At 42.4% G+C, this 57,671-nt stretch carries 49 protein-coding genes and 3 pseudogenes; 45 read left to right on the top strand and 7 right to left on the bottom strand.

Annotated features, from left to right (window positions below):
- Window positions 1-130 precede the first annotated feature (130 nt).
- A pseudogene (locus HT680_RS00005) lies at window positions 131-1,410 on the bottom strand (transposase).
- Between the two features lie 290 nt (window positions 1,411-1,700).
- On the opposite strand from HT680_RS00005, the pseudogene HT680_RS00010 reads away from it, so the two are divergent.
- The 9 genes and pseudogenes from HT680_RS00010 (at window position 1,701) to recA (ending at window position 15,347) form a co-directional block, all read left to right on the top strand.
- Window positions 1,701-2,243, top strand: a pseudogene (locus HT680_RS00010) (helix-turn-helix domain-containing protein).
- Window positions 2,244-2,588: 345 nt separating this feature from the next.
- On the top strand, window positions 2,589-6,191 hold the full coding sequence (rpoB, locus tag HT680_RS00015; protein WP_173257304.1) for a DNA-directed RNA polymerase subunit beta: 3,603 nt from the start codon (window positions 2,589-2,591) through the stop codon (window positions 6,189-6,191).
- Between the two features lie 32 nt (window positions 6,192-6,223).
- Entirely contained in the window at window positions 6,224-9,889 is a 3,666-nt protein-coding gene (rpoC, locus tag HT680_RS00020; protein ID WP_173257306.1) for a DNA-directed RNA polymerase subunit beta', read from the top strand.
- Between the two features lie 204 nt (window positions 9,890-10,093).
- Window positions 10,094-10,717 carry a hypothetical protein gene (locus HT680_RS00025; RefSeq protein ID WP_173257308.1) on the top strand — a complete coding sequence of 208 codons (624 nt, stop codon included), beginning with the start codon at window positions 10,094-10,096 and terminating at the stop codon, window positions 10,715-10,717.
- A 103-nt stretch (window positions 10,718-10,820) separates the two neighbouring features.
- Entirely contained in the window at window positions 10,821-11,264 is a 444-nt protein-coding gene (gene tsaE / locus HT680_RS00030) for a tRNA (adenosine(37)-N6)-threonylcarbamoyltransferase complex ATPase subunit type 1 TsaE (RefSeq protein WP_061417733.1), read from the top strand.
- On the top strand, window positions 11,254-11,775 hold the full coding sequence (locus tag HT680_RS00035) for a GNAT family N-acetyltransferase (RefSeq protein ID WP_173257310.1): 522 nt from the start codon (window positions 11,254-11,256) through the stop codon (window positions 11,773-11,775). Before tsaE ends, HT680_RS00035 begins: the two co-directional genes overlap by 11 nt.
- A 4-nt stretch (window positions 11,776-11,779) precedes the next feature.
- The gene (locus tag HT680_RS00040; RefSeq protein WP_009014109.1) at window positions 11,780-12,814 is read left to right on the top strand and encodes an LCP family protein; all 1,035 of its coding nucleotides are present in this window, start codon (window positions 11,780-11,782) and stop codon (window positions 12,812-12,814) included.
- Window positions 12,815-12,887: 73 nt separating this feature from the next.
- The gene (locus HT680_RS00045) at window positions 12,888-14,144 is read left to right on the top strand and encodes a competence/damage-inducible protein A (RefSeq protein ID WP_173257312.1); all 1,257 of its coding nucleotides are present in this window, start codon (window positions 12,888-12,890) and stop codon (window positions 14,142-14,144) included.
- 54 nt (window positions 14,145-14,198) lie between these two features.
- On the top strand, window positions 14,199-15,347 hold the full coding sequence (gene recA / locus HT680_RS00050) for a recombinase RecA (RefSeq protein WP_173257314.1): 1,149 nt from the start codon (window positions 14,199-14,201) through the stop codon (window positions 15,345-15,347).
- A 56-nt stretch (window positions 15,348-15,403) separates the two neighbouring features.
- On the opposite strand, the gene HT680_RS00055 is transcribed toward recA, so the two are convergent.
- A complete protein-coding gene (locus HT680_RS00055; protein WP_084974026.1) occupies window positions 15,404-15,958 on the bottom strand; it encodes a GNAT family N-acetyltransferase in 555 nt (184 codons plus the stop codon).
- A 109-nt stretch (window positions 15,959-16,067) separates the two neighbouring features.
- On the opposite strand from HT680_RS00055, the gene HT680_RS00060 reads away from it, so the two are divergent.
- Both HT680_RS00060 and HT680_RS00065 read left to right on the top strand, forming a co-directional pair.
- The gene (locus HT680_RS00060; protein WP_173257316.1) at window positions 16,068-17,438 is read left to right on the top strand and encodes an MATE family efflux transporter; all 1,371 of its coding nucleotides are present in this window, start codon (window positions 16,068-16,070) and stop codon (window positions 17,436-17,438) included.
- Window positions 17,439-17,534: 96 nt separating this feature from the next.
- Window positions 17,535-18,251 carry a YebC/PmpR family DNA-binding transcriptional regulator gene (locus tag HT680_RS00065; RefSeq protein ID WP_173257318.1) on the top strand — a complete coding sequence of 239 codons (717 nt, stop codon included), beginning with the start codon at window positions 17,535-17,537 and terminating at the stop codon, window positions 18,249-18,251.
- A 49-nt stretch (window positions 18,252-18,300) separates the two neighbouring features.
- Here HT680_RS00065 and HT680_RS00070 read toward each other — a convergent pair whose 3' ends face one another.
- Complete coding sequence (locus HT680_RS00070) at window positions 18,301-19,005, bottom strand: CD20-like domain-containing protein (protein WP_173257320.1); 705 nt, start codon at window positions 19,003-19,005, stop codon at window positions 18,301-18,303.
- A gap of 193 nt (window positions 19,006-19,198) precedes the next feature.
- Here HT680_RS00070 and HT680_RS00075 point away from each other — a divergent pair, with 193 nt between their 5' ends.
- From HT680_RS00075 to HT680_RS00195, 25 genes and pseudogenes are all read left to right on the top strand, one after another.
- Window positions 19,199-19,660 (top strand): MarR family winged helix-turn-helix transcriptional regulator, encoded by a 462-nt coding sequence (locus HT680_RS00075; RefSeq protein WP_173257322.1) that lies wholly within the window; start codon window positions 19,199-19,201, stop codon window positions 19,658-19,660.
- Window positions 19,644-21,413: an ABC transporter ATP-binding protein gene (locus HT680_RS00080; protein WP_173257324.1), complete on the top strand. Its 1,770-nt coding sequence runs from the start codon at window positions 19,644-19,646 to the stop codon at window positions 21,411-21,413. The genes HT680_RS00075 and HT680_RS00080 overlap by 17 nt, the downstream gene beginning before the upstream one ends.
- Window positions 21,403-23,163 (top strand): ABC transporter ATP-binding protein, encoded by a 1,761-nt coding sequence (locus HT680_RS00085; RefSeq protein ID WP_173257327.1) that lies wholly within the window; start codon window positions 21,403-21,405, stop codon window positions 23,161-23,163. Before HT680_RS00080 ends, HT680_RS00085 begins: the two co-directional genes overlap by 11 nt.
- 65 nt (window positions 23,164-23,228) lie before the next feature.
- Window positions 23,229-23,591, top strand: a pseudogene (locus HT680_RS00090) (DUF2200 family protein).
- Window positions 23,588-24,091, top strand: coding sequence for a phosphatase PAP2 family protein (locus HT680_RS00095; protein WP_173257329.1), 504 nt, complete (start codon window positions 23,588-23,590; stop codon window positions 24,089-24,091). The pseudogene HT680_RS00090 and the gene HT680_RS00095 overlap by 4 nt, the downstream one beginning before the upstream one ends.
- Before the next feature lie 113 nt (window positions 24,092-24,204).
- The gene (locus HT680_RS00100; protein ID WP_000776588.1) at window positions 24,205-24,651 is read left to right on the top strand and encodes a LytTR family DNA-binding domain-containing protein; all 447 of its coding nucleotides are present in this window, start codon (window positions 24,205-24,207) and stop codon (window positions 24,649-24,651) included.
- A 5-nt stretch (window positions 24,652-24,656) separates the two neighbouring features.
- Window positions 24,657-25,331, top strand: coding sequence for a hypothetical protein (locus HT680_RS00105; protein WP_173257331.1), 675 nt, complete (start codon window positions 24,657-24,659; stop codon window positions 25,329-25,331).
- Between the two features lie 105 nt (window positions 25,332-25,436).
- Window positions 25,437-25,625, top strand: a complete 189-nt coding sequence (rpmB, locus tag HT680_RS00110; RefSeq protein WP_001140948.1) for a 50S ribosomal protein L28 — start codon at window positions 25,437-25,439, stop codon at window positions 25,623-25,625.
- A gap of 152 nt (window positions 25,626-25,777) precedes the next feature.
- The gene (locus HT680_RS00115) at window positions 25,778-26,143 is read left to right on the top strand and encodes an Asp23/Gls24 family envelope stress response protein (protein WP_000216441.1); all 366 of its coding nucleotides are present in this window, start codon (window positions 25,778-25,780) and stop codon (window positions 26,141-26,143) included.
- A 2-nt stretch (window positions 26,144-26,145) separates the two neighbouring features.
- Complete coding sequence (locus tag HT680_RS00120; RefSeq protein WP_173257334.1) at window positions 26,146-27,813, top strand: DAK2 domain-containing protein; 1,668 nt, start codon at window positions 26,146-26,148, stop codon at window positions 27,811-27,813.
- A gap of 123 nt (window positions 27,814-27,936) precedes the next feature.
- Complete coding sequence (locus HT680_RS00125; protein WP_000390701.1) at window positions 27,937-28,143, top strand: hypothetical protein; 207 nt, start codon at window positions 27,937-27,939, stop codon at window positions 28,141-28,143.
- The gene (locus HT680_RS00130) at window positions 28,140-28,334 is read left to right on the top strand and encodes a hypothetical protein (protein WP_000709165.1); all 195 of its coding nucleotides are present in this window, start codon (window positions 28,140-28,142) and stop codon (window positions 28,332-28,334) included. Before HT680_RS00125 ends, HT680_RS00130 begins: the two co-directional genes overlap by 4 nt.
- Window positions 28,321-29,196 carry an ABC transporter ATP-binding protein gene (locus tag HT680_RS00135; RefSeq protein WP_173257336.1) on the top strand — a complete coding sequence of 292 codons (876 nt, stop codon included), beginning with the start codon at window positions 28,321-28,323 and terminating at the stop codon, window positions 29,194-29,196. The genes HT680_RS00130 and HT680_RS00135 overlap by 14 nt, the downstream gene beginning before the upstream one ends.
- A 12-nt stretch (window positions 29,197-29,208) precedes the next feature.
- Window positions 29,209-29,943: an ABC transporter permease gene (locus HT680_RS00140; RefSeq protein ID WP_143989187.1), complete on the top strand. Its 735-nt coding sequence runs from the start codon at window positions 29,209-29,211 to the stop codon at window positions 29,941-29,943.
- A 4-nt stretch (window positions 29,944-29,947) separates the two neighbouring features.
- A complete protein-coding gene (locus HT680_RS00145) occupies window positions 29,948-31,045 on the top strand; it encodes a sensor histidine kinase (protein ID WP_173257338.1) in 1,098 nt (365 codons plus the stop codon).
- Between the two features lies 1 nt (window position 31,046).
- Window positions 31,047-31,646 carry a response regulator transcription factor gene (locus HT680_RS00150; protein WP_173257340.1) on the top strand — a complete coding sequence of 200 codons (600 nt, stop codon included), beginning with the start codon at window positions 31,047-31,049 and terminating at the stop codon, window positions 31,644-31,646.
- Between the two features lie 316 nt (window positions 31,647-31,962).
- The gene (gene rpsL, locus HT680_RS00155; protein ID WP_001142332.1) at window positions 31,963-32,376 is read left to right on the top strand and encodes a 30S ribosomal protein S12; all 414 of its coding nucleotides are present in this window, start codon (window positions 31,963-31,965) and stop codon (window positions 32,374-32,376) included.
- 19 nt (window positions 32,377-32,395) lie between these two features.
- A complete protein-coding gene (gene rpsG / locus HT680_RS00160) occupies window positions 32,396-32,866 on the top strand; it encodes a 30S ribosomal protein S7 (protein WP_000087873.1) in 471 nt (156 codons plus the stop codon).
- Window positions 32,867-33,145: 279 nt separating this feature from the next.
- A complete protein-coding gene (gene fusA / locus HT680_RS00165; RefSeq protein WP_000090331.1) occupies window positions 33,146-35,227 on the top strand; it encodes an elongation factor G in 2,082 nt (693 codons plus the stop codon).
- Between the two features lie 263 nt (window positions 35,228-35,490).
- Window positions 35,491-37,191 carry an acetolactate synthase large subunit gene (locus tag HT680_RS00170; protein WP_084947291.1) on the top strand — a complete coding sequence of 567 codons (1,701 nt, stop codon included), beginning with the start codon at window positions 35,491-35,493 and terminating at the stop codon, window positions 37,189-37,191.
- Entirely contained in the window at window positions 37,184-37,660 is a 477-nt protein-coding gene (ilvN, locus tag HT680_RS00175) for an acetolactate synthase small subunit (RefSeq protein ID WP_084945606.1), read from the top strand. The genes HT680_RS00170 and ilvN overlap by 8 nt, the downstream gene beginning before the upstream one ends.
- 65 nt (window positions 37,661-37,725) lie before the next feature.
- Window positions 37,726-38,748 carry a ketol-acid reductoisomerase gene (gene ilvC, locus HT680_RS00180; protein ID WP_173257342.1) on the top strand — a complete coding sequence of 341 codons (1,023 nt, stop codon included), beginning with the start codon at window positions 37,726-37,728 and terminating at the stop codon, window positions 38,746-38,748.
- A 76-nt stretch (window positions 38,749-38,824) separates the two neighbouring features.
- Window positions 38,825-40,075, top strand: coding sequence for a threonine ammonia-lyase IlvA (ilvA, locus tag HT680_RS00185; RefSeq protein ID WP_084945604.1), 1,251 nt, complete (start codon window positions 38,825-38,827; stop codon window positions 40,073-40,075).
- A gap of 77 nt (window positions 40,076-40,152) precedes the next feature.
- The gene (locus tag HT680_RS00190) at window positions 40,153-41,049 is read left to right on the top strand and encodes an SPFH domain-containing protein (RefSeq protein ID WP_084974060.1); all 897 of its coding nucleotides are present in this window, start codon (window positions 40,153-40,155) and stop codon (window positions 41,047-41,049) included.
- 100 nt (window positions 41,050-41,149) lie between these two features.
- Window positions 41,150-41,365: a hypothetical protein gene (locus HT680_RS00195; RefSeq protein ID WP_173257344.1), complete on the top strand. Its 216-nt coding sequence runs from the start codon at window positions 41,150-41,152 to the stop codon at window positions 41,363-41,365.
- Window positions 41,366-41,458: 93 nt separating this feature from the next.
- Here HT680_RS00195 and HT680_RS00200 read toward each other — a convergent pair whose 3' ends face one another.
- Entirely contained in the window at window positions 41,459-42,199 is a 741-nt protein-coding gene (locus tag HT680_RS00200) for an amino acid ABC transporter ATP-binding protein (RefSeq protein WP_132972335.1), read from the bottom strand.
- Window positions 42,199-43,761 carry an ABC transporter substrate-binding protein/permease gene (locus HT680_RS00205; RefSeq protein ID WP_173257346.1) on the bottom strand — a complete coding sequence of 521 codons (1,563 nt, stop codon included), beginning with the start codon at window positions 43,759-43,761 and terminating at the stop codon, window positions 42,199-42,201. Before HT680_RS00205 ends, HT680_RS00200 begins: the two co-directional genes overlap by 1 nt.
- 132 nt (window positions 43,762-43,893) lie before the next feature.
- On the opposite strand from HT680_RS00205, the gene HT680_RS00210 reads away from it, so the two are divergent.
- Together HT680_RS00210 and HT680_RS00215 are read left to right on the top strand one after the other, a co-directional pair.
- Window positions 43,894-45,783 (top strand): DUF2207 domain-containing protein, encoded by a 1,890-nt coding sequence (locus tag HT680_RS00210; protein WP_173257348.1) that lies wholly within the window; start codon window positions 43,894-43,896, stop codon window positions 45,781-45,783.
- A 59-nt stretch (window positions 45,784-45,842) separates the two neighbouring features.
- On the top strand, window positions 45,843-46,688 hold the full coding sequence (locus HT680_RS00215; protein ID WP_000273567.1) for an undecaprenyl-diphosphate phosphatase: 846 nt from the start codon (window positions 45,843-45,845) through the stop codon (window positions 46,686-46,688).
- A 31-nt stretch (window positions 46,689-46,719) separates the two neighbouring features.
- Here the strand turns inward: HT680_RS00215 and dinB are convergent, their stop codons facing one another.
- Window positions 46,720-47,781 carry a DNA polymerase IV gene (dinB, locus tag HT680_RS00220; RefSeq protein WP_173257358.1) on the bottom strand — a complete coding sequence of 354 codons (1,062 nt, stop codon included), beginning with the start codon at window positions 47,779-47,781 and terminating at the stop codon, window positions 46,720-46,722.
- A 236-nt stretch (window positions 47,782-48,017) separates the two neighbouring features.
- On the opposite strand from dinB, the gene pflB reads away from it, so the two are divergent.
- Both pflB and HT680_RS00230 read left to right on the top strand, forming a co-directional pair.
- On the top strand, window positions 48,018-50,333 hold the full coding sequence (gene pflB / locus HT680_RS00225) for a formate C-acetyltransferase (RefSeq protein WP_000260613.1): 2,316 nt from the start codon (window positions 48,018-48,020) through the stop codon (window positions 50,331-50,333).
- A gap of 395 nt (window positions 50,334-50,728) precedes the next feature.
- Window positions 50,729-52,834 carry an ATP-dependent Clp protease ATP-binding subunit gene (locus HT680_RS00230; RefSeq protein WP_173257360.1) on the top strand — a complete coding sequence of 702 codons (2,106 nt, stop codon included), beginning with the start codon at window positions 50,729-50,731 and terminating at the stop codon, window positions 52,832-52,834.
- 60 nt (window positions 52,835-52,894) lie between these two features.
- Here HT680_RS00230 and HT680_RS00235 read toward each other — a convergent pair whose 3' ends face one another.
- Window positions 52,895-53,377: an S-ribosylhomocysteine lyase gene (locus HT680_RS00235; RefSeq protein WP_173257362.1), complete on the bottom strand. Its 483-nt coding sequence runs from the start codon at window positions 53,375-53,377 to the stop codon at window positions 52,895-52,897.
- 285 nt (window positions 53,378-53,662) lie between these two features.
- Between HT680_RS00235 and HT680_RS00240 the strand changes: the two genes are divergently transcribed.
- The 5 genes from HT680_RS00240 to HT680_RS00260 are packed head-to-tail and all read left to right on the top strand — an operon-like array spanning window position 53,663 to window position 57,591.
- Complete coding sequence (locus tag HT680_RS00240) at window positions 53,663-54,370, top strand: ATP-binding cassette domain-containing protein (protein ID WP_173257364.1); 708 nt, start codon at window positions 53,663-53,665, stop codon at window positions 54,368-54,370.
- A gap of 1 nt (window position 54,371) precedes the next feature.
- Window positions 54,372-55,160 carry an ABC transporter permease gene (locus HT680_RS00245; protein ID WP_173257366.1) on the top strand — a complete coding sequence of 263 codons (789 nt, stop codon included), beginning with the start codon at window positions 54,372-54,374 and terminating at the stop codon, window positions 55,158-55,160.
- Window positions 55,160-55,882: a lantibiotic ABC transporter permease gene (locus HT680_RS00250; RefSeq protein ID WP_173257369.1), complete on the top strand. Its 723-nt coding sequence runs from the start codon at window positions 55,160-55,162 to the stop codon at window positions 55,880-55,882. The genes HT680_RS00245 and HT680_RS00250 overlap by 1 nt, the downstream gene beginning before the upstream one ends.
- A 12-nt stretch (window positions 55,883-55,894) precedes the next feature.
- Window positions 55,895-56,593 (top strand): response regulator transcription factor, encoded by a 699-nt coding sequence (locus tag HT680_RS00255; protein ID WP_173257371.1) that lies wholly within the window; start codon window positions 55,895-55,897, stop codon window positions 56,591-56,593.
- On the top strand, window positions 56,560-57,591 hold the full coding sequence (locus HT680_RS00260) for a HAMP domain-containing sensor histidine kinase (RefSeq protein WP_173257373.1): 1,032 nt from the start codon (window positions 56,560-56,562) through the stop codon (window positions 57,589-57,591). Before HT680_RS00255 ends, HT680_RS00260 begins: the two co-directional genes overlap by 34 nt.
- Window positions 57,592-57,671 lie beyond the last annotated feature (80 nt).

Consider the following 57,671-nt stretch of genomic DNA (forward strand, 5'->3'; position numbering starts at 1 on the left):
TCCTGTCTTCCCGATTGATTTATTGACCAAGATACTTAAGTGAGTATCTTTCACGCCGTTAAGCGCCAGATCCTAAATCTGGTGCGTCTGCCAATTTGGCTCTTTGTCAACTGTAGTGGGTTGAAGTCAGCTAAGATCGAGAAAGGACGAATTTCGTCCTTTCTTTTTTGATGTTGAGAGCGATGAAAATCCGTTTTTTGAAGTTTTCAAAGTTTCGAAAACCAAAGGCATTTCGTTTGATGAGTTTAATGAGATTATTAGTCGCTTCTAATTTTGCATTAGAATAGGGTAACTGAAGGGCGTTGACGATTTTCTATTTGTCCTTGAGAAAGGTTTTAAAGACAGTCTGAAAAAGAGGATGAACCAGCTTTAGGTTGTCCTCAATGAGTCCGAAAAATTTCTTCGGTTCCTTATTCTGAAAGTGAAAAAGCAAGAGCTGATAGAGATTATAGTGGTGTTTTAAGTCTTCGGAATAGCTCAAAAGCTTGTCTAGAATTTCTCTATTCGTTAAGTGCATACGAAAAGTAGGGCGATAAAATCGCTTATCGCTGAGTTTACGACTATCTTGTTGAATGAGCTTCCAGTAGCGCTTGATAGCCTTGTATTCATGGGATTTCCGATCAAACTGATTCATAATTTGAACACGAACACGACTCATAGCACGGCTAAGATGTTGAACAATGTGAAAGCGATCTAGAACGATTTTAGCATTTGGGAGTGAAACAGTCTGGGAGACTGTTTCAGCCTGAGCCTAGAAATTCGAAAGCGAAGTCGTTTAGCCAAGTTATAGTAAGGGCTAAACATATCCATTGTAATGATTTTCACCTGACAGTGAACGGCTCTATCGTATCGAAGAAAGTGATTTCGGATAACAGCTTGTGTTCTTCCCTCAAGGACAGCGATGATATTGAGCTTCTTAAAGCCTTGTACGGTAAAACTCATTTTAAAGGCGTACTCGTCTCAGGACATAGTCTTATGAAGTCGACTAAAGTCATTAAGCTTGCGAATGACAGTTGAAGTTGAAATAGACAGCTGATGAGCAATATCGGTCATAGAAGTCTTTTCAATCAACTTTTGAGCAATTTTTTGGTTGATAATACGAGGGATTTGATGATTTTTCTTGACTAGGGAAGTCTCAGCGACCATCCTTTTCGAGCACTGATAGCATTTAAAACGACGCTTTTTCAGAAGAATTCTGGTAGGAATACCAGTTGTTTCGAGGTAAGGAATCTTAGACGATTTTTGAAAGTCATATTTCTTCATTTGTGTTCCGCAATCAGGACAAGATGGGGCGTCATAGTCCAGTTTAGCGGTGATTTCCTTGAGGGTATCCATATTGATGATATCTAGAATCTGGATATTAGGGTCTTTAATATCGAGTAGTTTTGTGATAAAATATAATGGTTCCATATGATTCTTTCTAATGATGGTTTGGTCACTTTTCATTATAGGTCATATGGGACTTTTTTTCTACAACAAAATAGGCTCCATCATATCTATAGGGGATTTACCCACTACAAATATTATAGAGCCCCACCTAGCCTTCCTAAAAATGTAATGATTTAACTAACTTATAGTTAGCTCCTGATTTCATTTGATAATAGGCTTGAAGATGTTGTCAAATGAAAGATCATATAGGCATAAGAAAACACCTCTGTGTTATACTTGTTGTTCACCACAAACACAAGAAAGGAACAGAGATGCAAATCAATTATACTACAAAAGCTAAACACTTGACAATCCATAGTCGTCGCTTAATCGAACGATGGAAAATATAAGGGAAATCAAATAGAGAAATCGCCTCTCTACTTGGAAAAGCTCCTCAGACCATCCACAATGAAATCAAGCGTGGGACAGTCCTGCAATGTCTAGAAAAGGGACGATTCAAAAAGATTTATTCTGCCGACTATGCTCAAATGCTTTATGAAACCAATCGGAAGCGCTTCGTGAAGAAATCAATCTTGACCAAAGAACTAAAACAAAAGATTCTCCACTATCATAACCAAAAGTTGTCTCCTGAAATGATGGTCAAGGTTAAGGGTCTTACATTGGGAATGTCAACCATCTACTACTGGATTCATCATGTAAAATTGGGATTGAACAAACAGAATCCCCTTTATCCTAGAAAAGGTACTAAGAAAACGACTCCTAAGGAAGTCGCCTTCATCGAAAATTGGATTAACAACTATCCTAAAAAATGCTTGGACTACAAGTCTCCCAGAGAATTTCTGCTTGCTGGCTAACTTGAACTCGAAATTTAGCAATAATATATAGGAAAAAATTGTTTGAAAAATGGTAAAAAACCTTGAAAAATCTTACCTAATAAGGTATAATAAAAATAATCATTTGTCGTAGGTTTTGTCTGAAATATTGTCCAGACATGACTCACAGCAGTTAAATCTTCTGAAAAAGTCGGATTTAGCTGCTCTTTTTGTGCTTTTTTTCAGGTTTTCGAGTGCTTGTAACAAAGATTTAAAGATTCTGAAAATTCATCGAAGGGACATGGTGATAAGGTTTTTTATAACCATATGACGATTAGAAAAGCCTGATTGATAAGGCTTGGAACTTATTTACAAAGGAGAATCATCTTGGCAGGACATGACGTTCAATACGGGAAACATCGTACCCGTCGTAGTTTTTCAAGAATCAAAGAAGTTCTTGACTTACCAAATTTGATTGAAATTCAAACAGATTCATTCAAAGCTTTCCTAGACCATGGTCTTAAGGAAGTGTTTGAAGATGTATTGCCAATTTCAAACTTCACAGACACAATGGAGTTGGAATTTGTTGGCTATGAAATCAAGGAACCCAAATACACGCTCGAAGAAGCGCGTATCCACGATGCCAGCTACTCAGCACCAATTTTTGTAACCTTCCGCTTGATCAATAAAGAAACAGGCGAAATCAAGACCCAAGAAGTCTTCTTTGGTGATTTCCCAATCATGACAGAAATGGGAACCTTCATCATCAATGGTGGTGAACGTATTATCGTATCTCAGTTGGTTCGCTCGCCAGGTGTTTACTTTAACGATAAAGTTGATAAAAACGGTAAAGTGGGTTACGGTTCAACTGTTATCCCTAACCGTGGAGCTTGGTTGGAACTGGAAAGCGACTCAAAAGACATCGCCTATACTCGTATCGACCGTACTCGTAAGATTCCATTTACGACCTTGGTTCGTGCGCTTGGTTTCTCAGGTGATGATGAAATCTTTGATATCTTCGGTGACAGCGAATTGGTTCGCAATACTGTTGAAAAAGATATCCACAAGAATCCAATGGACTCTCGTACAGACGAAGCCTTGAAAGAAATCTACGAACGCCTTCGTCCAGGTGAGCCTAAGACTGCTGAGAGCTCACGTAGCTTGCTTGTGGCACGTTTCTTCGACCCACGCCGCTACGATTTGGCCGCAGTTGGTCGTTACAAGATCAATAAAAAACTCAACGTTAAAACACGCTTGCTCAACCAAACCATTGCGGAGCCATTGGTAGACCCTGAAACTGGTGAAATCTTGGTAGAAGCTGGGACCGTTATGACTCGTAGCGTGATTGAAAGCATCGAGCACCACTTGGATGGCGACTTGAACAAGATTGTTTATATTCCAAACGATGCAGCTGTTCAGACAGAACCAGTTGTCCTTCAAAAATTCAAGGTTGTTGCTCCGACGGACCCAGACCGTGTTGTAACCATCATCGGAAATGCCAATCCTGACGACAAGGTTCGTGTTGTAACTCCTGCGGATATCCTTGCAGAAATGAGCTACTTCCTCAACTTGGCGGAAGGTATCGGACGTGTGGATGATATCGACCACCTTGGGAACCGTCGTATCCGTGCAGTTGGTGAATTGCTTGCCAATCAAGTACGTCTTGGACTTTCTCGTATGGAACGTAATGTCCGTGAACGTATGTCTGTTCAGGACAATGAAGTTTTAACACCACAACAAATCATCAATATCCGTCCTGTAACAGCTGCGGTTAAAGAATTCTTTGGTTCATCACAGTTGTCACAGTTCATGGACCAACACAACCCGCTTTCTGAGTTGTCTCACAAACGCCGTTTGTCAGCCTTGGGACCTGGTGGTTTGACACGTGACCGTGCTGGATATGAAGTACGTGACGTGCACTATACTCACTATGGTCGTATGTGTCCAATCGAGACACCTGAGGGACCTAACATCGGTTTGATCAATAACTTGTCATCATACGGACACTTGAACAAGTATGGATTTGTTCAAACTCCATACCGTAAGGTTGACCGTGAAACAGGTGTAGTCACAAACGAAATCGTTTGGTTGACAGCCGATGAAGAAGATGAATTTACTGTAGCGCAGGCTAACTCTCGCCTCAACGAAGATGGTACTTTTGCTGAGAAAGTTGTCATGGGACGTCACCAAGGGGTCAACCAAGAGTATCCAGCAGAAGTGGTTGACTACATGGACGTGTCACCAAAACAGGTAGTTGCCGTTGCGACTGCATGTATTCCTTTCTTGGAAAACGATGACTCCAACCGTGCCCTCATGGGTGCCAACATGCAACGTCAGGCTGTGCCATTGATTGATCCAAAAGCTCCTTACGTTGGTACTGGTATGGAGTATCAAGCAGCCCATGACTCTGGAGCGGCTGTGATTGCTCAGTATGATGGTAAAGTTACATACGCAGATGCTGACAAGGTAGAAGTACGCCGTGAAGATGGTTCATTGGACGTTTACCACATCCAAAAATTCCGTCGTTCTAACTCAGGTACTGCCTACAACCAACGCACTCTCGTTAAAGTTGGCGATGTCGTTGAAAAAGGCGATTTCATCGCTGACGGGCCTTCTATGGAAAATGGAGAAATGGCGCTGGGACAAAACCCAATCGTTGCCTACATGACATGGGAAGGTTACAACTTCGAGGATGCCGTTATCATGAGCGAACGCTTGGTCAAAGACGATGTCTACACATCTGTCCACCTCGAAGAATACGAATCAGAAACGCGCGATACAAAGCTTGGGCCTGAAGAAATTACTCGTGAAATTCCAAACGTTGGGGAAGATGCCCTTAAAGACCTTGACGAAATGGGGATTATCCGTATCGGTGCTGAGGTTAAAGAAGGCGATATCCTTGTAGGTAAAGTCACACCTAAGGGTGAGAAAGACCTTTCAGCTGAAGAACGTCTCTTGCACGCTATCTTCGGAGACAAGTCTCGTGAGGTGCGTGACACTTCTCTTCGTGTACCACACGGTGCCGATGGTGTCGTTCGTGATGTTAAGATCTTTACACGTGCAAATGGAGATGAGTTGCAATCTGGCGTTAACATGCTGGTTCGCGTCTACATCGCTCAAAAACGTAAGATCAAGGTCGGGGATAAGATGGCTGGACGTCACGGAAACAAAGGGGTTGTCTCTCGTATCGTTCCTGTAGAAGACATGCCTTACCTTCCAGATGGAACTCCAGTCGATATCATGTTGAACCCACTTGGGGTGCCATCACGTATGAATATCGGTCAGGTTATGGAACTCCACCTTGGTATGGCAGCTCGTACTCTTGGTATCCACATCGCAACACCAGTCTTTGACGGAGCAAGTTCTGAAGACCTTTGGGACACTGTCAAAGAAGCAGGTATGGATAGCGATGCCAAAACAATCCTTTACGATGGACGTACAGGTGAGCCATTTGACAACCGTGTATCAGTTGGTGTCATGTACATGATCAAACTCCACCACATGGTTGACGATAAATTGCACGCGCGTTCAGTCGGACCTTACTCAACCGTTACTCAACAGCCACTTGGAGGTAAAGCTCAGTTTGGTGGACAACGTTTCGGTGAGATGGAGGTTTGGGCTCTTGAAGCCTACGGTGCGTCAAATGTCCTTCAAGAAATCTTGACCTACAAGTCTGACGATATTAACGGACGTTTGAAAGCTTATGAAGCTATCACAAAAGGAAAACCAATTCCAAAACCAGGTGTCCCAGAATCCTTCCGAGTTCTTGTGAAAGAATTGCAGTCTCTTGGTCTTGACATGCGTGTCCTTGACGAAGATGATCAAGAAGTGGAACTTCGTGACTTGGATGAAGGAATGGACGAAGATGTCATCCACGTAGATGACCTTGAAAAAGCCCGCGAAAAAGCAGCCCAAGATGCAAAAGCAGCCTTTGAAGCTGAAGAAACTGCAAAAGCGGAAGCAACAGAAGAAGCTGCTGACCAAGAATAAGCAGTTCACTTAGAATAGAAAGGGAAGAAATAGTGGTTGATGTAAATCGTTTTAAAAGTATGCAAATCACCCTAGCTTCTCCAAGCAAAGTCCGTTCATGGTCTTATGGAGAAGTCAAAAAACCTGAAACAATCAATTACCGTACGTTGAAACCAGAACGTGAAGGACTCTTTGACGAAGTCATCTTCGGTCCTACAAAGGACTGGGAATGTGCTTGTGGTAAGTACAAACGCATTCGTTACAGAGGGATTGTTTGTGACCGCTGTGGGGTTGAAGTAACGCGTACGAAAGTTCGTCGTGAGCGTATGGGACACATCGAGTTGAAAGCTCCTGTATCTCACATCTGGTATTTCAAGGGGATTCCAAGCCGTATGGGCTTGACCCTTGATATGAGTCCTCGAGCCCTCGAGGAAGTTATCTACTTTGCGGCTTATGTGGTGATTGATCCTAAGGATACTCCACTTGAGCACAAATCAATCATGACAGAGCGCGAATACCGTGAGCGCTTGCGTGAGTATGGCTATGGATCATTCGTTGCCAAGATGGGTGCCGAAGCTATCCAAGACCTTTTGAAACAAGTAGATCTTGAAAAAGAAATTGCTGAACTCAAAGAAGAGTTGAAAACAGCTACTGGACAAAAACGTGTCAAAGCCATCCGACGTTTGGATGTTTTGGATGCCTTTTACAAGTCTGGAAATAAACCTGAATGGATGATTCTCAACATCCTTCCAGTTATTCCACCAGATCTCCGTCCAATGTTGCAGTTGGATGGTGGCCGTTTTGCCTCATCTGACTTGAACGACCTTTACCGTCGTGTTATCAACCGTAACAACCGCTTGGCTCGTTTGCTTGAGTTGAACGCACCAGGTATCATCGTTCAAAATGAGAAGCGTATGCTTCAAGAAGCAGTTGACGCTTTGATTGATAATGGTCGTCGTGGTCGTCCGATTACAGGACCAGGTAGCCGTCCACTTAAATCATTGAGCCACATGCTCAAAGGGAAACAAGGACGCTTCCGTCAAAACTTGCTCGGTAAACGTGTTGACTTCTCAGGACGTTCCGTTATCGCCGTTGGTCCAACTCTTAAGATGTACCAATGTGGTGTGCCACGTGAAATGGCGATCGAGCTCTTTAAACCATTCGTCATGCGTGAAATCGTTGCCCGTGACATCGTGCAAAACGTTAAGGCAGCTAAACGCTTGGTGGAACGTGGAGACGAACGCATCTGGGATATCCTTGAAGAAGTAATCAAAGAACACCCAGTTCTTTTGAACCGCGCACCGACCCTTCACCGTTTGGGTATCCAAGCCTTCGAGCCAGTCTTGATTGATGGTAAGGCCCTTCGCTTGCACCCGCTTGTCTGTGAAGCCTACAATGCCGACTTTGACGGGGACCAAATGGCCATCCACGTACCGCTTTCAGAAGAAGCTCAAGCAGAAGCTCGTATCTTGATGTTGGCTGCTGAGCATATCTTGAACCCGAAAGATGGTAAACCAGTTGTTACTCCATCTCAGGACATGGTTTTGGGTAACTACTACTTGACCATGGAAGAAGCTGGTCGTGAAGGGGAAGGAATGGTCTTCAAAGACCGTGACGAAGCGGTTATGGCTTACCGTAATGGTTATGTTCACCTCCACTCACGTGTTGGTATTGCAACAGACAGCCTTAACAAACCATGGACAGAAGAGCAAAAACACAAGGTCTTGTTGACAACTGTTGGTAAAATCCTTTTCAACGACATCATGCCAGAGGGTCTGCCTTACTTACAAGAACCTACAAATGCTAACTTAACAGAAGGTGTTCCAGCTAAATACTTCTTGCCACTAGGTGGAGATATCAAGGAAGCAATCAGCAATCTTGAACTCAACCCTCCATTCAAGAAGAAAAATCTTGGGAATATCATCGCTGAAATCTTCAAACGTTTCCGTACGACAGAAACTTCTGCCCTACTTGACCGCATGAAGAACCTCGGTTACCACCACTCAACTCTTGCAGGTTTGACAGTGGGTATTGCCGATATCCCAGTTGTTGAAGACAAGGCTGAAATCATTGAAGAATCACACAAACGTGTAGAACAAATCACCAAACAATTCCGTCGTGGTATGATCACGGACGATGAGCGCTACAACGCTGTTACAGCTGAATGGCGTGCTGCTCGTGAAAAATTGGAGAAACGTTTGGTTGCCAACCAAGATCCTAAGAACCCAATCGTTATGATGATGGACTCTGGAGCCCGTGGTAACATCTCAAACTTCTCACAGCTTGCCGGTATGCGTGGTCTGATGGCGGCTCCGAACGGACGTATCATGGAATTGCCAATCCTTTCAAACTTCCGTGAAGGTTTGTCAGTACTCGAAATGTTCTTCTCAACTCACGGTGCCCGTAAAGGTATGACCGATACAGCCCTTAAGACAGCCGACTCAGGCTACTTGACTCGTCGTTTGGTTGACGTTGCCCAAGACGTTATCATCCGTGAGGACGACTGTGGAACAGACCGTGGTCTCTTGATCCGTTCTATCGCAGAAGGAAAAGAGATGATCGAGTCTCTCGAAGAGCGTCTCAATGGTCGTTACACTAAGAAAACTGTTAAACATCCAGAAACTGGTGCGGTTATCATCGGGCCAAATGAGTTGATTACAGAAGACAAGGCGCGTGAAATTGTTAATGCTGGCGTGGAAGAAGTGACTATCCGTTCTGTATTTACATGTAACACTCGTCATGGTGTCTGTCGTCACTGTTATGGTATCAACTTGGCGACAGGTGATGCGGTTGAAGTTGGTGAAGCAGTTGGTACAATCGCTGCCCAATCTATCGGGGAACCTGGTACACAGCTTACAATGCGTACCTTCCACACGGGTGGGGTTGCCTCAAATACCGATATCACTCAGGGTCTTCCTCGTGTCCAAGAAATCTTTGAAGCCCGCAATCCTAAAGGGGAAGCGGTCATCACAGAGGTCAAAGGACAAGTTACTGCCATCGAAGAAGACGCGTCAACTCGTACCAAGAAAGTCTTTGTTAAGGGTGAAACTGGCGAAGGTGAGTACGTGGTTCCATTTACAGCACGTATGCGTGTTGAAGTTGGAGACCAAGTCTCTCGCGGTGCTGCTCTTACAGAAGGTTCTATCCAACCAAAACGTCTCCTTGCAGTTCGTGATGTCTTGTCTGTTGAAACTTACCTTCTCGGTGAAGTACAAAAAGTTTACCGCAGCCAAGGGGTAGAAATCGGTGACAAACACATCGAGGTAATGGTTCGTCAAATGATCCGTAAAGTTCGTGTCATGGATCCAGGGGACACAGATCTTCTCATGGGTACTCTCATGGATATCAACGACTTTACAGATGCTAACAAGGATGTTCTTATCGCAGGTGGAGTTCCAGCGACTGGTCGCCCAGTTCTTATGGGAATCACCAAAGCCTCACTTGAAACAAATAGTTTCTTGTCAGCGGCTTCCTTCCAGGAAACAACTCGTGTTCTTACAGATGCAGCCATCCGTGGTAAGAAAGACCATCTCCTTGGACTCAAGGAAAATGTTATCATCGGTAAGATCATCCCAGCAGGTACTGGTATGGCTCGCTATCGTAACCTTGAACCACAAGCTATCAATGAAGCAGAATATCTGGCTCCAGAACAAGAAGAGACAGAAAACGCTCCAGTAGATGAAACTGTGGAAATCCAAGTTGAAGAAACAGTAGAATAAAAGCAAATAGGAGGGCCTTCGGGTTCTCTTTTGTTTTACCCTTTTGTCTATTGGGGTTAGGTGAGCACGAAGCAATATCTCTCAGATCGCTTCAACTATTTTTCATTTTTGTCAGTTGAGCGTCAAAATTGGACATTTGAGAAGAGAGGTGAATTTTTATCTTTCTCGCAGAGTATAATCATGTATACGAAAGGGGAACTGAAAATGATAAAATCAATTCGCATCTTATTGTTACTGGCTTTGATCCAGATTAGTCTGAGTAGCTGTTTACTGTGGAAGGGAGCCATCTTAACCTTAAAGCAGTCAAGCGCTTATTTTCTAGTGTTTATCGTATTGGCATCAGGTCTGTGCACGGGGATGAATTTCTTTTATACCCAAGATCAGGATGTTCATAGCATTATAAGCAGTCAGAAAAAAGTGAAACTATTTTATAGTACCTTGTTGGTTTTAAACCTAGTAGGTGTCTGTCTGGTATTATCGGAGACTATTTTAACACAGACAGCTTTTCAGCAAGAGTTGGTAGACCTTTTCTTGCCTTCCTTCTTTTTCTTGTTTGGGATTGATTTACTTGTCTTTTTACCATTTGAAAAGTACAGTCGAGATTTGAAAACCACTCTCGATAAGAAAAAAACAGTTGTCCTGACAGTTTTGACAACCTTGCTGTTCTTGAGAAATCCAATGACAGTTTTATCCATTGTTTTTTATGTTGGTTTGGGATTCATTTTTGCCCAGTTTTTATTTCCAAAATCTATGAGAAGAGAATTTTCCTTTTACGGGCATGTAATCCGAGATATTTTACTTGTCGGCGCCATGTGTATATTTTTTTAAAACCACTTTTCTATCAATAAAAATCCCTTATTTTACCAAAGTTGTTATAGTAAGTTTGTAAAGAAAATTCACACAAAAGAAAACTTTTTGGTATAATAGTAGCATGTACACAAAAAATGAAGAAGAGCTGATTAATCTGGGAGAACGCCTAGGAACCTTGCTCCAAAAAAATGATGTTTTGATCTTGTCTGGGGAATTGGGTGCTGGTAAAACAACCTTTACAAAGGGTCTTGCCAAGGGCTTGGGGATTCGTCAGATGATCAAAAGTCCAACCTACACCATCGTGAGAGAGTATGAGGGTCGCCTTCCGCTCTACCACTTGGATGTCTATCGGATTGAGGGGGATGCTGATTCGATTGACTTGGATGAGTTTCTCTTTGGTGGTGGTGTGACCGTTATCGAGTGGGGACATCTTTTGGGTGAGGATTTGCCAGATTCCTACTTGGAGTTGGAACTCTTGAAAGAGGCTGAGGGTCGTCGCCTCTATTTTACCGCTCAGGGTTCTCGTGCTGAGGAATTGATCAAGGAGCTTCAAGATGGAGTATGAACTTTGTATTCGTGAGGCTGAAGCTCATGATGCAGCTGCTTTGGTTGCATTCTTGGATTTAGTTGGACAGGAGACAGATTTCACCAGTCTGGATGAAAATGGTATCCTGATGACAGCTTCTGAAATGGCGCTTTTTATTGAAAAGCAAGCGACTTCAGATAACCAAATCACTCTCCTAGCCCTCCTGAATGATGAAATTGCAGGTGTTTTGAACATCACGGCAGAGCAACGTATACGGATTCGCCACATCGGGGATATCTTTTTGGTCATCCAAAGGAAGTTTTGGAATCATGGCTTAGGAAGCATACTCCTTGAAGAGGGAATTGAGTGGGTTAAAACCAGTGGAGTTCTGCAGCGTTTGCAGCTCAGTGTACAAAAGCGCAACGAGGCAGCTATCCACCTCTATTCAAAATTTGGATTTGTTACAGAAGGCTTACAAGAAAGAGGAGCCTATTTAAAAGAAGGGATATTTTTAGACGTTTACCTGATGGGTAGACTGATAGATAAATGATAAGATGGTAAAAAAAATAATCGGAATGCTACTAGCTTTTCTAGCAGTAACGGCTTTAGGTGTGGGTGCATATGCCTATACTATTTATTATCAAGGAACTGAAACCTTAAGTAAAAAAACTTATAAGAAAATTGGTGAAGAAACCAACGTGATTGAGGCGACAGAGCCTTTGACCATTCTTTTGATGGGGGTAGATACGGGAAATGTAGAACGTACAGACCCTTGGGCGGGGAATAGTGATTCCATGATTCTTCTGACAGTCAATCCGAAAACCAAGAAAACCACTATGATGAGTTTAGAACGGGATATTTTGACCAAGATTGAAACTGGAAATGGCCAAGTTCAGGAAGCAAAACTCAATGCTGCCTATGCCAATGGCGGTGCAGAGTTGGCTATTTCAACCATTCAAAAAATGATGAACATTCATATCGATCGTTATGTGATGGTCAACATGCAAGGACTCCAACAGCTAGTTGATGCAGTTGGGGGCATCACAGTCAACAACACACTCGGTTTTCCAATTTCGATTGCTGATCAGGAAGAATTTAATAAAATCTCGATTGGAGTCGGTGAGCAAACTTTGAATGGTGAGGAAGCCCTGGTCTATTCACGGATGCGTTATCAGGATCCTGAGGGAGACTATGGTCGTCAAAAACGTCAACGTGAAGTCATTCAAAAGATTATGGAAAAGGTCTTGAGCCTCAATAGTATCAGTCATTATCAAGCTATCTTAAAAGCGCTTAGTGATAATATGCAGACAAATGTTGATTTGTCTGCCTCCAGTATTCCACAACTACTTGGTTACCAAGATTCCTTTAAAAACATCGAAACACATCAACTTCGTGGTGAAGATGCTGAGTTGCAAGGAATCTCTTACCAAATCGTAACGAGAGAGCATATGCTAGAAATGCAAAATCTCTTGCGTCGTTCCCTAGGGAGAGAGGACGTAGCAGAGTTGGAGACCAACGCTGTTCTGTATGAAAATCTTTATGGTCGAACAGCACCTTCCACAAATGCTTCAAACGAAGAGATAGAATAAAACAAAGAATCAAATCGTGGGACTTTCCTGCGATTTTTTCAAAAAGAATCCGAATAGATAGGTAGGAGGAAAGATGAAAGCAGAAATTATTGCTGTAGGAACAGAAATTTTAACAGGGCAGATCGTCAATACCAACGCCCAGTTTTTATCAGAAAAGCTAGCAGAAATTGGAGTAGATGTCTACTTCCAAACAGCTGTCGGAGATAATGAAGCGCGTCTCATGTCCTTGCTTGAGATTGCGAGCTCGCGTAGCAGTCTAGTTATTTTGACAGGGGGCTTGGGGCCTACTGAGGATGATTTAACCAAACAAACTCTGGCAAAATTTTTGGGAAAAAACTTAGTGTTTGACCCTCAAGCGCAAGAGAAACTGGATGTCTTTTTTGCTCGTAGACCTGACTATGCTCGGACACCGAATAATGAGCGCCAAGCCCAAATTGTAGAAGGGGCGACTCCACTGCCAAATGAGACAGGTTTAGCAGTAGGAGGGGTATCGGAAGTGGATGGCGTGACTTACGTAGTCCTTCCAGGACCTCCTAGTGAGCTGAAACCCATGGTCTTAAATCAGCTCTTACCTAAGTTAATGACTGGTACCAAGTTATACTCACGTGTGCTCCGTTTCTTTGGGATTGGTGAAAGTCAGTTGGTGACCATTTTGGCGGATTTAATTGACCATCAAACTGATCCGACCTTGGCACCTTATGCCAAAACGGGAGAGGTGACCTTGCGTTTGTCTACAAAAGCAGTCAGTCAAGAAAAGGCTGATCAAGCATTGGACACCTTGGAAAATCAAATCTTAGATCGCCAGACTTTCGAGGAACTTTCTCTGCGAGACATCTGTTATGGATATGGGGAGGAGAGCAGCCTAGCAAGTGTCGTTGTAGAAGAGCTTAAGAAGAGAAAGAAAAGCATTACTGCAGCAGAGAGCTTGACGGCAGGCCTTTTTCAAGCGACATTAGCAGACTTTTCAGGCGTTTCTGCCATCTTTAATGGCGGTTTTGTCACTTACAGCTTAGAAGAAAAGTCCAAGATGCTGGAAATTGCCGAGCAAGAGCTAAAAGAACACGGGGTCGTTTCAGAGTTTACGGCTCAAAAGATGGCAGAGCAAGCACGGCTAAAGACTCAGTCTGATTATGGAGTCAGTTTGACGGGTGTGGCTGGGCCAGATAGCCTAGAGGGGCATCCAGCTGGGACAGTCTTTATTGGCTTGGCACATGCAAAAGGGACAGAAGTTATCAAGGCTAATATCGCAGGGCGGAGCCGAGCAGATGTTCGTCAGATTGCGGTCATGCATGCCTTTAACCTAGTTCGCAAGGCTTTATTAAGTGACTAACTTTTGATATAATAGTAGATAGGTCTTAGGACTATTAGAATATAGGAGAATAGAATGGCGAAAAAACCAAAAAAATTAGATGAAATTTCAAAAAAGTTTGGAGCGGATCGTGAAAAAGCCTTGAACGATGCTCTTAAATTGATTGAGAAAGACTTCGGTAAAGGTTCAATCATGCGTTTGGGTGAACGTGCGGAGCAAAAAGTGCAGGTCATGAGTTCAGGGTCTTTGGCTCTTGACATTGCTCTTGGTTCAGGTGGTTATCCTAAGGGACGTATCATCGAAATCTACGGACCAGAGTCTTCTGGTAAGACAACGGTTGCCCTTCACGCTGTCGCGCAAGCACAAAAAGAAGGTGGTATCGCAGCCTTTATCGATGCGGAGCATGCTCTTGATCCAGCCTATGCAGCAGCACTTGGTGTGAACATTGATGAATTGCTCTTGTCACAACCAGACTCAGGAGAGCAAGGTCTTGAAATTGCAGGAAAATTGATTGACTCAGGTGCAGTTGACCTTGTCGTTATCGACTCAGTTGCGGCTCTTGTACCTCGTGCGGAAATCGATGGGGACATTGGAGACAGCCACGTTGGTTTGCAGGCTCGTATGATGAGCCAAGCCATGCGTAAACTCGGAGCTTCTATCAATAAGACTAAAACAATTGCCATCTTTATCAACCAGTTGCGCGAAAAAGTTGGGGTCATGTTTGGAAATCCAGAAACAACACCTGGTGGACGTGCTCTGAAATTCTACGCTTCAGTCCGTTTGGATGTTCGTGGAAGCACACAAATCAAGGGAACTGGTGACCAAAAAGATACCAATGTCGGTAAGGAAACCAAGATTAAGGTCGTGAAAAATAAGGTAGCTCCACCGTTTAAGGAAGCCTTCGTTGAAATCATGTACGGAGAAGGAATTTCTAAGACCGGTGAGCTCTTGAAGATTGCAAGTGATTTGGATATCATCAAAAAAGCAGGAGCTTGGTACTCTTACAAGGATGAAAAGATCGGTCAGGGTTCTGAAAATGCTAAGAAATACTTGGCAGATCACCCAGAAGTCTTTGATGAGATTGACCATCAAGTCCGTGTTCAATATGGCTTGATTGAAGATGAAGAAGAAACAACTCCTACTTCTGTCGTTGAGGATCTAGCGCCTAACCAAGAAGTGACACTTGACCTAGGCGATGGACTTGAAATCGAAATTGAAGAATAACATAAAAAGTAGCAGATAGGAACTGCTACTTTTTATGTTTATTTCAGATGAAAGAACTAATGATCACTAAAACGACGGTATTCGATGTGAAAGTCAAAATAATGCTCATCTTGCAACTTCTGGAAGATGTCGCGATAGGCTTCTTCGTCAAAATGGTCGCCACGGTAGAGGATTTCAAAACTCAGATCATCGTACTCTAGAAAAGCGTTGGCTGTTTTAAAGCCATTTTGTCGATAGAAGTCCATGCGAGCCTTTCTCTGCTCCAAGTTATCGCATTCTTCATCCAAGCGCTCGACTTCTAGTAACATGGTTCGCTGGTAAAAATCAGTCAGCTTTTCGATGATCTCTTTTCCATACCCATGACTTCTTAAGTGAGGCATGATGGCAAAAAAGCTAATATAGAAGGCCTTTTGGTTGGAGATGGCAAAAGCAAAGCCAACAAATTCTTCTTCGTTATAAAAAGCAAAAAAGTGGGCGTCATCACGGTCCTGATAGCGCAAAAACTCAGAAAGAGGGACCCGTTCTTCCTCGGGGAAAGCTTCGTTATTTAGCTTTTCAACTTTATCAAGATCTGGAAACACATCGGTTATTAATTGACTGGTCAAACTCATAAGTGACCTCCTTTTCTTGATTATAGCAAATTGTCTCTCTGTAAGCAATTGATTTCAGGATTCGTTAAAGAATCTTGTCGGTCCTCTGGAAAGCTGATATAATAGCTTTATGAATAAGAAACAATCCGTGGACTTGATACATGGTCCTATTCTTCCTGCGCTGTTAAGCTTTGCCTTTCCAATCTTGCTGTCAAATATTTTCCAACAGCTTTATAATACAGCTGATGTCTTGATTGTTGGGCGTTTTCTTGGTCAAGATTCCTTGGCTGCAGTAGGGGCGACAACTGCCATTTTTGACTTGATTATAGGCTTTACGCTTGGTGTTGGCAATGGGATGGGGATTGTCATTGCCCGCTATTATGGGGCTCGTAATTTCACTAAAATCAAAGAAGCAGTTGCTGCAACCTGGATTTTAGGAGGACTTCTCAGTATTTTGGTTATGCTGATGGGCTTTGTCGGTCTGTATCCACTCTTGCAATATTTAGATACCCCTGCTGAAATCCTTCCTCAATCCTATCAATATATTTCTATGATTGTGACTTGTGTAGGTGTTAGCTTTGCTTATAACCTCTTTGCGGGATTGTTGCGGTCTATTGGTGATAGTCTAGCGGCTCTTGGATTTCTGATTTTTTCTGCCTTGGTCAATGTGGTGCTGGATTTATATTTCATTACGCAACTGCATCTGGGAGTTCAATCTGCGGGGCTTGCTACCATTATCTCGCAAGGATTATCAGCTGTTCTCTGCTTTTATTATATCCGTAAGAGTGTTCCAGAACTGCTCCCTCAGCTCAAGCATTTTAAATGGAACAAGGCCTTGTACGCGGATCTTTTGGAGCAAGGTTTGGCCATGGGTCTGATGAGCTCAATTGTGTCTATCGGTAGTGTGATTTTACAGTCTTCTGTCAATACCTTTGGAGCTGTGATTATAAGTGCGCAAACAGCGGCGCGACGCATTATGGCTTTTGCTCTTCTTCCGATGACGGCTATTTCTTCTGCTATGACGACCTTTGCCTCTCAGAATCTCGGGGCCAAGCGCCCAGACCGCATTGTTCAAGGTCTTGGTATTGGGAGTCGCCTGAGCATGTTCTGGGCAGGTTTTGTTTGTATCGTCCTCTTTTTTGCTAGTCCAACCTTGGTTTCCTTCTTGGCCAGTTCAACGGATAATTACTTGGTAGAAAATGGTAGTCTCTACCTGCAAATCAGTTCAGTATTTTATCCGATTTTGAGCCTTTTGCTGATTTATCGCAATTGCTTGCAGGGATTGGGGCAAAAAATCTTACCACTTGTTTCCAGCTTTATAGAACTAATCGGGAAAATCGTTTTTGTGGTTTTGATTATCCCTTGGGCAGGGTATAGGGGAGTTATCCTTTGTGAACCCCTTATCTGGGTTGCCATGACCACCCAACTGTACTTTTCACTTTTCCGTCATCCCCTGATAAAAGAAGGCAAGGCAATCTTGGCAGCCAAAGGACAATCCTAGCTGGATTTGCTGAACAAAATCCATTTCCTCTAGTGAAAATCGAAAAAACTTGTGTTATAATAAGAAAGATTAAAATGTGAAAAAAGGAGATTCCTAATGGGACGTAAATGGGCCAATATCGTAGCCAAGAAAACGGCTAAAGATGGAGCTAACTCTAAAGTATATGCAAAATTTGGTGTAGAAATCTATGTAGCAGCTAAAAAAGGGGAACCAGATCCAGAATCAAACACTGCTTTGAAATTCGTTATCGATCGTGCTAAACAAGCGCAGGTGCCAAAACACGTTATTGATAAGGCTATCGATAAGGCAAAAGGGAACACAGACGAAACCTTTACAGAAGGACGTTACGAAGGATTTGGACCAAATGGTTCTATGCTGATTGTGGATACCTTGACTTCAAACGTTAACCGTACGGCAGCCAATGTCCGTGCAGCCTTTGGTAAAAACGGCGGAAACATGGGTGCTTCAGGTTCGGTTTCATACCTCTTTGACAACAAGGGTGTGATCGTATTTGCTGGTGAAGATGCGGATGCCATCTTTGAACTTTTGCTAGAAGCGGATGTGGATGTGGATGATGTAGAAGCAGAAGAAGGAACAATTACTGTTTACACAGCTCCAACAGACCTTCACAAGGCAATCGTTGCCCTTCGTGAGTCAGGTATCCAAGAATTCCAAGTGACAGAATTGGAAATGATTCCTCAGTCTGAAGTGGAATTGTCAGGCGAAGACCTTGAAATCTTTGAAAAACTTTACAGCGTTCTTGAGGACGACGAAGACGTACAAAAGATCTACACAAACGTAGATGGATTCTAATAGAAAAACGAACAGTTTTACTAGCTGTTCGTTTTTTTGATATTTGAACCTAGACTCTGGCTTCAGAATCTGAATCTTTTTGCTGCTGGTTTCCTCCTAGGCCAACAGCCATTTTATGGACGAGCAAGAGCTGTCCATTGTCCTGTTTTGCAAAAGTTAAGGTAACGGTCTTAATCTTGTCACCAATAGAGATATAGGTGATTTTTCTCGTATCATAACCTCCGATAGTGGAGTTATACTCGGAGTCTGGTAGTCCGTGCTTTTTGATAATATCCTTGTAGTTGGTACCACCTTTTCCTTTGTTGTCAAGGTCACCTTCGATTAAGGCGTCGAACTGTTCTCGGGTCCAGGTGAAGGTATCGTCTTCTTCCTCCTCAGGGATGGAATAGGCGCTATCATCTGTCAAGTCGCTTTCTTCTTCGCGTTCCATTGAGGCACTTGCCTCGCTGTAGGAACGGTTAAACTCCCTGACAAACTCTTTGTAGACATTAGCGTACAGTACCTGGGCCGTAAAGAAAAGTACAACAGAAGCAATTGCTAGGGATGTTCCGATAATGGCCATCGTTTTCCGTTTTTTAAGGTTGACGATAAGGCCGATAATGCCCAAGATCAAAGCGACAATAGCGATGAAAAAAGACAGATAGTTAATAAACGGAATCCAAGACCCTAAAAGTGCGATGGCTCCAAAAATAGTTGCTAAAATTCCTAAAACTTTTTGTTCTTCTGGTTTCATTTGAAAGTTTTCTCCCTTCATCGAGTGAATGGATTTCTATCCATGGTAGTTAGTGCTTATTATAGAAAAAATATTGCATAATGTCAATTTGTGCCAAAATAGTTCTCTAAGAAACTTTTTTCTTGACATCTCTTCTGAAAGTGATAAAATAGTTCCCATGAAAACTTAATTAGTTCTCCAGAGAACTATATTCAATCGTGAGAAAGGAGTAATCATGGACAAGCCGATGTTGATTTTTAAACGTTTTGGGCACCAGGTCCACCTGATGGTACAGAAAGAAGCCAAGCGATGTGGCATTGAATTTATGGGTGGACCGCAAGGGCAGGTCTTGAGATTTTTAGATCGTCGTGAGCATGATCAAGAATTAACGCTTATCAAGGATATTGAACAAGAACTCAATATTACTAAGTCTGTGGCAAGTAACTTGGTCAAGCGTATGGTACAAAATGGTTTGGTCGAGTTAGAGGCCAGTCCAAGTGATAAACGAGCAAAATTTGTTCGTTTGACCGACAAATCGCGTTCGCAGATGCAAGAAATTAAAGTATTTTTTGATCGAATTGATCAGAGTTTGTTAGAGGGTGTTTCGGATTCGGACTTGGCAATATTTGAAAAGGTACTCGGGCAATTGCAAGAAAATGTTGAGAAGATAGGAGGAGAGAATGAAGAAACTCGCTAAACGTATTACAGGAAAAGAGTGGGGAATGATTGTCCTTACGATTCTGTTCACTTGTTTCTCGGTCTATCTCGAGTTAGAGGTGCCGACTTATATTTCGCAAATTACAGAATTACTAGGAACGTCTGGAACGCAGTTGGGTGAACTCTGGTCACCAGCTGCGAAGATGATTGGTTTGTCTTTATTGGCTTTCTTTTCATCTGTTATGGTTGGTTTCTTTGCCGCTCGCGTTGCAGCATCCTATACAACCCATCTACGTAGAGACGTATTTCATCGTGTTTTAGATTTTTCGCAGACAGAGATCAAGCGCTTTTCAATCCCAAGTCTCTTGACTCGGACGACTAATGATATCACACAGGTACAGATGCTCTTTACCATGGGCTTGCAAGTGGTTACTCGTGGACCAATCATGGCTATCTGGGCCATTGGAAAAATCCTTGGGAAATCGGAATACTGGCTCTGGGCAGTAGTAATCGCTGTTATCGTCAATGTTTTGATGACAACTGTTCTCCTGACTCTGGCCTTTCCAAAACAATCTGTCATCCAAAAATTGACAGATAAACTCAATAGTATTACTCGTGAAAGTTTGACAGGGATTCGAGTGGTGCGTGCTTATAATGCTGAAGACTACCAAGATCAGAAATTTGAGGAAGCTAATGCTGAAGTCACCCGTCTCAATCTATTTGTCAATCGTTTGATGGCCATTATGAATCCTATTATGATGGCGATTTCGAGTGGCTTGAGTCTAGCTATCTACTGGATTGGAGCCTATATCATCAACGATGCTAGCCTGACAGACCGTCTACCACTCTTTAGTGATATGGTGGTCTTCATGTCTTATGCCATGCAGGTCGTGATGGGCTTCTTGCTCATGAGTGCTCTCTTTTTCGTCCTTCCTCGTACCTTGGTTTCTGCAGGACGTATCAATCAGGTGCTAGACTTGCATTCTTCTATTGAAAATCCTAGTCATGCACAGACAGCGGATCCTTCAGTTCAAGGACAAGTGGAATTCCGTGATGTGACTTTCCGCTACTCTAAAAACTCAGAAGCAGTCGTGGAACATGTCACTTTCAAAGCAGAAACAGGTCAAACCGTGGCCTTCATCGGATCGACTGGATCAGGTAAGTCCACCCTAGTCAACCTCTTGCCACGTTTTTACGACGTTTCAGATGGACAAATCCTAGTGGACGGAGTTAATGTTCAAGATTACGATTTGGAAGATTTGCGCAATAAGGTCGGTTATATTCCACAAAAAGCTGTACTCTTTTCTGGAGATGTCAAGGGGAACTTGGACTTTGGTAAGAGCAAAGAAACTCCTCTAAGCGAAGCTGCTATGTGGCAAGCCTTGGAATTGGCCCAGTCTAAAAGCTTCATCGAGGAAAAGGAAGCAGGACTTGAATCAGAAGTGGCCCAAGGTGGAACCAACTTCTCAGGAGGTCAAAGACAGCGTTTGGCCATTGCGCGTGCCTTGGCTCGTAAACCAGAGATTCTTATCTTTGATGATTCCTTCTCAGCCTTGGACTACAAGACAGATCGTGTCCTACGCCAAGAACTAGCTGAGAAAACAAAATCCATGACCAAGCTCATCGTAGCGCAACGGATTTCTACCATTATGGACGCCGACCTGATCTTAGTTTTGGATCAAGGTAAAGTCGTGGGACAAGGCACCCACAAGGAACTTCTAGCTACCAACGAAGTTTACCAAGAAATTGCCTACTCACAACTATCGAAGGAGGAATTGGAACATGGAAAATAAAAAAGTTTCGGTCTGGAAACAGTGCAAACCTTATATGGCAGGCCTCCAACTCCCTCTCCTAATAGCAGTTGTGGCTGCAGTCATTTCAAGTATCATTACCGTTTATGGTCCAACTAAGATTAAAGAAATTACTAACTTGATTTCAGATGGTTTGGCTACAGAAATCGACTTGGTAGCTGTGTCAAACATTGCTAGCTTTTTAGTGATTCTCTATGTATTTGGCGCCATCCTTAACTATACACAGGCCTATATCTTTTCAACGAGCATTCAGCATTTTTCAAAACGCTTGCGGACGGCAATCGCTGAAAAAATCAATCGTTTACCACTTGGCTACTTTGACCGTCATTCACAAGGAGATACCCTTTCGCGCGTGACCAATGATGTGGATACAGCAGCGCAATCTCTCAACCAAAGTCTAGGGACAGTTCTTTCAGCTAGTTTCTTGTTGATTGCTGTCTTGGTGACCATGTTTGGGATGAACTGGATTTTGGCATTGGTAACCGTTGTATCAACCCTTGTTGGTTTTGCGGCGGTTTCCGTAATCATGGCCAAGTCACAGGGTTATTTTAAAGCCCAACAAAATAATCTAGCGGCCGTCAATGGTTATGTGGAAGAGATGTACTCTGGCCATAATGTAGTGACCAGCTACAACGCAGTGGACACCTCCAAAGCGAGATTTGCAGGTTTAAACCAAGACTTGCATGATAGTATCTGGAAATCTCAGTTTATCTCTGGTATCATGATGCCAGCCATGTTCTTTGTTGGGAACTTTAGTTATGTCTTAGTCATCATCGTTGGGGCCGCGCTGGCGTTAGAAGGACATATCACTATAGGGATTATTGTAGCCTTTATGGTTTACGTACGGACCTTCTCCCAACCTCTGTCACAGATTGCTCAAGGGATTACGAGCTTGCAACAAGCGAGTGCAGCCATGACTCGTGTATTAGAATTTCTAGCTGAAGCTGAGATGCAGGATGAATCTCATAAGGACAGACAATTGGCCCATATGAAAGGGGAAGTGGTTTTTGATCACGTGTCCTTTGGCTATACACCAGAGCGCACCATCATCCATGACTTTTCTGCGACGGCTCATGCAGGTCAGAAAGTCGCTATCGTTGGACCGACTGGGGCTGGTAAGACAACCATTGTCAATCTTTTGATGAAGTTTTATGAGATTGATAAGGGAAGTATCCGCATCGATGGTGTGGATACCAAGGACATGAAGCGCTCTGAAGTGCACGATGCCTTTTCAATGGTCTTGCAAGATACTTGGCTCTTTGAAGGAACGATTCGAGAGAACCTAATCTATAATCAGACAGATATCAGTGATGAACGAATGATGGAAGCCAGCAAGGCTGTGGGAATCCACCACTTTATCATGACCTTGCCAGATGGTTACGATACTATCTTGGACGATACCGTGACCTTGTCTGTCGGCCAAAAACAGCTCTTGACCATTGCTCGTGCCCTTCTCAAGGATGCACCACTCTTGATTTTGGATGAAGCGACATCCTCAGTCGACACACGTACAGAGGAATTGATCCAAAAAGCTATGGATCGTTTGATGGAGGGTCGAACTTCCTTTGTCATCGCCCACCGCTTGTCAACGATTCGTAATGCAGATTTGATTCTTGTCATGAAAGATGGCAATATCATCGAACAAGGAAACCATGAGGAGCTGATGGCGCAAGGTGGCTTCTACGCCGACTTGTACAATAGTCAGTTTACAGAAGACGAAGCAGAAGAATAAATCAAAAGAAGGCTTGACGGCCTTCTTTTTCTTATTTATACTAGTACACATAGAAAGAGAGAAGTATGAGTCAGAAATTATACAATATGAAATTTGCTGCTGTCTACTCAGCCTTGATTGCAAAAGTTGAGCGAAAGGGTGGAAAGGCAGAGTCAGTTCACCAAGTGACCAGTTGGTTGACAGGGTATGAAGTGAGTGACGTTCTTGCTTGTCTGGATAGGGATGTTACTTACGGAGATTTTTTTCGCTAAGCACCTTATTATGTCCCTGAACGAATTGCGATTACAGGGAAGATTTGCGGTGTCCGTATTGAGGAAATTGATGACCCTCTGATGCAGGAAATACGTCGGTTGGACAAACTAGTGGATTGGCTTGCCAAGGGGAAAACATCTCAACAAGTTCTAGAAAAATATGAGAAACATAAATGAAAAATTATCAAGAATGGTATCAAAACATCAGCTCCAGACTAATCAGTCATCCCACCCTTTTATTTCTGTTACGCAGTTTCAATCGTTTGATGACAGTCGCCATGCCCCTGGTCTATCTGACCTTGCTAGTCACTACTTATCTGCGGCTAGGGCTTGGTCAGGAAGTTGGAGTTTATGTGCTTATTCCTGCATCAGGTTTTGTGATTTTGTCTCTTTTTCGTAAGAAAATCAACCACCCGCGACCTTATGAAACTTGGGACATCAGTCCTCTGCTTGAAAAGGATAGTTCGGGACAGTCGATGCCCAGTCGCCATGTCTTTTCGGCAACTATCATCTCCATGGCCTGTCTGCATGCTAGTCTACCTGTTGCCTTAGCATGCTTGCTCTTTTCAGCTTTGCTGGGCTTGGTGAGGGTTTTAGGGGGTGTTCATTATCCCAAGGATGTCTTGGTTGGCTATGCTTGTGGTCTGATGTGGGGATTCCTTTTCTTCCTATTCTGACATGTAAGTCAAGCTAGTCTTACAACCACTTACTGCTTCAAATTGACCACTTGCTTTTTTGTCCTTGTATTCCTAACTTAGCTTTGATATAGTAGAGTCAGAAAGGAGATGTGATGAAGTTACGAATTGAGATTGACGGCAATTTAGAGGAGACTGAAATTGTCATCAAGACCCCCACTTTGACAGATGAAATTGCAGACTTGCAACGACTTTTGCAAGAGTCAAAGGCTCCGAGGTTGACTTTTTACAAGGGGACAGGTGAATATTATCTAGACCTGTCAGAAATTCTCTTCTTTGAAACAGAAGGGAGCAAGATCTACGCTCATAACCAGAAGGAAGCCTATGAAGTTCGTCTCAAACTTTATGAGTTGGAGTCCATTTTGCCTCGTTATTTTATTCGAGTATCCAAGTCAACTATCGCAAACATCCGTCAGATTTACTCAGTGGACAAGTCCTTTTCAGGGACTGGCACCATTTCCTTTTATCAGACCCACAAGGAGGTTCATGTCTCACGACATTACCAATCCCTCCTAAAAGAAAATCTTAGAAACATGAGGTAAAAGACATGAAAAAGAAAGCATTTGGTATTGTTTTATTGGTTTTAGCGGCCTGGATTTTGCTGCAAGGAAACTTTGGAATTCCTTCTTTGGACGGTAAAATATGGCCTTTGATTGGTATCGCCTTTTTTGCCTACCAATCAGTTGAAGCTTTGCTTCGTCGTCACCTGACATCAGCAGTTTTTACCGCTCTAGTAGCCTTAATGATTGCGAATCATTTTTATAACATTTTGCCTATCCCAAACCAGTCTTTGTTTTGGGCTAGTATCCTAGCAGTGCTAGGTGTTGGCTATCTCACTCACTCAAGTAAGTTTTGGTATGGCAAAAAATGGTGGTACAGTGGTGAGCGAACAGTCATCACGAATAAGGAAGTCGCTTTTGGTAGTGGAACCTTCTATAAACAAGATCAAGATCTTGTCGACGATCAGGTGGAAGTCGCTTTTGGTGACGCAAAAATCTACTATGATAACGCAGAGATGTTAGGTGATTTTGCCACTCTGAATATCGAAGTGGCTTTTGGTAATGCAACTGTCTATGTTCCACAACACTGGCGTGTAGACTTGAAAGTAGAAACATCCTTTGGTGCAGCCAAGGCGGACGCTCCTGTAGCGCCGACTAACAAAACCTTGATTATCCGTGGAGAAGTCGCTTTTGGTAAACTTGGTGTTGTTTACGTCAAATAAAAAAATATTTTAATTCTCTTGATAAATTCAAGAAAGTGTGATAACATAGTACGGTATGTGGTGCTAGCACATCCGCTATATTAGATCTAATAGGAGGAAAACATAATGGCTAAAGTATGTTACTTTACAGGTCGTAAGACTGTATCTGGAAACAACCGTTCACACGCGATGAACCAAACAAAACGTGCCGTAAAACCAAACCTTCAAAAAGTTACTGTTCTTATTGATGGTAAACCTAAAAAAGTTTGGGCTTCAGCTCGTGCTTTGAAATCAGGTAAAGTTGAACGCGTTTAATAAAAATGAAAAGACCTAACTGGTCTTTTTCTTTTGCTCTATAGATAAAACCATTTGAAAAATAGAGTAAATATCTGCCGATACAGCATTCTGCTTTTACACTTGGAATGAAATATGATAAAATAGAGTATCAACTAGTTGAGGTAAAAAAAATGACTGTAAAAATTAATACAAAAGATGGTCAAATCGAACTGACAGATGAAGTGATTGCAACCGTTGTAGGTGGTGCAGCAACTGAGATTTTTGGTGTGGTCGGTATGGCTAGCAAAAATACCCTCAAAGATAATTTCCAAGCCCTCCTTGGTAAGGAAAATTATGCAAAAGGTGTTGTCGTAAAAGCAGCCGAAGATGGCAGCATTGCAGTTGATGTTTATACCGTCTTGAGCTACGGAACAAAGATTAGTGAAGTCTCAAAAAACATCCAAGAGCGTGTTCGTTTTAGTTTGGAAAACCAACTAGGAATCACTGCTCAGACTGTGAATGTCTACATTCAAAATATCAAAGTTGTAGGAGAATAATCGTGTCAAAAATTACTACCAGCTTATTTCAAGAAATGGTGCAGGCTGCATCAACTCGTTTGAATAAGCAAGCTGAATATGTCAATTCATTAAACGTCTTTCCAGTTCCAGATGGAGATACTGGGACAAACATGGGAATGACCATCGAAAATGGTGCCAAAGAAGTAGCAGACAAGCCAGCTTCTACAGTTGGAGAAGTGGCGAGCATTCTTGCTAAGGGGCTCTTGATGGGTGCGCGTGGAAACTCAGGGGTTATCACGTCTCAACTTTTCCGTGGATTTTCCCAAGCTATTAAGGAAAAAGACGAATTAACAGGTCAAGACTTGGCTCTTGCTTTCCAATCCGGTGTCGAAGTAGCTTATAAAGCAGTTATGAAACCAGTTGAGGGAACTATTTTGACAGTTTCTCGTGGAGCGGCTATCGGTGCCAAGAAAAAAGCTGAGGAGACAGATGATGCTGTTGAGGTCATGCGTGCAGCCTTGGAAGGTGCTAAGAGAGCTCTGGCTAAGACTCCTGATATGCTCCCAGTCTTGAAAGAGGTTGGTGTCGTGGACTCAGGCGGTCAAGGTTTGGTCTTCATCTACGAGGGATTCCTTTCAGCTCTTACTGGTGAATACAGTGCTTCAGAAGACTTTGTAGCGACCCCTGCCAACATGAGTGAAATGATCAATGCTGAGCACCACAAGTCTGTAGCAGGTCATGTGGCAACTGAGGATATTACCTTCGGTTACTGTACGGAGATCATGGTTGCTCTCAAACAAGGCCCAACTTATGCCAAAGATTTTGATTATGATGAATTCCGCAACTACTTGAATGACCTTGGGGATTCTCTACTTGTTGTCAACGATGATGAGATTGTCAAAGTTCACGTCCATACCGAAGATCCAGGTCTTGTCATGCAAGAAGGACTTAAATATGGTAGCTTGGTCAAGGTTAAAGTGGACAACATGCGTAACCAACATGAAGCACAAGTTGAAAAAGAAGCAGCACAAGTTAGCAAGCCAGCTGAAGAGAAGGAATACGCTCTTATCGCAGTAGTGGCAGGTCAAGGATTGACAGATATCTTCCGTGCCCAAGGTGTGGATTATGTCATCGAAGGTGGGCAAACTATGAACCCTTCAACAGAGGACTTTATCAAGGCCGTTGAGCAGGTCAATGCTCGCAATATTATCTTCTTGCCAAACAACAAAAATATCTTCATGGCAGCTCAGTCAGCAGCTGAAGTGCTTGAACAACCTGCTGTTGTGGTAGAAGCGCGTACAATTCCTCAAGGTTTGACGAGCCTTCTTGCCTTTGATCCTAGCAAGTCTATCGAGGAAAACCAAGAACGCATGACTGCAGCCCTTGGTGATGTCGTAAGCGGTAGTGTAACGACTGCCGTTCGCGACACAACTATCGATGGCTTGGAAATTCATGAAAATGACAATCTTGGTATGGTAGATGGGAAAATCCTCGTGTCAAACCCTGACATGCACCAAACCTTGACTGAAACTTTGAAACATATGTTGGACGAAGACAGTGAAATCGTGACTTTCTATGTCGGAGAAGACGGAAGCGAAGAACTTGCCAATGAAATTGCCCAAGAAATCGCAGAAGAATTCGAAGATGTTGAAGTAGAGATTCATCAAGGTCAACAACCCGTATATCCATATCTTTTCAGTGTGGAATGAAAATTTAATAGATTAAAAGAAAGTTGATTTTTCAACTTTCTTTTTTTATGACATTTGTCATATTTCCTAGTGACAGAAGCATCTAGCTCCGCCAACTTCAAAAGACTATAATTGAAGTATGAAATGGAGGAAGAAGAAATGAAAAATAAAATGATTGTCGCAGTGAGTTTAGTAGCAGCAGGAGTTATGACCTATCTCATGTTTTCAGGATTGGACGAGGGTTTCTATCATTTTCCTTGGGAGCTCTTTGCTGGCTTTGGAATGATGTCTTGGCTTGTCAGAGAAGGTTTGAAATTAGTCAGAGATGTGAAAAAGGAGTTTGAGGAATGAAAAAAGCAATCATCTATTTCTTTATCGGCCTGTCACTCTTGGTATGGTTAGTGGAAATGTTTACTGGTTGGTTTGACCAAACCTTGCTTCGCCAATTCATTCGTGGTGCTTGGGGTTTTGGATTTATGATTTTTGTCGTTTTCCCTATGGGAATGAAGTGGTTGAAAGGAGAATCTCATGACTGTGATTAAAGTTGAAAAATTGAGCAAGAAAATAAAAGACAAGGAGATCTTGCGGAACATTTCCTTTGAAATCAACGATGGTGAGTGTGTCGCCTTGATCGGGCCTAACGGAGCAGGAAAAACAACCTTGATTGATTGCCTCTTGGGCGACAAGTTCATGAGCTCAGGTCAGATAGCCATTCAAGGGTTTGCACCAACAGATCCTCGATTAAAGCAGCTTATTTCTGTCTTGCCTCAAGAAAATGCAGTTGTTCAAAGCTTGAAAGTGAAAGAACTTCTATCATTTTTCAAGTCACTTTATCCCGACAGTCTCTCAGACAAAGAAATTGATGACTTGTTAAGATTCTCAGATAAGCAGAAAAATCAGCTAGCGGGCAAGTTGTCTGGTGGGCAAAAACGCTTGTTCTCTTTTGTGTTGACTTTAATCGGTCGTCCGAAAATTCTATTTTTAGACGAACCAACTGCTGCCATGGATACCTCGACACGCCAGCATTTTTGGGAAATTGTTAATCGATTAAAGAAAAATGGTGTCACCATTGTCTATTCTTCTCACTATATCGAAGAGGTGGAGCATACGGCTGACCGCATTTTGGTTCTCCACAAGGGAGAATTGATTCGCGATACGACGCCTTATGCCATGCGTGGTGAAGAACAAGAAAAACATTTTACGGTACCTCTAACTTATCAGGAATTTATCAGAACTTTGGACCAGGTTCAAGAGCTTGAAATCAAGCAAAATGCCCTTTCCTTCACAACCAAAGAAGCCAGTCAGGTGTGGAAAGTCTTGCAAGAACAGGGCTGCACGATCGAAGAAATTGAAGTTCGCAATCGAACTCTCTTAGACAGTATTTTCGAAACGACTCAAGACTAAAGGAGATTGACGATGAAAAATATGACAAGTCTCATGAAAGTGGAAATCATTTTGATGAAACGGCAAGCTGTCTACTACTTGCTTTCCATCGGACTTCCAAGTGTGTTTTACCTTATTTTCTCTGGTATGATGTCAGGGTCAGACATTCCAGAAATTGCTCTTCAAGCCTATCTTTTTGCCATGACGCTCTTTAGTATCATGTCAAGCGCCTTTTTCAGTATCCCCAGCACACTCGAGTCTGATAAGACAAACAACTGGCAAAAATTGATTCAACATTCTCCAGTATCTATGGTAGAATATTATGTATCAAAACTGTTCAGTACTCTACTGACTTTCTTGTTATCAATTATAGTTGTCTTTTCAGTTGGTCATTTTGTTCGTGGAGTGACTCTACCTTGGCTTGACTGGTTGGTAATCGGTGCTATTTTGCTGGTTGGAAGTGTGGTCTTTATCAGCATGGGTGTCTTGGTGAGCTTGCTTCCCAGTGCTCAACTGATGACGGTGATTGGAAATATTGCCTATATTGCTTTGGCTGTCCTAGGTGGACTATGGTTTCCCTTGAGTTCCTTCCCAGAATGGCTCCAATCCATTGGAAAATTGACCCCAACCTACCAGCTTATGCAGGTCGTCTCTACTTATATGGAGCACCACGAGTTTAACGTTCTTGCTGCCTTGGTTGTACTAGGTTATACAGTTTTCTTTGGTGTATTGGTAATCCAGCTGAAAAAACGGATTGAGGTAAAATAAATCTATGTTGGAAAAATTTAAAAACACTCATTATATGTTTCATATTTCATTAGTGTTTATCATCTTTCCTATAGCGGGTGTCATCAGTGGAGAGTACCCGCTTTTAACCTTGTTCTGGACATTATTATTTGTCCTAGCCTTCTATTCGATTTTATTAAGTCAAAACCGCACCGTGCAGTGGCTAGCCTGGTGGGTCATGATTGCCTACATTTTTTATACATCGGTTTGGCTGAATTCGGGTTTCACATGGTTCATCTTTTATTTATCTAACCTCCTCGTTTATGAGCTGGATGAGATTTCTCTTCACTCTTGGCGTTTTGTCAGTTTTGTTGTCTTGCAGCCATTGATTTTAACCGGGATTTATATGGTCAATCATGTTAGTCCTTGGCAATTGCTGTTTTTCTTGGTGACCTTTGTCTTTTCTGATGCTTTTACCTTTGGTCTCTATCGAATTCGAGTGTCGGAGGAAATAAAAGAAGAAAAGAGAAAGCAAAATGCAAAGCTCAATCTCTTCTTGGCTGAAAATGAACGCAGTCGTATCGGCCAGGATCTCCATGACAGTCTAGGCCATACCTTTGCCATGCTGAGTGTGAAGACGGATCTTGCCCTCCAACTTCTTCAAATGCAGGCCTATCCTCAAGTGGAAAAAGAATTAAAAGAAATTCATCAGATCAGTAAAGAATCCATGAATGAAGTCCGTACAATTATCGAAAATCTTAAAACTAGAACCCTTGCCTCCGAGTTTGCGACTGTTAAAAAAATGCTGGAAATTGCAGGAATTGAAACAGAAATCAATCACCAACTAGATACAGCTAGCCTAACTCAGGAATTAGAATCAACGGCCTCCATGATTTTACTTGAGTTAGTGACCAACATCATCAAACATGCCAAAGCGTCGAAAGCCTACTTAAAATTAGAACGAACAGAGAAAGAACTCATTTTAACAGTAAGAGATGATGGCTGTGGCTTTGCTTCTCTAAAAGGAGATGAGCTCCATACCGTTCGAGACCGTGTTCTTCCTTTTTCAGGAGAAGTAAAAGTGATTAGTCAGAAGCATCCAACGGAAGTGCAGGTTCGGCTACCTTATAAGGAGAGAAACTAAGATGAAACTACTTGTTGCAGAAGATCAAAGTATGTTGCGAGATGCTATGTGCCAGTTGCTTACCTTTCAACCGGATGTAGAGTCTGTCCTACAAGCCAAGGATGGCCAAGAAGCAATCCAACTCTTAGAAAAGGAGTCCGTAGATATCGCCATTCTTGACGTAGAAATGCCTGTTAAGACTGGCCTCGAAGTCTTGGAGTGGATACGAGCAGAAAAGCCAGAAACAAAGGTGGTTGTGGTGACGACCTTCAAACGCCCCGGATATTTTGAACGTGCGGTTAAGGCTGGAGTGGATGCTTATGTCTTAAAAGAAAGAAGCATTGCAGACCTCATGCAAACCTTGCACACGGTTCTCGAAGGACGTAAGGAATATTCGCCTGAATTGATGGAAGTGGTGATGACGCATCCTAACCCGTTAACAGAACAAGAAATCGCTGTTTTAAAGGGAATCGCCCAGGGCTTGTCTAACCAAGAAATTGCAGACCAACTCTATTTATCAAACGGAACCGTCCGAAACTATGTCACCAATATTCTTTCGAAACTAGATGCTGGTAATCGAACAGAGGCAGCCAACATCGCAACAGAATCTGGTTGGCTTTGATAAGAAGGGTTAAAAAATTCCGAAACGATAACTTGAATCGAAGGAAATCCATAGAATTTAGGAGGCAAAATTGCCTCCTTTTCTGGTTTAGAAAAGCGGTGAAAGCTAGTGTCAAAGAGTTAAAAGATCAGAATAAAAATGAAAAATATCTTGACAATGAAGAAGAAATTGTGTTACAATAATAGACGGTACTTTTTACTTTTGGTCTCTCAAAAGTGTACAGGGACGTGCTGACAAATGTTGCAAAAGTACACACAGATGGTAGCTGTCACCAAGTGTATCATCACCAAAAATAAAAAAACACAGGAGAATGTAGATGCCTACAATTAACCAATTGGTTCGCAAACCGCGTAAATCAAAAGTAGAAAAATCTAAATCACCAGCTTTGAACGTTGGTTACAACAGTCATAAAAAAGTTCAAACAAACGTTTCTTCACCACAAAAACGTGGTGTTGCAACTCGTGTTGGAACAATGACACCTAAAAAACCTAACTCAGCCCTTCGTAAATTTGCTCGTGTACGTTTGAGCAACCTTATCGAAGTTACTGCCTACATCCCAGGTATCGGACACAACTTGCAAGAGCACAGCGTGGTGCTTCTTCGCGGTGGACGTGTAAAAGACCTTCCGGGGGTACGTTACCATATCGTCCGTGGTGCACTTGATACTGCAGGTGTTAACGATCGTAAACAAGGCCGTTCTAAATACGGTACTAAACGTCCAAAAGCATAAGGAAAGGGGATAAAGAGAAATGAGTCGTAAAAATAGAGCTCCAAAACGTGACGTATTGCCAGATCCGCTTTACAATTCACAACTAGTTACTCGTCTTATCAACCGCGTTATGCTTGATGGTAAACGTGGTACAGCTGCTTCAATCGTTTACGGTGCTTTTGAGCAAATCAAAGAAGCTACTGGAAACGATGCACTTGAAGTATTTGAAACAGCTATGGAAAACATCATGCCTGTACTTGAAGTACGTGCACGTCGTGTTGGTGGATCTAACTACCAAGTTCCAGTTGAAGTTCGTCCAGAACGTCGTACAACACTTGGACTTCGTTGGTTGGTAACAATCGCTCGCCTTCGTGGTGAACACACAATGCAAGACCGTCTTGCAAAAGAAATCTTGGACGCTGCTAACAACACTGGTGCAGCTGTTAAGAAACGTGAAGACACTCACCGTATGGCTGAAGCTAACCGTGCCTTCGCACACTTCCGTTGGTAAGATAGGATACGAAAGCGTTAAGAAAGTCCTAGAGAAAATAGGAAATCGAATTAGGTTGCGATTGCAACCAATGAGATTTATCTTTTTCTCCAGACTTTTAGCTTGAGTTCAACTCAGCTAACTTAAGCTTTTAGCCCGAGTTCAATTCAACTTACCAGCTCGTGAGTTGAAACCAACAAAAACAAGATAAACATTGAGAACGGGTAGGTCCTGCCTATCCGTTTTTTCTAAATAATGTTATAATAGATTGTAAAATAAAAAATAGGAGAAACTAACCTCATGGCACGCGAATTTTCACTTGAAAAAACTCGTAATATCGGTATCATGGCTCACGTCGATGCCGGTAAAACAACAACTACTGAGCGTATTCTTTACTACACTGGTAAAATCCACAAAATCGGTGAAACTCACGAAGGTGCGTCACAAATGGACTGGATGGAGCAAGAGCAAGAACGTGGTATCACTATCACATCCGCTGCGACAACAGCTCAATGGAACAACCACCGCGTAAACATCATCGACACACCAGGGCACGTGGACTTCACAATCGAAGTACAACGTTCTCTTCGTGTATTGGACGGTGCGGTTACCGTTCTTGACTCACAATCAGGTGTTGAGCCTCAAACTGAAACAGTTTGGCGTCAAGCAACTGAGTACGGAGTTCCACGTATCGTATTTGCCAACAAAATGGACAAAATCGGTGCTGACTTCCTTTACTCTGTAAGCACACTTCATGATCGTCTTCAAGCAAATGCACATCCAATCCAATTGCCAATCGGTGCTGAAGATGACTTCCGTGGTATCATCGACTTGATCAAGATGAAAGCTGAAATCTATACTAACGACCTTGGTACAGATATCCTTGAAGAAGATATTCCAGCTGAATACCTTGACCAAGCTCAAGAATACCGTGAAAAATTGATTGAAGCAGTTGCTGAAACTGACGAAGAATTGATGATGAAATACCTTGAAGGTGAAGAAATCACTAACGAAGAATTGAAAGCTGGTATCCGTAAAGCGACTATCAACGTTGAATTCTTCCCAGTATTATGTGGATCAGCCTTCAAGAACAAAGGTGTTCAATTGATGCTTGATGCGGTTATCGACTACCTTCCAAGCCCACTTGATATCCCAGCAATCAAAGGTATCAACCCAGATACAGACGAAGAAGAAACTCGTCCAGCATCTGATGAAGAGCCATTTGCAGCTCTTGCCTTCAAGATTATGACTGACCCATTCGTAGGTCGTTTGACATTCTTCCGTGTATACTCAGGTGTTCTTCAATCAGGTTCTTATGTATTGAACACTTCTAAAGGTAAACGTGAACGTATCGGACGTATCCTTCAAATGCATGCTAACAGCCGTCAAGAAATCGATACTGTTTACTCAGGTGATATCGCTGCTGCCGTTGGTTTGAAAGATACTACAACTGGTGACTCATTGACAGATGAAAAAGCTAAAATCATCCTTGAGTCAATCAACGTTCCAGAACCAGTTATCCAATTGATGGTTGAGCCAAAATCTAAAGCTGACCAAGACAAGATGGGTATTGCCCTTCAAAAATTGGCTGAAGAAGATCCAACATTCCGCGTTGAAACAAACGTTGAAACTGGTGAAACAGTTATCTCTGGTATGGGTGAGCTTCACCTTGACGTCCTTGTTGACCGTATGCGTCGTGAGTTCAAAGTTGAAGCGAACGTAGGTGCTCCTCAAGTATCTTACCGTGAAACATTCCGCGCTTCTACTCAAGCACGTGGATTCTTCAAACGTCAGTCTGGTGGTAAAGGTCAATTCGGTGATGTATGGATTGAATTTACTCCAAACGAAGAAGGAAAAGGATTCGAATTCGAAAACGCAATCGTCGGTGGTGTGGTTCCTCGTGAATTTATCCCAGCGGTTGAAAAAGGTTTGGTAGAATCTATGGCTAACGGTGTTCTTGCTGGTTACCCAATGGTTGACGTTAAAGCTAAGCTTTACGATGGTTCATACCACGATGTCGACTCATCTGAAACTGCCTTCAAGATCGCGGCTTCACTTGCTCTTAAAGAAGCTGCTAAGACTGCACAACCAGCTATCCTTGAGCCAATGATGCTTGTAACCATCACTGTTCCTGAAGAAAACCTTGGTGATGTTATGGGTCACGTAACTGCTCGTCGTGGACGTGTTGATGGTATGGAAGCACACGGTAACAGTCAAATCGTACGTGCTTACGTTCCACTTGCTGAAATGTTCGGTTACGCAACAGTTCTTCGTTCTGCATCTCAAGGACGTGGTACTTTCATGATGGTATTCGACCACTACGAAGACGTACCTAAGTCAGTACAAGAAGAAATCATTAAGAAAAACAAAGGTGAAGACTAATCAGTCCTCGCTCTAGAAGGAAGTCACGTAGTGGCTTCCTTTTTATGTTCTATATCAAGGAAGGTTAGAAAAATATACCCTAAACTAAATTTGGCAGTAATAAAATCGTTCAATTCCCTATTCATATTTATAAAAATAGGAAAAACATTCATAAAAACACGTTTAGATAGAAAATTCAGAAAATTGCTTCTTTTGTCTTGAAAATTTTTGAAAAAATGGTATGATAGTAACAAGCTATTTTTAAGAGAAGAGAAAGGGGAACAATGGAAAAAATCAGTTTAGACGCTCCTAAGACGGGATCGGATCTAGTTTTGGAAACCCTCCGTGATTTAGGAATTGATACCATATTTGGTTATCCTGGTGGGGCTGTCTTGCCTTTATATGATGCGATTTATAATTTCAAAGGCATTCGCCACATCTTGGGTCGCCATGAACAAGGCTGTTTGCATGAAGCTGAAGGTTATGCCAAATCAACTGGAAAGTTGGGTGTTGCCGTCGTCACGAGTGGACCGGGAGCAACAAATGCCATTACAGGAATCGCGGATGCCATGAGCGATAGCGTTCCCCTCTTGGTCTTTACGGGACAAGTCGCTCGAGCAGGCATTGGGAAGGATGCCTTTCAGGAGGCGGATATTGTCGGTATTACCATGCCTATTACCAAGTACAATTACCAAGTCCGTGAAACGGCTGACATTCCTCGTATCATTACGGAAGCTGTGCATATCGCAACGACTGGTCGTCCAGGTCCAGTTGTAATTGACTTGCCAAAGGATGTATCTGCCTTAGAGACGGACTTCATCTATTCACCAGAGGTAAATTTACCAAGCTATCAACCGACGCTTGATCCGAATGACATGCAAATCAAGAAAATCTTGAAGCAATTGTCTAAGGCTAAGAAACCCGTATTGCTAGCTGGTGGCGGGGTTAGTTATGCAGAAGCAGCTGCCGAGCTCAATGAATTTGCTGAACGTTACCAAATTCCAGTGGTGACCAGTCTTTTAGGGCAAGGTACGATTGCGACTAGCCATCCGCTCTTCCTAGGAATGGGAGGTATGCACGGTTCTTTCGCGGCCAACATTGCAATGACCGAAGCGGACTTTATGATTAGTATTGGTTGCCGTTTCGATGACCGCCTGACTGGCAATCCTAAGACCTTTGCTAAGAATGCTAAGGTTGCTCATATCGACATTGACCCAGCTGAGATTGGTAAGATTATCAGTGCAGATATTCCAGTGGTGGGGGACGCTAAGAAAGCTTTGCAGATGCTTTTAGCAGAACCAACTGTTCATAACAATACTGAAAAGTGGATTGACAAAGTTACCAAGGACAAGAACCGCGTTCGTTCTTATGATAAGAAAGAACGTGTGGTTCAACCGCAGGCAGTAATCGAACGCATCGGCGAGTTGACAAATGGAGATGCCATTGTTGTAACTGACGTAGGGCAACACCAAATGTGGACAGCTCAGTATTATCCTTACCAAAATGAGCGTCAGTTAGTCACTTCAGGTGGTTTGGGTACTATGGGGTTCGGAGTTCCTGCAGCTATCGGAGCCAAGATTGCCAATCCAGAAAAAGAAGTCATCCTTTTTGTCGGTGATGGTGGTTTCCAAATGACCAACCAAGAACTAGCTATCCTAAACATCTACAAGGTGCCGATTAAGGTTGTCATGTTGAACAATCACTCACTAGGAATGGTTCGTCAGTGGCAGGAATCCTTCTATGAGGGTAGAACTTCAGAGTCGGTCTTTGACACCCTTCCTGACTTCCAGTTGATGGCACAGGCTTACGGCATTAAAAATTATAAATTTGACAATCCAGAAACGATAGAAAAAGATCTAGAGGCTATTCTGGAGGATGTGCCGATGTTTATCGAGGTGGATATTTCCCGTAAGGAGCAGGTCTTACCTATGGTACCAGCTGGTAAGAGCAATCATGAGATGTTGGGGGTGAAGTTCCATGCGTAGAATGTTAACAGCAAAACTACAAAATCGTTCAGGAGTCCTCAATCGCTTTACAGGTGTCCTTTCTCGTCGTCAGGTCAACATTGAGAGTATCTCAGTTGGTGCGACAGAGGATCCAAACGTTTCACGGATTACCATCATTATTGATGTAGCTTCTCATGATGAGGTCGAGCAAATCATCAAGCAGCTCAACCGTCAGATTGATGTGATTCGCATTCGAGATATCACGGATAAGCCACACTTGGAAAGAGAAGTTATCTTGGTGAAGGTATCTGCTCCTGCTGAGAAGCGTGCAGAAATCTTGGCTATTATCCAACCTTTTCGTGCAACGGTAGTTGATGTGGCGCCAAGCTCCATCACTATTCAGATGACTGGAAATGCTGAAAAGAGTGAAGCTTTATTGCGAGTGATTCGACCATACGGTATTAAAAATATCGCTCGTACGGGTGCAACTGGATTTACCCGCGACTAAAAATCCAACTAAAATTTGTTAAAACCGCCTAAGAGGCAATAAATAATAGAAAAGAGAGAAAAACTATGGCAGTTCAAATGGAATACGAAAAAGATGTTAAAGTAGCAGCGCTTGACGGTAAAAAAATCGCCGTTATCGGTTATGGTTCACAAGGACATGCGCATGCGCAAAACTTGCGCGATTCAGGTCGTGATGTCATCATCGGTGTGCGTCCAGGTAAATCTTTTGACAAAGCAAAAGAAGACGGATTTGATACTTACACAGTAGCAGAAGCAACTAAATTGGCTGACGTTATCATGATCTTGGCACCAGACGAAATTCAACAAGAATTGTACGAAGCAGAAATTGCTCCAAACTTGGAAGCTGGAAATGCAGTTGGATTTGCTCATGGTTTCAACATTCACTTTGAATTTATCAAAGTTCCTGCAGATGTAGATGTCTTCATGTGTGCTCCTAAAGGGCCAGGACACTTGGTGCGCCGTACTTATGAAGAAGGATTTGGTGTTCCAGCTCTTTATGCAGTCTACCAAGACGCCACAGGAAATGCGAAAAACATTGCTATGGACTGGTGTAAAGGTGTTGGAGCAGCTCGTGTAGGTTTGCTTGAAACAACTTACAAAGAAGAAACTGAAGAAGATTTGTTTGGTGAACAAGCTGTACTTTGTGGTGGTTTGACTGCCCTTATCGAAGCAGGTTTTGAAGTCTTGACAGAAGCAGGCTATGCCCCAGAATTGGCTTACTTTGAAGTTCTTCATGAAATGAAATTGATCGTTGACTTGATTTATGAAGGTGGATTCAAGAAAATGCGTCAATCTATTTCAAATACTGCTGAGTACGGTGACTATGTATCAGGCCCACGTGTGATTACTGAGCAAGTTAAAGAAAATATGAAAGCTGTTTTGGCAGACATCCAAAATGGTACATTTGCAAATGACTTTGTAAATGACTACAAGGTTGGTCGTCCAAAACTCACTGCTTACCGTGAACAAGCAGCTAATCTTGAAATTGAAAAAGTTGGTGCTGAATTGCGTAAAGCAATGCCATTCGTTGGTAAAAACGATGATGATGCTTTCAAAATCTATAACTAATTCTTAGAATAAAAAGAGAAGGCGAGTTGGGGGGTACCTAACTCGCTTTACCTTGTAAAGTATTTGAGGAGGAGACATGCTAAGTGCAAAAGATGTGGTGAAAGCCCACAAAGTTTTAAGTGGTGTAGTAGTGAATACACCACTAGAATATGATCATTATTTATCAGAGAAATATGGAGCTAAAATCTATTTAAAAAAGGAGAATGCGCAACGAGTTCGCTCTTTTAAAATTCGCGGAGCTTATTATGCCATTTCTCAACTGTCAAAAGAAGAACGTGAGCGTGGTGTAGTCTGTGCTTCTGCGGGAAATCATGCCCAAGGTGTCGCCTATACTTGTAAGGAGATGAAGATTCCTGCAACAATTTTTATGCCCATCACAACACCGCAACAAAAGATTGGGCAGGTTCGCTTTTTCGGTGGAGAGTTTGTGACAATCAAGTTGGTTGGGGATACATTTGATGCTTCTGCTAAGGCAGCGCAAGAGTTTACGTTGTCAGAAAACCGTACCTTCATTGATCCTTTTGATGATATCCATGTTCAAGCTGGTCAAGGGACTGTGGCCTATGAAATTCTTGAAGAAGCCCGTAAAGAGTCTATTGATTTTGATACAGTACTAGTGCCAGTAGGTGGTGGCGGACTGATTGCAGGGGTTTCGACCTATATCAAAGAAACCAATCCCGCTATCGAAGTAATTGGTGTAGAAGCCAATGGTGCCCGTTCGATGAAGGCAGCCTTTGAAGCTGGAGGACCAGTTAAACTCAAAGAAATTGACAAATTTGCTGATGGAATAGCTGTGCAGAAAGTTGGGCAGTTGACTTATGAAGCAACTCGTCAGAATGTTGAAACTCTTATTGGAGTAGATGAGGGTTTGATTTCGGAGACCTTGATTGATCTTTATTCTAAGCAAGGGATTGTCGCCGAACCTGCTGGAGCAGCCAGCATTGCAGCCTTGGAAGTTCTATCAGACTATATCAAAGGCAAGACGATTTGCTGTATCATTTCTGGGGGAAATAACGATATCAACCGTATGCCAGAGATGGAAGAACGTGCCTTGATTTATGATGGCATCAAGCATTACTTTGTAGTCAATTTCCCACAACGTCCAGGGGCTCTTCGTGAGTTTGTAAATGACATCTTGGGACCAAATGATGACATCACTCGTTTTGAGTATATCAAACGGGCCAGCAAGGGGACAGGTCCAGTATTGATTGGGATTGCTCTTGCTGATAAGCATGATTATGCTGGCTTGATTCATCGGATGGAAAAGTTTGACCCATCTTATATCAATCTGAACGGAAATGAGACCTTGTATAATATGCTAGTCTAAAATAAATTTGCTATCATATTATTTGCCAATTTCCTATAATGATGCTATAATGATGGTGACGAAAGGGGGAGATTCCCATGGTTTTACATGTTTTACTTGTTCTCTTTATTCTAGTGCTGATTGCATCAGCGATTATTGTCAGCTCTGTGTACGTTGTAAGGCAACAGTCTGTCGCTATTATCGAGCGTTTTGGTAAATACCAAAAGTTGAGTAATAGTGGTATTCATGTACGAGCACCTTTTGGAATTGATAGAATTGCGGCTAGGGTGCAGTTGCGTCTATTGCAAAGTGAGATCGTCGTGGAAACAAAAACACAAGATAATGTATTTGTGACCATGAATGTGGCGACTCAGTATCGAGTGAATGAGAATAATGTCACAGATGCTTACTATAAACTAATGAGACCAGAAGCTCAAATCAAATCCTATATTGAGGATGCCTTGCGTTCGTCTGTACCGAAATTGACCTTGGATGAACTATTTGAGAAAAAAGATGAAATCGCATTAGAAGTTCAAAAGCAAGTAGCAGAAGAAATGTCTACATATGGTTACATCATTGTAAAAACATTGATTACGAAGGTTGAGCCTGACGCTGAAGTTAAACAATCAATGAATGAAATCAATGCTGCCCAACGTAAGAGAGTCGCTGCGCAAGAACTTGCAGAAGCAGATAAGATTAAGATTGTGACCGCGGCAGAAGCAGAGGCAGAAAAAGATCGCCTACACGGTGTAGGGATTGCAGAACAGCGTAAGGCTATTGTTGATGGACTTGCTGATTCTATTCAAGAATTAAAAGGAGCCAATGTTGAACTCACGGAAGCCCAGATTATGTCCATTCTATTAACAAATCAGTATTTGGATACTTTGAATAATTTCGCAGACAATAAGGGCAATAATACCATCTTCCTACCAGCAAATCCTGATGGAGTTGAAGATATACGAACAAGCATATTATCAGCTTTAAAAGCTAAGTAATAACAATTCATTATTTGTTTTCAATAAGTAGATGTTTTTTGGATAATCCTAAAAGAATGAATATATTTCAGTATCGTAAAGAACAAAATAGGAGAAAAACATGGCTAAATCAAACTTTGAAAAAGTAGAATCAGTTGTTGGCTGGGTTCGTGATAAGAAAATCACAGGTTACCGTATCTCTAAGGAAACAAATGCACGTGAAATGTCAATTATTGCTTTGGCACAAGGTCGTGCAAAAGTGAAAAATATTTCATTTGAAACAGCTCTAGGCTTAATTAATTTTTATGACAAGAATCATGAAAAATTTGAAGATTAAACTAGGCTTAAAGGCAGATTCTTAAAATGAATCTGCCTTTTGTTTTGCAAAGAGTTAGTAAAAAGACTACATATTTTATGCAGTCTTTGTTTGTTATTTGAGATAGCGCTGAAGAAACTCTCGCGTTCGTTCTTCTTTAGGGTTCGTGAAGAGGTCTTCTGGCTTGCCTTCTTCGGCAATGACACCCTTATCCATAAAGATAACACGGTGTGAGACATCGCGGGCGAACTCCATTTCGTGGGTGACGACGATCATGGTCAGGCCTTCTTGAGCCAGGTCTTGCATGATTTTAAGGACTTCTCCGACCATTTCAGGGTCAAGGGCAGATGTTGGTTCGTCGAAGAGAATGGCGTCAGGATTCATTGAGAGTGCGCGGGCGATAGCCACGCGTTGTTTTTGCCCCCCTGAGAGTTGTTTAGGCTTGGCTTGCCAGTAGCGTTCTCCCATGCCGACTTTTTCGAGATTTTCTTTGGCAATTTTTTCAGCTTCAGAGCGTTCTCGTTTAAGGACAGTCGTTTGGGCGACGATCGTATTTTCGAGAACATCGAGGTTTTCAAAGAGGTTGAAGGATTGAAAAACCATTCCGAGTTTTTCCCGATAGTGAGTAAGGTCATAGCCTTTCGCAAGGACGTTTTCTCCTCGGTAGAGAATTTCCCCCTCAGTAGGTGTTTCAAGTAGGTTGATAGAACGTAGGAAGGTTGATTTTCCGCTTCCTGAGCTCCCGATGATGGAGATAACCTCTCCTTTGTGAACTGACAGAGAAATATCTTTTAAGACTTCATTTTGTCCATAGGATTTTTTGAGGTGTTTAATTTCAAGAATGGGTTGATTCATTATTTCAAGTCCTCCGTTTGCATTTGATTAGCACCTGTAGTGTAGGTATCCATGTCCATGCGTCTTTCGATGAAGCGCAAGATACGGGTCACTGTGAAGGTGAGGACAAAGTAAATCACGGCGATGATTGTAAATGTCTGGAAGTATTGATAAGTTTGGGTGGCCACAGTATTACCAGAGAAGTAGAGTTCCACCACAGAGATAACATTCAATACAGAGGTATCTTTGATATTGATGACAAACTCGTTACCAGTCGCAGGTAAGATATTGCGAACGACCTGAGGGAGGACAACCTTGCGCATGGTTTGATTGTGGGTCATACCAAGAGCAGTTGCAGCTTCAAATTGTCCCTTATCGACTGCTAGGATACCTCCACGGACGATTTCTGTCATGTAGGCCCCCGTGTTGATTGAAACGATGAAGATGGCAGCCAGTGTACGGTCAAGGTTAATACCGAAGGCTTGTGCTGTACCGTAGTAGATAACCATAGATTGAACGATCATAGGCGTGCCACGGAAAATTTCAATATAGACATTGAGAATCCAGCCAAGTAGCTTTTGCAAGCCATAGATGGCCTTGCTTTCAGATAGTGGAGCAGTACGGAAGACTCCGATTGCAAGCCCGATAATAAGCCCTGCGATGGTCCCGATAATGGAGATCAAGAGTGTGATACCAGCACCACGCAAGAGTTGTTGCCAGTTTTCAGAAAGAATTTTAGCGACTTGACTAAAGAAGCTACTTTCTTCCTCCGTTGTTGTCGCCTCCACTGGTTGCTCTTTAATCATCCGATCCATGAGGGCTACTTGTTCGTCCTTAGAAATGGTTTCGATGCTGGCATTGATTTGGCTGATACGGCTGTCATCTTTACGAAGACCAATGGCAATAGCGGTGTCTTCTTCGCCAGTTTTGAAACCTGGTTGAGGTTGAATCATTTTGAACTTAGCGTTGGCAGATTCAGCGGTCAGGGCTTCAGGGCGTTCTGAAACATAGGCGTCGATAACACCTGCTTCAAGTGCTTGACGCATTTGGGCAAAGTCGCCCATAGCTGTTTCCTTCTTGGCACCAGGGATTTGAGAAATCAGGTCATAAAGGTAAACGCCTTGTTGAGATGTGATTTTTGCTCCGCTAAAGTCGTTTAAAGATTTGGCATTGGCATAGGTGGAGTCCTTTTTGACCAATAGAACAGGTTCACTAGTATAGTAACTGCTTGAAAAGGCAATTTCTTGTTTACGTTCAGCGGTTGGGCTCATACCTGCAATGATCATATCGATTTTGCCAGAAGTAAGAGCTGGAACAAGTCCTTCCCATTTGGTTTTCACGACCAAAGGTTCCTTGCCTAAGTCTTTGGCAATCTTTTTAGCGATTTGAACATCGTAGCCGTTGGCATATTGGTTGGTGCCGTCGATTTTGACGGCGCCGTTACTATCGTCGTCTTGGGTCCAGTTGAAGGGAGCGTAAGCTGCCTCCATCCCGATGCGTAAATATTCGTCGGCTTGGACTTGGCTAACTAGTCCTAAGGTAAGGGCTAGGCTAGCAAGGATAGATAAGCATAATTTTTTCATGTTTTCTCCTATTTCTAGTCTAAAAATGACTCTCTCTATTGTATCTAAAAATAGTGATATTTTCAATACAAGTAAGCCTTTACTTGTAAAAAATGATATAATGATAGCAAAGATAAAAAGGGGGATTGTGTTGTGAAAAAGACTTTTTTCGTGCTTTTATTTAGCTTGTTTTGTGTTCTACCACTCTCTGTTTTTGCGGTTGATTTCAAGATTCGCTCTTATCAAGGCGATCTGTATATTCATGCAGATAATACAGCAGAATTCAGGGAGAAAGTAGTCTATCATTTTGATGAGGATTTTAATGGACAACTAGTAGGACTTGGCCGTTCTGGTAAGATGCCAAAGGGCTTTGAAATAGATCCCAGTCCGAAGGTTCAGGTATGGAAAAATGCTAGTGCCATTGAGAATGTCAATAGTGAAGTGATAGAAGAATCGGAAGGTTATACTGTAAAAGTGTATAATCCAGGCCAAGGGGGAAATACTGTTGAAGTGGTAATCACATGGCAACTAAAAAATCTTCTTTTCCTATACGATGACATCGCGGAACTTAATTGGCAACCTCTGACGGATAGTTCAGAACCTATCGAAAATTTTGAGTTTCGGGTAATGGGCTTTAATGGAGCTGAAAAACTTTTCTTTCATACAGGGAAACTCTTTACAGAGGGCAAGGTAGAGAAGACAGGTGGTGATTATCGTGTTCATTTGCAGAACCTACCTCGTCAGCGTGGGGTTGAATTGCATGCCTATTGGCCTAGAAAAGATTTTGAAACAGCTTTGGATCAGGGATTGAAGGGCAATCGTTTAGCAGAATTTGAAAAAATAGAGGAGTCCATTACTGCTGAAAAAGCTCAGAGAAAAGCTCTGGTTACGTGGATCATCCCTTTCCTACTCTCGCTTTTTTTAGTCTTTAGTGTTATTTTCTACTGCATTTATAGAAGAAAAACCTCTCCATCGAAGAAATATGCCAAAAATCACCGTCTCTATGAACCGCCAATGGACTTAGAACCGATGGTTTTATCGGAAGCTGTTTACTCCACTTCTTTAGAGGAAGTCAGTCCCTTGACCAAGGGAGGAGGGAAGTTCACCTTTGACCAACTCGTTCAGGCAACTTTATTGGATGTGATTGATCGTGGAAATGTTTCAATCATCTCAAATGGAGACGAGGTCCGTCTAAAAGTCGTAAAAGAAAAAGGATTAGCAAGTTTTGAAAAAGATTGCCTTAATTTGGCTTTTTCAGGAAGAGAAGAAGTGCTTGTTTCAGATTTGTTTGCAGATTACCAAGTGTCAACTAGTCTTTACCAAGGTGCAAAAGCAACTGATGAAAAACGGATTCAGAAAACAGGACGTAAGCTTAAGTCTTCTTTCGAGCAAGCTCTGAAGCAGATGCAGGATGGGGTGAGAAAGCGGGTTTCCTCTTTGCAACTTCCAGATTATTATCGTCCACTGAGTAATGGGGGAAAAATCCTGCGATTGACGATAGGTGTCTCTACGCTTCTACCTGCTTTCGTTGGTTTTGGCTGGTTCTTGTACAGTTTGGATGCTCACGGGTATCTTTCCCTGCCACTTCCTATCCTTGGGTTTGTGAGCTTGATGTTAGCTGCCGTCTATTATTGGACGACCCGATTTGATACTCGTGATGGTGTTTTAAACGAAGAAGGATTAGAAGCGTACTATCTCTGGACTAGTTTTGAAAACATGCTTCGCGATATCGCCCATCTAGACAAGGCAGAATTAGAGAGTATTGTTCTTTGGAATCGCCTCCTTGTCTATGCTACTTTATTTGGTTATGCGGACAAGGTGAGTCATTTGATGAAATCTTATCAGATTCAAGTTGAGAACCCAGATATCAATCTTTACGTAGCTTATGGCTGGCACAGTATGTTTTATCATTCAACTGCTCAAATGAGTCACTATGCTAGTATTGCAAACACAGCAAGTACCTACTCCGTCTCTTCTGGAAGTGGAAGTTCTGGCGGAGGATTCTCAGGAGGCGGAGGCGGTGGTAGCATCGGCGCCTTCTAAAAAATCTATCGCAACATCCGAAATTATGCTATAATAGAGGACAGAAAAAGGAGTAATGTATGTATTTTATTGAAATTTTGAAGTCAATCTTTTTTGGGATTGTTGAAGGAATTACAGAATGGTTGCCCATTTCAAGTACAGGACACTTGATCTTGGTGGAAGAATTTGTCCAATACAAGGACCAGAATGAAGCCTTCATGTCTATGTTTAATGTTGTCATTCAGCTTGGTGCCATTTTAGCAGTTATGGTCATTTACTTTAATAAGCTTAATCCCTTCAAACCTGGTAAAACTAAGGTAGAAGTTCGTAGAACTTGGCAGTTGTGGTCAAAAGTTTTTGTGGCGACCTTGCCTTTGCTATTGGTCTTTAAACTAGATGATTGGTTTGATGCCAACTTCCACAACATGGTTTCAGTTGCCATTATGTTGATTATCTACGGGGTTGCCTTTATCTATCTTGAAAAACGAAATAAGGCGCAAGCTATTGAACCAACAGTAACAGAGTTAGACAAATTGCCTTATAAAACAGCCCTTTACATCGGTCTTTTCCAAGTCCTCGCCCTTTTCCCGGGGACAAGCCGTTCAGGTGCCACTATCGTCGGTGGTTTGTTGAATGGAACAAGTCGCTCTGTCGTAACAGAGTTTACCTTCTATCTCGGGATTCCTGTCATGTTCGGAGCTAGTGCTTTAAAGATTTTCAAATTTATTAAAGCAGGTCAACTCTTGAGTTTTGGTCAACTATTCTTGCTTTTGGTCGCTATGGGAGTTGCCTTTGCGGTCAGCATGGTTGCTATTCGTTTCTTGACCAGCTATGTGAAGAAGCACGACTTTACACTCTTTGGTAAATACCGTATTGTACTCGGTAGCGTCTTGTTGCTTTATAGTTTTGTGCGTTTGTTTGTATAAGAAAAAGCTTGAAGGGGGGCCTTCAAGCTTTTTAAAATCCTGTCACTGTAATTCCTAGTAGACGAACGCCTTTCTCTTTTTCAGCTAGTTCTTCGTAAAGTTGAAGGGCAGTTTGAGAAATCTGACTAGCGTCCTGTGTTGCTTGTGGGAGACTTTTTCGTCTAGTCAGAGTGGAGAAGTCAGCATATCGTATTTTTAGGATAATGATTTTTCCAGCTTTGTCCTGCTTGCTGAGATTGAGGGCTACCTTTTCGGAGAGAAGAGTCAGCTCTTTTTTGATATCTTCTTCAGCTTGGAGAATCTTTCCATAGGTTTTCTCCTTGCCAATGGACTTACGAATGCGATTGGCCTTGACTGGTGAATTATGAATGCCTCTGGCCTTTCGATAAAGATCAAAACCGAGTCTGCCAAACCGATCGATTAAAGTGACTTCAGAAACGTCTAATAAGTCTGCGCCAGTATAAATACCCATTTCATGAAGCCTTTCCACTGTTTTCTTGCCCACTCCATGAAATTTAGCAATATCCATTTGTTTGAGAAAATCTTGGGCTTGGTCAGGGAGGATAACTGTCAAACCATGTGGCTTTTGATAGTCGCTAGCCATTTTAGCTAGGAATTTGTTGTAAGAAACGCCAGCAGAAGCGGTAAGGTGTAGTTCCTGCCAGATATCTTGTTGAATGAGACGAGCTATTTTGACAGCTGACTTGATACCGAGTTTATTTTCCGTCACATCCAAGTAGGCTTCGTCAATACTCATAGGTTCAATCAGGTCGGTGTAACGTTTAAAAATAGCTCGAATCTCAAGTCCCACAGTTTTGTATTTTTCATAATTTCCCGAGATAAAGACGGCTTGAGGACAACGCTCATAAGCTTCTTTAGAACTCATGGCTGAATGAACACCAAAAGCTCGCGCCTCGTAGCTACAAGTAGACACAACTCCCCGTCCGCCTGTTTGTCTGGGATCGCTCCCAATAATGACAGGTTTTCCTTTTAACTTAGGATTGTCTCTTATTTCCACCGCAGCAAAAAAGGCATCCATGTCGATATGGATGATTTTTCTGGACAAATCATTAATCAATGGAAATATGAGCATTTTGCTTCCTTTCTAGTGTCATTTTTTATTCATTATACCTTTTTTTCTGAAAAAATGGAAAAGAGTACTCATTCTTTCAAATATATAATACAGATTGCGCCGATAAACAGACTGTATTAGAAAAGAAAGTGATAAAAAAGCCTTTTTTCGCTTGTTGAAATCGGTTACTGTATGGTATACTGGTCTCATGAATGTAACAGATGACTGTTGCTAGAAAGAAAAATGAGGACATTAACATGGTTGTTAAGACAGTTGTTGAAGCACAAGATATTTTTGATAAAGCTTGGGAAGGCTTCAAAGGCGTAGATTGGAAAGAAAAAGCAAGTATTTCTCGCTTCGTTCAAGCCAACTACACACCTTACGATGGAGATGAAAGTTTCCTTGCTGGACCAACAGAACGTTCACTTCACATCAAAAAAATCGTAGAAGAAACAAAAGCACACTACGAAGAAACTCGTTTCCCAATGGACACTCGTCCAACATCTATTGCTGATATTCCTGCTGGATTTATCGACAAAGAAAACGAATTGATCTTTGGTATCCAAAACGATGAACTCTTCAAATTGAACTTCATGCCAAAAGGTGGTATCCGTATGGCTGAAACTACTTTGAAAGAAAATGGATACGAACCAGATCCAGCTGTTCACGAAATCTTCACTAAATACGTAACAACAGTTAACGACGGTATTTTCCGTGCCTACACTTCAAACATTCGTCGTGCTCGTCACGCTCACACTGTAACTGGTCTTCCAGATGCCTACTCACGTGGACGTATCATCGGTGTTTACGCACGTCTTGCTCTTTACGGTGCAGACTACTTGATGCAAGAAAAAGTCAACGACTGGAATGCAATTAAAGAAATTGACGAAGAAACAATCCGTCTTCGTGAAGAAGTAAACCTTCAATACCAAGCTTTGCAACAAGTTGTTCGCTTGGGTGACCTTTACGGAGTTGATGTCCGCAAACCAGCGATGAACACGAAAGAAGCAATCCAATGGGTTAATATCGCCTTCATGGCTGTCTGCCGTGTTATCAACGGTGCTGCAACATCTCTAGGACGTGTGCCAATCGTATTGGATATCTTTGCAGAACGTGACCTTGCTCGTGGTACATTTACTGAATCAGAAATCCAAGAATTCGTTGATGATTTCGTTATGAAACTTCGTACAGTTAAATTTGCTCGTACAAAAGCTTATGACCAATTGTACTCAGGTGACCCAACCTTCATCACAACTTCTATGGCTGGTATGGGTAACGATGGTCGTCACCGTGTTACTAAGATGGACTACCGTTTCTTGAACACTCTTGACAACATCGGTAACTCTCCAGAGCCAAACTTGACAGTTCTTTGGACTGACAAATTGCCATACAACTTCCGTCGCTACTGTATGCATATGAGCCACAAACACTCTTCTATCCAATACGAAGGTGTAACAACAATGGCTAAAGACGGATACGGAGAAATGAGCTGTATCTCATGCTGTGTGTCACCACTTGACCCAGAAAACGAAGATCAACGCCACAACATCCAGTACTTTGGTGCTCGTGTAAACGTTCTTAAAGCCCTTCTTACTGGTTTGAACGGTGGTTACGACGATGTTCACAAAGACTACAAAGTATTTGACATCGATCCTATCCGTGACGAAGTTCTTGAATTCGAATCAGTTAAAGCGAACTTTGAAAAATCTCTTGACTGGTTGACAGACACTTACGTAGATGCTTTGAACATCATCCACTACATGACTGACAAGTACAACTACGAAGCTGTTCAAATGGCCTTCTTGCCAACTAAACAACGTGCCAACATGGGATTCGGTATCTGTGGATTTGCTAACACTGTTGATACATTGTCAGCTATCAAGTACGCTACGGTTAAACCAATCCGTGATGAAGATGGCTACATCTACGATTACGAAACAATCGGTGAATACCCACGTTGGGGTGAAGATGACCCACGTTCAAACGAATTGGCAGAATGGTTGATCGAAGCTTATACAACTCGTCTACGTAGCCACAAACTTTACAAAGACGCAGAAGCTACAGTATCACTCTTGACAATCACATCTAACGTTGCTTACTCTAAACAAACTGGTAACTCACCAGTCCACAAAGGTGTATACCTCAACGAAGATGGTTCTGTGAACTTGTCTAAACTTGAATTCTTCTCACCAGGTGCGAACCCATCTAACAAAGCTAAAGGTGGATGGTTGCAAAACTTGAACTCACTTGCTAGCCTTGACTTTGGTTACGCAGCTGACGGTATCTCATTGACAACTCAAGTTTCTCCACGTGCTCTTGGTAAGACTCGTGACGAACAAGTTGATAACTTGGTAACAATCCTTGATGGTTACTTCGAAAACGGTGGACAACACGTTAACTTGAACGTTATGGACTTGAACGATGTTTACGAAAAGATCATGTCAGGTGAAGACGTTATCGTACGTATCTCTGGATACTGTGTAAACACCAAATACCTCACTCCAGAACAAAAAACTGAATTGACACAACGTGTCTTCCACGAAGTTCTTTCAATGGATGACGCATTGAGCTAAAATTCAATTGGAATAGAGAAAAGCCAGTCGGTCTGACTGGCTTTTTGTGTGCTTAAAAAATTTTTCAAAAAATAGTCAAATTTGGTCAAAAAGTTATTGACTTTTACTGACCAATGTGATATAGTAGAAACATAAGGAAAATGAATTCCTTAGAAAACTTCATTTTCAATGATTCTATTTCTTGAAAATGTACGATAGATACCCTAGAAAGGGGTGAGGCCTATGTTAAATCTAACAGACTTTGAAAAGAAGATGATAGAAGGCTTATTTAAAAAAGAAAAACCAGAAATTATACGTAGGGTAGCTAGTTAGCTAGTCTAAAATTTTTAAAACAAAGGTCAAAGATAGTCAATATCAGAGATCGCAAATAATTAACAATAAACGAGGTAAAGAATATGAATAACAACTTTAATAACTTTAACAACATGGATGATTTGTTTAACCAATTGATGGGTGGTATGCGAGGATACAGTTCTGAAAACCGTCGCTACTTGATTAATGGACGAGAAGTGACACCTGAGGAATTTGCTCATTATCGTGCAACTGGTCAATTGCCAGGAAATGCAGAATCTGACGCGCAAATGCAGCAATACACTTCAGGTATGAAACAAGACGGTGTCCTTGCTAAACTAGGTCGTAACTTGACAGCGGAAGCTCGTGAGGGCAAATTGGATCCTGTTATCGGACGAAACAAGGAAATTCAAGAAACATCTGAAATCCTCTCACGTCGTACCAAGAACAATCCTGTACTTGTAGGAGATGCAGGTGTTGGTAAAACAGCAGTTGTCGAAGGTCTAGCACAAGCGATTGTGAACGGAGATGTCCCAGCTGCCATCAAGAACAAGGAAATTATTTCCATTGATATCTCAGGTCTTGAGGCTGGTACTCAATACCGTGGTAGCTTTGAAGAAAACGTTCAAAACCTAGTCAATGAAGTAAAAGAAGCAGGAAATATTATCCTCTTCTTTGATGAAATTCACCAAATTCTCGGTGCTGGTAGCACTGGTGGAGACAGTGGCTCCAAGGGGCTTGCGGACATTCTCAAGCCAGCTCTCTCTCGTGGTGAGTTGACTGTTATTGGAGCGACAACTCAAGATGAATACCGTAACACCATCTTGAAAAATGCAGCTCTTGCTCGTCGTTTCAACGAAGTGAAGGTCAATGCTCCTTCAGCAGAGGATACCTTTAAAATCCTTCAAGGAATTCGTGATCTCTATCAACAACACCACAATGTTATCTTGCCAGACGAAGTCTTGAAAGCGGCAGTGGATTATTCTATCCAATACATTCCTCAACGCAGCTTGCCAGATAAGGCTATTGACCTTGTGGACGTAACGGCTGCTCACTTGGCAGCTCAACATCCTGTAACAGATGTGCATGCTGTTGAACGGGAAATTGAGGCAGAAAAAGACAAGCAAGAAAAAGCAGTTGAGGCAGAAGATTTTGAAGCAGCTCTCAATGCCAAAACACGTATTGCAGAATTAGAGAAAAAAGTCGCAAACCACACAGAAGACATGAAAGTGACTGCAAGCATCAACGATGTGGCTGAATCTGTGGAACGAATGACAGGTATTCCAGTGTCACAAATGGGGGCTTCAGACATCGAACGTTTGAAAGATATGGCTCATCGCTTGGAACACAAGGTGATTGGCCAAGATAAGGCAGTAGAAGCAGTAGCTCGTGCTATCCGTCGTAACCGTGCAGGATTTGATGAGGGCAATCGCCCAATCGGTAGCTTCCTCTTTGTAGGGCCTACTGGGGTTGGTAAGACGGAACTTGCTAAGCAATTGGCACTCGATATGTTTGGAACCAAGGATGCGATCATCCGCTTGGATATGTCTGAATACAGTGACCGCACAGCCGTATCTAAATTGATCGGTACAACAGCTGGTTATGTGGGATATGATGACAATAGCAATACCTTGACAGAACGTGTTCGTCGCAATCCATACTCTATCATTCTCTTGGACGAAATTGAAAAGGCTGATCCTCAAGTGATTACTCTTCTCCTACAAGTCTTGGATGATGGTCGTTTGACTGATGGTCAAGGCAATACAGTGAACTTCAAGAACACTGTCATTATCGCAACATCAAATGCTGGATTTGGCTATGAAGCCAACTTGACCGAAGATGCGGACAAACCAGAATTGATGGATCGTTTGAAACCATACTTCCGTCCAGAATTCCTCAACCGCTTTAACGCAGTTATCGAATTCTCACACTTGAACAAGGAAGACCTTTCTAAGATTGTGGACTTGATGTTGGCGGAAGTCAACCAAACCTTGGCTAAGAAAGACATTGATTTGGAAGTCAGCCAAGCAGCTAAGGACTTTATCACAGAAGAAGGCTATGACGAAGTTATGGGTGTTCGTCCACTCCGTCGCGTGGTTGAACAACAAATTCGTGATAAGGTGACAGACTTCCACTTGGATCATCTAGATGCCAAACATCTGGAAGCAGATATGGAAGATGGCGTTTTGGTCATTCGTGAAAAAGCCTAAGTCGAGATTTTGAGAATAAAAAAAGAAGGAACTAGCTAAAAAGCTGGTTCCTTTTTGTGTTTAGATGACATGGCGTTCAAAGGCATCATCTGAAATTCCTTGTTCCAAGATGAGTTTCGCCCATTCTTTAGCAGAAAAGAGGCTGTGGTCCTTGTAGTTTCCGCAAGATTCAATGGTTGTTCCAGGGACATCTTCCCAAGTAGTAGTCTCAGCGATTTCCTTGAGCGAATCCTTGATAACAGCTGCAATCTCAGCGCTGGTGTGACGTCCCCACATAATCATGTGGAAGCCTGTGCGGCAACCAAATGGCGAACAGTCAATCATGCCGTCAATGCGGGTGCGGATGAGTTTGGCCAAGAGGTGTTCGATAGTATGAAGGCCAGCAGTAGGGATAGAATCTTCATTTGGTTGTACCAAGCGAATATCATAGTTGGAGATGACGTCTCCCTTTGGTCCTGTTTCTTCTCCAATCAAGCGAACATATGGTGCTTTAACAATGGTGTGGTTAAGTTCAAAACTTTCAACAATAACTTCTTTTGACATGGTAAATCCTTTCAGTTTTCTTCTTTCATTATATCATAAAGCCTGCTCTTGATGGAGTTTGATAAATGACTTTTTGGTACTAGAATGATAATAAAGTCTCCATACATAAACCTCAGAATTATAAAGAAAGAATGGAGTAAAGGAAAAGAAAAACTGAGTTCTTTCTAATGAAGCTAGAGCGATTTTTGAAAGGCGAGATCAACTTTTAGAATTTTTGCTCGATTTCTGAACTAATTCTGAACTAGACTGGATATACTGGAGAAAATAAAGATAAAGGAGTTCAGTATGGAACATGTAGTGAAAATAGAAGGAGTCTGCAAAAAACATGGCAGTAAGCAGATTTTAAAAGATATTTCTTTTACAGCTAGAAGCGGGCGGATTACAGCTTTTCTGGGGCCGAATGGTGCTGGTAAAAGCTCGACCTTGAGGATTCTCTTGGGGTTAGATCGGGCGACGTCTGGAACTGCGACTTTTGATGGGCGAACTTATCAGTCAATGACTTATCCGCTCAGAACGGTAGGTGCAGCCTTTGACGGCATTGGCGGTCTGCCAAATCGAAAGGTCTATGACCACTTGAGAATTATTGCGGCGAGTAATGCTATTCCCAAGTTTCGGATTGATGAGGTTTTGGAGATGACTGGGATTGCTCATAAGAGGAAGGACCTCTTGTCAAGCCTGTCTCTGGGGGAAGGTCAGCGGTTGGGTTTGGCAGCAGCTTTGCTGGGAGATCCTCAGTTTCTTATATTAGATGAGCCGACCAATGGACTGGATCCAAGTGGGATTAAGTGGTTTAGAAAGTTCATCCGTCAGCAGGCTGATTTAGGGAAAACGGTACTTCTATCTTCTCATATCCTATCAGAGGTGCAAATGGTGACAGATGATGTAGTCTTGATTCATCATGGGCGAATTATTGAGCAGGGACGATTGGAAGAGGTGCTGCAAGATTCAGACAGTCTAGAAGATCTCTTCTTTGATTTGACAGAGGAGGTTTAAGATGAAAGAAACGATGTCTTTATTGCATTCAGAATGGTTGAAAATTCGCTCAACCAAGGCTTTCAAAGTGAGTGTGGCCTTCATGTTACTATTGGTGCCTGTCGTATCCTGGTTGGAGGGCCGACAGTATCTGTCTATCGGCTTGGATGCTACACCTGAGACGGTTCCTAATCTGATAAACGCCATTGATCCGCTGGAATATCTAGGTCTCAACGGGGCCTCTATGGCAGTCATGGTTTTGGTCATCTTAGCTGGAATTTTGGGAGCTATGGAATTTCAGTCTCATAGCTTGAGAACCAGTCTCTTGGCCTGTAATAACCGCCTGAAGTTGCTTGTGGGGAAACTCATGACCTTTGCTTGCTTTTCTCTTGCCACTAGCTTTTTATCAATCTACTTTAGTTATATGGTCATGCATCTGGCTTTAGGAAAGGAAGGGCTTGATCCGATTCTGCTCAATCCGGCAGCTTGGAGTTTGATTTTGTGGAAAACCTTATCTCTAACCTTATTAGGAATCCTTTCATTTTTGTTAGGTTTATTGGCTCGGACCATGCTAGTTCCTCTGCTTTTTCTCATACCCCAGATCTATAATCTGGGAAACTACCTGGCAGCTCATACGAGTTGGGGGACTTATTTGCCACAGCCATCAGGAGAGTTGTTTGCTGCAACGCCAACTTCCCAATATGCTAACAATCCCTTGCAAGGGCTGTTGATACTAGTTGCATGGTTGCTAATCATCGGCGGCATGGCCTCTCTGCGCTTTTTGAAGACGGATTTAGGAGGGCGCTACTGATGATCAAAGCTCTGCTTAAAAGTGAATGGATTAAGTTCCGTTCTTACTATCTCGCTCTTGGTGCCGCCTTGGCGGCTCTGGTAGTCGTTCCATTTTTTCTGATGAATCTTGACTATAGTCAGACAGCAGTTGGTCAGACGAAGGCTCTGAGTGAGGCTTTGCATGCCCTCTATCTGGCGCAGCCTGTCATCGTCATCTTTACTTCCCTCTATTTTGCCCAGGAGTTTGTCAAGTCTGGGATGCGAACGAATTTTCTAACCGTATCAAATAGAAGGGCTTGGTTGGCTGGGAAAAGCCTTTTTCTGGCCTTGCTGCTCTTGTCTCTCTACAGTGTGATGATAGGCAGCTGTTTCCTTGTTATGCTGGCTCGTTTTGACCTAGCCTTCAGCTGGTCCTTACTGGGGAAATTCCTCTATTACAGCTCTTTTGGTCTTCTCAGCAATCTTTTTCTAGCTTTTTTAGCTGCCGGCCTCGCTTTGCTATTTCAATCTTGGGTTGTGCCGGTGTCGGTGCTCTTTCCTCTTTTGATTGGTCTCAGCCGTCTATTGGCAACTTTCATCAAAGAAGCAAAATACCTGCCCGATCTGGCTACACTAAATCTTTTTGAGTATGAAGGGCTTCAGCATTCAATAGATCTATCAGGGCTGGGAATACAGCTGTTATGGTTAGCTTTGGTTTGGGGCTCTGCTATATTCTTAAGCTTGAAACGAGATGTTCGCTAGAGGTATGCTATAATGGAAATTATGAGACAGTATCGTATTTTGGTGGTTGATGACGACCGGAGCATTTTGAAGCTGGTGAAAAACGTCCTAGAGCTCGATGCTTATGATGTGACGACGCTTGATTGGATAGAAGAGCTAGAGCTGACATATTTTGTCGGATATGACTTGATTCTGCTGGATGTGATGATGGAGCCTGTTAATGGTTTTGAGCTGTGTTCCTACATTCGTCCTCATCTTTCGTGTCCAATCATTTTTTTAACGGCTAAGGAATTGGAGGCGGACAAAGTGGAAGGGCTCTTTCGCGGAGCAGATGACTATATTGTCAAGCCTTTTGGGACCAACGAATTGCTGGCGCGTGTCAGAGCGCATCTTCGGCGGGAGGAAAGACGGAAGGAGCGCTATTCTGAAATTGCTTCTTGTCAATTTTATCCAGAGCGCTATGAAGTTGCCTGTTTTGGTAAAGTCTTGAAATTCTCAGAGCGAGAGTTTAAGCTGCTGCATTTACTAGCTAGTAATCCCAAGCAGACCTTTTCAGCTGAACGCCTGCATACCTTGCTTTACCCAGAAAGTTCAGAAACACTGCTTCGCTCCATCTCAGAATACGTATATCAGATTCGCCAAAAATGCAAACAAGAAGGTCTGCAAGCAATCGCAACAGTGAGAGGAGTAGGCTATAGATGGCAATTAGAACCCGAAATTTCAAAAGCTTAGTCTGGACAACCAGCTTGAAAATCGTATTTTTTCATGTTTTGATTTTTGTGCTTATAGGTTATGAATTTACACAAGGCAGTGATTATGCCCTTTTTACCTTGTTCTTTTGGGCAGGGAGCTTGCTGCTGATTACTTTTTATCATATTTTGAAATTGCTCCGAAAAATCGACAGGGAAATAAAAATGCTAAGGAGCGAGAAGCTTTTAGAAGAAAATCAAAGCCAGCTTTTTCGGATCGAGGAAATGCTAGAAGTTTATAGCGATTTACGAAGCAGCCATCAAGAAAATGCTCGTCTTCTAGAAAAAGAGCAGCAGCATAATCAGGAATTGATTCTACAGCTATCAGCGACATCGCACGATTTGAAAACGCCCTTAACTGTGATTAAGGGGAATGCTGAGCTCTTGGCATTGGCGCAGTTGAGCCAGCCTCAGGCAGACTATGCTGCTGAGATTTTGCAGGCCAGTCACAAGATGGAAGAGTATTGTGGCTCTTTGATTGATTATGCTAAGACTTTTCAGATTGATGCTAATCAGTTCAGTCATCTTTCCTTAGGGGACTTTTTGGCTGATCTACAGGACGACTGGGCGCTGTTCAGCAAACAGGAAAGCTATCGTTTCTACTTCCAAGAAGATTGTGATCCTAGCTTGAGTTTATCAATTCATTTGGACTATCTCAAGCGAGCTTTGCTCAATATTTTACTAAATGCGCTTGAACATGCAGACCAAGACCAAAAAGAAGTCAAGCTAACGGTATCAGTGCAGCAGGACCAGTTGGTTTTTGCTATCTGGAACAATGGCCCTGCATTTTCGGAGGAGATGCTGCTGGAAGCAGATCAACTCTTTTACCAGAGTGACCAAAGCCGCAATTCAGCTAATCCCCATCATGGTATCGGCTTAGCCTTTTCTAAGCAGGTCGCTCTCTTGCATGGTGGTCGTCTGACCCTGCTCAATCCAGACCAAGGAGGAGCCTGTGTTGAGTTGGCAATTTCATTGAAATAAATGAGGATGAAAAAATCATAAAAACGCATAATACCAAGTGTTCAAAAGCCTTGATATTATGCGTTTGATTTTTTTATTAT

It is taken from the genome of Streptococcus sp. 5905, from assembly GCF_013276505.1.
In the GTDB taxonomy this organism is placed as follows: domain Bacteria; phylum Bacillota; class Bacilli; order Lactobacillales; family Streptococcaceae; genus Streptococcus.

Coding starts and splice junctions, on each gene's coding strand:
- HT680_RS00025 (WP_173257308.1), top strand. CDS start 10,094: ATGATAAAATCAATTCGCATCTTATTGTTACTGGCTTTGATCCAGATT.
- tsaE (WP_061417733.1), top strand. CDS start 10,821: ATGTACACAAAAAATGAAGAAGAGCTGATTAATCTGGGAGAACGCCTA.
- HT680_RS00035 (WP_173257310.1), top strand. CDS start 11,254: ATGGAGTATGAACTTTGTATTCGTGAGGCTGAAGCTCATGATGCAGCT.
- HT680_RS00040 (WP_009014109.1), top strand. CDS start 11,780: ATGGTAAAAAAAATAATCGGAATGCTACTAGCTTTTCTAGCAGTAACG.
- HT680_RS00045 (WP_173257312.1), top strand. CDS start 12,888: ATGAAAGCAGAAATTATTGCTGTAGGAACAGAAATTTTAACAGGGCAG.
- recA (WP_173257314.1), top strand. CDS start 14,199: ATGGCGAAAAAACCAAAAAAATTAGATGAAATTTCAAAAAAGTTTGGA.
- HT680_RS00055 (WP_084974026.1), bottom strand. CDS start 15,958: ATGAGTTTGACCAGTCAATTAATAACCGATGTGTTTCCAGATCTTGAT.
- HT680_RS00060 (WP_173257316.1), top strand. CDS start 16,068: ATGAATAAGAAACAATCCGTGGACTTGATACATGGTCCTATTCTTCCT.
- HT680_RS00065 (WP_173257318.1), top strand. CDS start 17,535: ATGGGACGTAAATGGGCCAATATCGTAGCCAAGAAAACGGCTAAAGAT.
- HT680_RS00070 (WP_173257320.1), bottom strand. CDS start 19,005: ATGAAGGGAGAAAACTTTCAAATGAAACCAGAAGAACAAAAAGTTTTA.
- HT680_RS00075 (WP_173257322.1), top strand. CDS start 19,199: ATGGACAAGCCGATGTTGATTTTTAAACGTTTTGGGCACCAGGTCCAC.
- HT680_RS00080 (WP_173257324.1), top strand. CDS start 19,644: ATGAAGAAACTCGCTAAACGTATTACAGGAAAAGAGTGGGGAATGATT.
- HT680_RS00085 (WP_173257327.1), top strand. CDS start 21,403: ATGGAAAATAAAAAAGTTTCGGTCTGGAAACAGTGCAAACCTTATATG.
- HT680_RS00095 (WP_173257329.1), top strand. CDS start 23,588: ATGAAAAATTATCAAGAATGGTATCAAAACATCAGCTCCAGACTAATC.
- HT680_RS00100 (WP_000776588.1), top strand. CDS start 24,205: ATGAAGTTACGAATTGAGATTGACGGCAATTTAGAGGAGACTGAAATT.
- HT680_RS00105 (WP_173257331.1), top strand. CDS start 24,657: ATGAAAAAGAAAGCATTTGGTATTGTTTTATTGGTTTTAGCGGCCTGG.
- rpmB (WP_001140948.1), top strand. CDS start 25,437: ATGGCTAAAGTATGTTACTTTACAGGTCGTAAGACTGTATCTGGAAAC.
- HT680_RS00115 (WP_000216441.1), top strand. CDS start 25,778: ATGACTGTAAAAATTAATACAAAAGATGGTCAAATCGAACTGACAGAT.
- HT680_RS00125 (WP_000390701.1), top strand. CDS start 27,937: ATGGAGGAAGAAGAAATGAAAAATAAAATGATTGTCGCAGTGAGTTTA.
- HT680_RS00130 (WP_000709165.1), top strand. CDS start 28,140: ATGAAAAAAGCAATCATCTATTTCTTTATCGGCCTGTCACTCTTGGTA.
- HT680_RS00135 (WP_173257336.1), top strand. CDS start 28,321: ATGACTGTGATTAAAGTTGAAAAATTGAGCAAGAAAATAAAAGACAAG.
- HT680_RS00140 (WP_143989187.1), top strand. CDS start 29,209: ATGAAAAATATGACAAGTCTCATGAAAGTGGAAATCATTTTGATGAAA.
- HT680_RS00145 (WP_173257338.1), top strand. CDS start 29,948: ATGTTGGAAAAATTTAAAAACACTCATTATATGTTTCATATTTCATTA.
- HT680_RS00150 (WP_173257340.1), top strand. CDS start 31,047: ATGAAACTACTTGTTGCAGAAGATCAAAGTATGTTGCGAGATGCTATG.
- rpsL (WP_001142332.1), top strand. CDS start 31,963: ATGCCTACAATTAACCAATTGGTTCGCAAACCGCGTAAATCAAAAGTA.
- rpsG (WP_000087873.1), top strand. CDS start 32,396: ATGAGTCGTAAAAATAGAGCTCCAAAACGTGACGTATTGCCAGATCCG.
- fusA (WP_000090331.1), top strand. CDS start 33,146: ATGGCACGCGAATTTTCACTTGAAAAAACTCGTAATATCGGTATCATG.
- HT680_RS00170 (WP_084947291.1), top strand. CDS start 35,491: ATGGAAAAAATCAGTTTAGACGCTCCTAAGACGGGATCGGATCTAGTT.
- ilvN (WP_084945606.1), top strand. CDS start 37,184: ATGCGTAGAATGTTAACAGCAAAACTACAAAATCGTTCAGGAGTCCTC.
- ilvC (WP_173257342.1), top strand. CDS start 37,726: ATGGCAGTTCAAATGGAATACGAAAAAGATGTTAAAGTAGCAGCGCTT.
- ilvA (WP_084945604.1), top strand. CDS start 38,825: ATGCTAAGTGCAAAAGATGTGGTGAAAGCCCACAAAGTTTTAAGTGGT.
- HT680_RS00190 (WP_084974060.1), top strand. CDS start 40,153: ATGGTTTTACATGTTTTACTTGTTCTCTTTATTCTAGTGCTGATTGCA.
- HT680_RS00195 (WP_173257344.1), top strand. CDS start 41,150: ATGGCTAAATCAAACTTTGAAAAAGTAGAATCAGTTGTTGGCTGGGTT.
- HT680_RS00200 (WP_132972335.1), bottom strand. CDS start 42,199: ATGAATCAACCCATTCTTGAAATTAAACACCTCAAAAAATCCTATGGA.
- HT680_RS00205 (WP_173257346.1), bottom strand. CDS start 43,761: ATGAAAAAATTATGCTTATCTATCCTTGCTAGCCTAGCCCTTACCTTA.
- HT680_RS00215 (WP_000273567.1), top strand. CDS start 45,843: ATGTATTTTATTGAAATTTTGAAGTCAATCTTTTTTGGGATTGTTGAA.
- dinB (WP_173257358.1), bottom strand. CDS start 47,781: ATGCTCATATTTCCATTGATTAATGATTTGTCCAGAAAAATCATCCAT.
- pflB (WP_000260613.1), top strand. CDS start 48,018: ATGGTTGTTAAGACAGTTGTTGAAGCACAAGATATTTTTGATAAAGCT.
- HT680_RS00230 (WP_173257360.1), top strand. CDS start 50,729: ATGAATAACAACTTTAATAACTTTAACAACATGGATGATTTGTTTAAC.
- HT680_RS00235 (WP_173257362.1), bottom strand. CDS start 53,377: ATGTCAAAAGAAGTTATTGTTGAAAGTTTTGAACTTAACCACACCATT.
- HT680_RS00240 (WP_173257364.1), top strand. CDS start 53,663: ATGGAACATGTAGTGAAAATAGAAGGAGTCTGCAAAAAACATGGCAGT.
- HT680_RS00245 (WP_173257366.1), top strand. CDS start 54,372: ATGAAAGAAACGATGTCTTTATTGCATTCAGAATGGTTGAAAATTCGC.
- HT680_RS00250 (WP_173257369.1), top strand. CDS start 55,160: ATGATCAAAGCTCTGCTTAAAAGTGAATGGATTAAGTTCCGTTCTTAC.
- HT680_RS00255 (WP_173257371.1), top strand. CDS start 55,895: ATGGAAATTATGAGACAGTATCGTATTTTGGTGGTTGATGACGACCGG.
- HT680_RS00260 (WP_173257373.1), top strand. CDS start 56,560: ATGGCAATTAGAACCCGAAATTTCAAAAGCTTAGTCTGGACAACCAGC.